The organism is Thalassobacillus pellis (assembly GCF_016908295.1).
GTDB classification, from domain to species: Bacteria; Bacillota; Bacilli; order Bacillales; family Halobacillaceae; genus Thalassobacillus; species Thalassobacillus pellis.
Window position 1 is genome coordinate 461,373 of sequence record NZ_JAFBDO010000001.1, and the last position, 57,671, is coordinate 519,043.

Genomic DNA, 57,671 nt, shown 5'->3' on the forward strand with positions numbered 1-57,671 from the left:
ACAGTGATAATCGATAATCGGCATATCCTTGGCGTACTCATGATAAAGAACCTTCGCCGGTTCATTCTGAAGTAAAAAATCATCATGTATGAAAGCTGACACTATATTCCCTCCTTGCTTTCCTTATCCTGATCGAAGCTCAAATGGTCACTTCTGTGGCACATGAAACTCAATCAGGTGGTTATCGGGGTCCTGGCAGAATATTTGTGCAAAACCGCTTCTGCTGTTCGGCTTTTCGTCCACTTTGATGCCGCGATTCTTCAAATGCTCCAATGTCTGATCATAACTTTTTACACGGATGGCAAAATGGCTCTCCTTCGATTCAAGCTGGTCAGATTTCCTGATGGTTTCCGAATGCGGGTAAACGATCAGATGAAGCTGCTGCTTATCTCCAATCTGATACCAGGCTCCTGGGAAGTCAAAGTCCGGTCGGTCGATTTCCTGAAAGCCCAGTACCTCCCCGTAAAATTCTTTCGATTTCTCCAGATCTGTTACCGACAAACTGACATGATGCAAGTAATCTATTTCTATCAAGCTAGCCCTCCTCTACTTTTGAAAAAGAGATTCCACTGTAATCGCTTTTTCCTGAACCTCGACCGCAAGCTCTGCCGCCTTGAAGGCGTGCTCCTGGGTCATGGCATTCTCCGTGCCATGCAGGCAATCAAGAATGAACGCCCCAAAAAAAGGAAATCCGACTTTACCGGATAAATCAAAATGCTTTTCCCCGTCCTGATTGACGAGGTACAGATGGTTCCCTGTGTCACTCTTTGCGATATCGATATATTTTCTTACCTCGATATAGCCTTCCGTCCCGTAGATGACGACACGGCCGTCACCCCAGGTTCCAAGACCATCCGGGGTCAGCCAGTCGACACGGAAATAAAAGGTCGCTCCATTATCGGCAATAAGTGTCGCATCTCCAAAATCCTGAAAATCAGGATGGTCCGGGAAAGTGTAATTGGCAACTTTGCTGTGAAGTACCTTCGCATCCTTTGCCCCCGTATAATGAAGAAACTGTTCAATCTGATGACTGCCGATATCACACAGTATCCCGCCAAATCGCTCCGGATCAAAGAACCATTCCGGCCTGCTTCCCGCATTCGCCCGGTGCGGTCCTGTACCAGTGACCTGGACAACCTTGCCAATCGCCCCTTCTTCGATCAGCTGACCTGCGAATACCGCACTTTCTACGTGCAGACGCTCACTATAGTAAACGCCCCACTTCAGCCCGGTCTCCTGGGTCTTTTTTCTCGCCAGTTCCACATCCTCCCGACGTGTAAAAGCCGGCTTATCGGCGAAATAATGCTTGCCATGGTCAAGGGCACGCATGCCGACACCCGCCCGGTCTGATGGAATACTCGCACAGGCGACCAGCTGGATGGACGTATCTTGCAATATTTCTTCTTCCGATGATGCTGCCTCCACCTGTGGAAAGGCTTCCCGGAACTGTTCAACTTTTTTCGGGTCAGGATCATAGACATACGCTAGCTCAGCGCCTGCTTCCATCAGCCCGTTACACATCCCAAAAATATGACCGTGATCAAGTCCGATTGCCGCAAATTTGAACGCACCTGGATTGACGACTTTGTTCACTTCCCCTTTAGGGGCATAATTCATTCCATCATTTCTGCTCACTATGCGATCGCCTCCTAATAATTTCCACCAGTAGTGATTTCATTGTCAGAGAAATTCTCTACGGCTTTCTTCTTTTCAAAAAAGTATGTAGCATTTTTCAAGACGCCGTCCCGCTGGTAAAAAGGACTTTCCTTCGTAAGCGGCAGCTTCACCGTGCTGCCTGTGCTGGCCGCCTGGTAAATGGCCATGATCAGCTCAAGCGTTTTTCTTCCATCTATTCCATTGATCAGGACATCTGTCCCTCCTTCGATGGCAGTCAGAAAGTCGTTGATCTGGCCGGTGTGACCTTCATGGTGCAGCTTCGGAAAGTCGCTGAATTCCTGTTCCAGTTCTTTTTCCAATTCAGCATTACCATTCTCGGTCGGAAAACCATTTTCCCGCGCCACCTCTGCCTTCACTTTCCAGGGAACCGACACCTTCGCCTTTTCTCCTTGAAAAGCAAGCTGCTGCTCCTCGCCATGATGGATGACCGAACTTGTCACCTGGGCAAGCGCCCCGTTTGCATATTTTAAAAGCGCAACGGAGATATCCTCCACTTCCGCATTGTCATGTAGCATGTTGCTGCTCATCGCACCGACTTCCACAGGCATATCCATCATCCATTGGAGCATGTCAATATGGTGAACCGCATGATTCAGCGTACAGCCGCCGCCTTCTTTTTCATATGTTCCGCGCCACCATAAGTCATAGTAGCTGTTGCCACGCCACCAGAACGAATCCACCTGCACATGGGCGATTCTTCCGATCAACTCCTTATCCAGGACATTTTTCAAACTCATGATCGGCGTTCGGAAGCGATTCTGGGCAACGACTGATAATATCTTCCCGCTCTCCTTCTGCGCCTCAATCATTTCATCACATTCCTTCAGGGACGATGCCATCGGTTTCTCAACAAGCACATGCTTCCCGGCCCGCAAAAAATCGACTGTGATATCCTTATGGGTGTAAGGCGGTGTACAAATCGACACAGCATCAATAGTTGGATCATCCAGGAGTGACTTGTAATCGCTTACTATTTTCGCTTTAAGCTGGTTCGTCTGGGCAAGATCCATCGCCTTTTCCGGATAAATATCCGCTAGCGCTACCAGCTTACACTTATCATCCAATTCCAGCATACTCTTTACATGTGTCCGGGCAATCGAGCCCGTCCCGATCAGGGCAATATTAATCACAGACTTCTTCCTTCCTTTTTATATAATTTTCATGTGAAACACTTCTTCTGACATTCTAGTATGGTAGTTAAAACTAGTATATACCTAATATTTTATATTTTCAAAAAATTTTATAGAAAAATTGAGGCGTCCGGTAATAAAATAGGACGCCTGCAGGGCCATTTATATTTTGCAGAAAACCAATCTATTTATCGATTAAGTCCAATAAGCCTTATTTTAATAAGGTCCGCGAATATTTTCGTGGACTTTCTCTTTATAAAAGTCTCTCAATCTATGATGTTCTTCCTTACTAAAGGCTGGAACTTCGAGCGCCTGGAGATTATCTTCCACTTGTTCGGCGTTTTTGAACCCTGGAATCACCGTTGACACAGCCTCATGATCAAGAATCCATCTCAAGGCAGCACGGGTCATGCTTCCGCGATTTTCGGCAATCCATTCCAGTTCCCTGCTTAGACCGACACCTTTGGAGAACTCAATTCCGGCAAACGTTTCACCGACGTTGAACTGTTCACCATTACGGTTGAAGTTACGATGATCGTCATTTTCAAATTCTGTATTTTCATTAAATTTACCGGTAAGAAGTCCACTCGCAAGCGGAACTCTCGCAATGATTCCGACTCCTCTTCTCTTTGCTTCAGGGAACAATCGCTCGGTCAATTTCTGCCGGAACACATTAAAAATGACCTGCAAAGTATCCACTTTCGTGTTTTCCAGGCAATACAAACCTTCTTCCTCCGTTTCTACGCTTACACCGTAGTAACGGATTTTCCCTTCCTGCTTCAATTTTTCCAGCACTTCAAAGACGCTGCCTTCTTTTAAAACCTCAAGCGGCGGGCAGTGAATCTGATACAGATCGAGCACGTCACGGTCCAGTCTCTTCAATGTATTTTCCAGATAATTACGGACAGCTTTTTCCGAGTAGTTATCCAAATCGTGGATATCCCCAGCTCGGCAGAACTTGGAAGCGATGTGAATCTCATTCTCTATGCCTTTCGTTGCCTGGGCGAGCAATTCCTCGCTATGCCCATCCCCATAGACATCTGCCGTATCGAAAAAATTAACCCCGGCTTCTATGGCGTGTTCGAGTCCTGCAAGAGAAGCGTCATCGTTCGTTTTCCCCCACGCACCGCCAATCGCCCATGTTCCAAAGCTTAGTTCGCTGATACGTAAATCCGTGTTTCCTAATTGTCTATAATTCACGTTCTATCCCTTCCTTTCTAGTTATAATTTACTCCAAAGCGAAAAGTGGTTTGGCTCTTATATTCCTCTCCTTTTTTTAAAACAATCGACGGGAAATCCGAATGATGGATGGCGTCAGGCGGGTACTGGGTTTCGAGGCAAATACCCAGATAATTCTCGGCATCGACTCCCCTGATTTGAAAATCACCTTCCAGCATATTACTCGTATAGACAACAACGCTCGGCTGATCGGTTTCCATGGTAAGCTTCCGCCCGCTAATAGAATCTGTAAGCTCGATTCCTCCAGTCAGTAAAAAAGGATGGTCGTAACCATTTCCAGCTAGCTTATTTTGCGGATCAGCCGATTTGACGCCTGCTTCTATTTTCTGACCATTCCGGAAATCAAACGCGGTACCTGTGACATCCACACGTTTTCCAGTAGGAAGCAGTTCCTCATCCAGCTCCAGGAATTCATTGCTCGCGATCTTCAATTCGTGCTGCAATATATCCCTTTTCACATCGCCGCTTAAATTAAAATAAGAATGATTCGTCAGATTAAGTAAGGTATCCTGATCGGTGGTCCCGGCATAGATGATATTCAGCTCATTGTCGTTATTCAGGCTATAGGTGACCGATACATCGACATGACCCGGGTACCCTTCCTCGCCATCACGGCTCCTATAAGAAAATTTCACTCCCACCTCGTCTGCTGTTTCAAAAGGTTCCCCTTCCCAGACAACATTCCAGAATCCGTTTGGACCGCCATGGAGATGATTCTCCCCATCGTTTTTCGGCAAATCATATTCCTTTCCGTTCAACTCAAAACTCGCACCACGGATCCTTCCGGCTACTCTCCCAACCACACTGCCAAAATACGGCGAGTGCTCGAGATAATCCTGGAAATCGTCAAAGCCAAGAACAATATTTTCTGAAACACCGTCTACATCAGGGGCCATGATTTTTGTAATCACGCAGCCATAATCGAGGCAGGTCACTTCGATCCCTTTTTTATTTCCGAATGTGTAGGCATGGACATCTCTATCATCCATCTTTCCAAAAAACTGTTTCGTCACATGCGTCGTTGATTTCATTATCATTCAATCCTCCAAGGTGTATTTTAAGCGAGTGATGTTCCAATCGTGTAAGGGTTTTCAATATTTGGTATGAAACTAGAGTCATTAAAATAAATTATAGCAATATTCACTTAATTTATCTAGTAAACAAACAAACTTAACTATTGGTTTTCTACACCCGAGTCTGTACCTGACCTAAAAAGTTTACAATTAGAAAAGGACCCCGGAAATGAGGTCCTTTTGAGTGTATTAACGTAGAAGTTGTAGTACGCCTTGTGGCTGTTGGTTTGCTTGCGCGAGCATAGCTTGTGCTGCTTGTGCAAGAATGGAATTCTTTGTTTGGTTCATCATTTCTTTCGCCATCGTGCGAACATTTACTTTCATAAATGACCAGACTATATCTTCACCCTCCAGCTTGCTGGTAGGGGTCGGGCACTTCGGGTTAACAATGTTGAACCTCATTGTATCACCTACGGATTTCATCATCATGAGCTATGCTTTTAGATGGTATATCCTAGTCGTTGAACCTTCTCCACTCTTTCGAGACAGGAGCTTGGCTGCTGATTGCCCAATCTTTTCTTTTGTCAGCCATCACGCTTGTCGTTTCCAACTACGTTGTGGCAAGAAAAAGCTCTTAGGGGTTTCCAGCAATTCACCCGATTATAATCGCTGACCGTTACCAGTCAGGACGACTGTGCTTCTTGCTGCTTAGGCAGCTGAAGCATAATCTACGTCACGGATACGAGATTCCGCAGCAGTTAAGTTTTCCGAAGATGTTCCAAGGTTGTTGATAGTGTGATCTAAACGGTTTTGGTAAGCACCAAGTTTAGAACGTTCAGACGAAACAGTCTCAATTGCATTGTTAATTTTTGTAATTGCTGAATCTGCCCCTTCTTGGGTTGTAACATCTATTTGAGATATTCCTAGATTTTCTGCATCCATTGCATTAATAGCTAAGCTAAGGTTTTGCCCTTCATTTGCGCCTATTTGGAAAGTTAAAGAGTCAGACACTGTAATATCAACATCTTTATCCACTGCTGTTACTTCGAATGATATGCCATTATCTAATTTAACATTATTACCATCTAAACTGAAGCCGATATTAGCACTAGATGCATCTTGAATATCTCCAGCTACTAAATCAACATCAGTACCAGTACCACTTAACCCACTAGCAACATCGGTTGTTGAAGTTAATGCGTTAGTCGTACTTTCTGTTACTGTTACTGTTTGGTCAGAGCCAACCTCTGTACTTTCTACAATAAATTTGTCGTTATCACTATCATATTTAGCAGTAACTCCTGCTACACTATTAGAAATACGATCTGCAACATCAGATAGTTTTTCCCCTGCTTCAATAGTAACTACTGTTTTCGATCCATTTACATCAATTTCCAATGTACCATTACCAGAAACTGTATCTGTACCTGTAGTTGTAGCTATTTCTACTTTTGCTTTTTCAGCTAGTGCAACTGAACCCGTTGCTAAATTTATATTATAAGTACCAGCTGCAGTATTAGAAGAAGTTTGAAGACTGCTAATCTGGTCTCCATTATCAACCTTTGCACCTATTGCACCAGTTAATAATTTCTTTGTATTAAATTCAGTGTTATTGGCTATTCTGTCAACTTCATCTGTTAATTGATCAATTTCCTTTTGAATTTCACTACGATCACTTGCTGTATTTGTATCATTAGCTGACTGTACAGACAGTTCACGCATACGCTGAAGAATAGAATGTGTCTCATTCAATGCACCTTCAGCTGTCTGGATAAGTGAAATACCATCCTGTGCGTTCTTAGCTGCCATATCAAGACCGCGAATCTGACCACGCATTTTTTCAGAGATTGCCAGCCCCGCTGCGTCATCCCCAGCTTTGTTAATACGAAGACCGGAAGACAACTTCTCCATTGAGTTACCCATTGCATTGTTTGCCTGCCCCAATTGACGATACGTGTTAAGAGCAGCGATGTTGTGATTAATTCTCATTTCTTATTACCTCCATGTGTTTGTTGATACGAGGCACGTCCATTTGCCTCGCTCTATAATAACTCTGGTTTCAGAGTCACTACCTTAGTTCACCTCGGATAATCTTGTACTCTTTGGGGGCGTTGACCCGCAGGCGCAGATAATTATCCATGCTTGCATCTGCTTTGACTACTTCAATTTCAATTTCTTTACCGTCTTGGTCGACGATGTATAGCTTTTCGCCTGGTTTTCTTCCTAACGTCAGCGCCATGGCTTATCATCCTCCCTGATGATTACATTCCTTATATCGGACTTGCTTGATAGATTGTTAATATTAATTTGATTTATTTTTTAGAGTTACATTAGAAGAACTTGGCTTGTCGCCATGTCCTTATGGCGAAAGCCTTAGTTTTACTTATACTTTAATCCTTTAACAAAGTATTAAGAAAGGCAAAGCCTCTATTTAAAGAAGCTTTGCCTCATGAATTTATTCAAAGTTAATTTTTTCAAACCGGCCATTTTGTACTGAGTCTCTTGCTTTCATACACATCAACCCGCTCAGCAAACCATCTTCCAATGGAGATTTTGATACAGCTTTTCCTCCTTTCATTACCTCAATGAAGTTTTGCACCAAAGCCGAATCTCCTCCAAAGTGAGTCTTACCTTCTGTGTCGATTTCATGGGTTTCTACTATATCTGTGTGGTGCTGGTAGATACTTAGTTTGTTTTTATAGAAATCAAATTCCATTGTTCCTTTATGTCCCATTAACCTTGCCCCTCGTACTCCAGCTTTCTTTCGGACAAAAAAGTTCTGGGAATAGGACACATGCATGCCGGTTTCATATTGGATCAGGGCGCTTGCTGAGTCATGGTTTCCTGTATCTTCTGCAAAACAGCAATACTCACCTTGGGGAACTTCCCCTTTTTTCCTTTTTAATACGGCGCTTTCCAGGCATGTATCCTGCTCACTGCAATCCACGCACTTCAGGCTGGCTGGTTTATCACCTGTAAAAATCTGCTTAGATTCCATTGCTGAAATCCTAGTAGGCTTAAGGTCTAATAAATAATTGATATAGTCAAAGTCATGGGTTGCTTTTTGCAAAAATAAACCGCCTGTCTGTTCTTCATTCCGATACCAGTTCTGAAAATACACCGTCCCATATGTCACATTGTTGGTAGCCTGTACGTGTTCGATTGTTCCTAGTTTTCCTTCTTCAATAAGTGCTTTGGCATGCTTCAAGATAGGAGTGAACCTTAACGGGAATGAAACGACAACCTGGGGTTTATATTTTTCGTTGGCTTTTTTCAACTGTAATAGTTGCTGATGATTGATAGCAACGGGCTTTTCTAAAAAAATCGGTATATTGCTTGGAAATACTTTCATAGCCATTTCGGTATGTAAATCGCATCTCGTTCCAATGATGATGCCGTCTAATTTTTGATCCTCCAGCATCTCCTCAGGAGTTTTATAAAAGGAAATATTCTCAGCTTCATCGCCTAATTTTTCTTTGACAGCTTCTTGATTAATTTCAGTAATAGCAGTAATTTCGCAGGATGGATCGCATTGTTGTAATTCTTTTATGACGTGACTCGCCCTGAGTCCGTAGCCTATTACGCCTATATTCATTGCACCATCCCCTTACCCAAACTTTCCGTTGCCTGAAGTTCCCCTCTGCACATAGATAGGACAACATCTCCGGCATCATTAATAACAATAATGTCAGCATCTTTTCCAGGATGGATCGATCCTTTTCGATGGTACACACCAATTTTCTTCGCAGGATTGACAGCGGTGATTTTTGTCAGAACGGAAACATCATGATCGATCCAATTGGCAAAATTTCTCCTTGCTTCATGCATGTGTAATGTACTGCCTGCAAGAGATCCCTCTTCATTTAATGCTTTCCCGCTCCTGACAAAAACCTCCTGACCACCCAACTGATATACTCCATCCACCAGGTTTTTCGCACGCATCGCATCGGTGATTAGGATAAATTTATCAGATCCTTTCAGGTTGTATGCTAACTTAATCATCTCAGGGGCCACGTGTATTTTGTCAAAAATAACTTCAACACTCGTATCTGGTGACAACAAGGCTGCTCCTGCCGCACCTGGTTCCCTATGGTGAAGGCCAGACATCCCATTAAATAAATGCGTGGCATGGGAAACTCCTTGAAAAGTTGCTTCAGTCAACATTTCATAGTTGCCATTGGTGTGTCCCATGGAAACAGTAATACCTTTATTATTCAAGTATTTAATCAAAGTAAAGTCCTTATCTTTTTCAGGGGCAAGTGTTACTAATTTAATAGATTCACCCGAGAGTTCCTGCCACCGTTGAAATTTTTCCACATCTGGCACCTTGATATGTTCAGCACGCTGTGCTCCCCGCTTTTCCTTATTGATAAATGGGCCTTCCAGATGAAACCCTAACAGCTCAGCCCCACTATTATTACTGGAACGAATGTGATGTGCTGCGTTTACCAAAGCACGATCGATCAGACTCTCGGAGCTAGTCATGGTAGTTGCTAAAAAGGAAGTGGTTCCTTCCGAAGGTAATACCTTACACATTTCAAGCAAGGCTTCCGATGTACCATCCATCACATCATGGCCGCTTGCTCCATGAATATGGATGTCAATCATTCCAGGGACAACCCATCCGAGCCCGCGGCAGTCAATGGTCCGGATATTCTCTTTCGTAATTGTACGATTAGCTGAAACCTCCATGATTTTCCCGTTCGAAATATAGATGGAGCCTCCCCGGATTTCCTCTTCCCCGGTATAAATATCAGCATTTTCTAAAATAACATCTTCCATGGCTATCCTTCCTTTAATACTGGCGTTTTGGATGAAGCTTTCATGGCTGCGCCAAAAAGAGCTGAGCTATCTCCTAATTTGCTTTTTTCAAGTTTGTTAATCCAAGCCTCCTGGATTGGATGCTTACATAATTTCTCGTATTGCAATTGGATAAGTTTATAAAAAGCTGGCTGGTTGCTGATTACTCCTCCACCAATCACAATTTTATGTGGATCAAGGGTAGCAGTAACCATAAATAAACCCAAGGCAATGTGATAGGCTTTCTTCTCGAAAAATCGCGTTAATTCTTTCTTACCTTCCTGCCAAAGCTTCATTCCTTCTCGAAGTGAAGCGATGCCATATTGCGCCTTAAGCTCCTTTTCCATGGCTGAGCCGGAAGCACAGGCTTCTAATGTTCTTCCATTTACAGGGTAGAAGCCTATCTCCCCTGCCATCCCTTCCCCTCTCAACGGTTTCCCTTCAAAGATAATGCTAGCCGATAAGCCTGTACTGACCGTCACGTATATCAACATTTCTTTTTCCAACACCCTGGCTCCCCATTCCCCTAGAGCAGCTGCCACTACATCATGCTCCATCGTAATACTGCTTCCAGGGAAGCTTTCGATCAACCGCTGCTTTAACGGGAAATTCCGCCACGGCAGATTGTTCTGATATACGGCTATGCCATTTTCTATATCTACTTTCCCTGGTACAGTCACTCCAAGGTTTGAGATGTTGCCAGATTCCAATCCTGCCGTTTGAATAGCAGTCTGCATACTTCCCAACAATGATAGATACATATTTTCAGAGGAAGAGGCATCGCTCTTTTTTGTTATTTGTGATAACCACTCCTGGTTTTCATTCATTACACCTGCAGCTATCTTCGTACCGCCAATGTCTACTGCCAATGAATAATTCACACTTAGATCCCCGTTTCTAAATTAAATTTTCAATTTCACAACCTGAGTCAGGTTTCTCGGTTCATCGGGATTCAGACCTAACGCCTTTGCTTTGTAAAAAGCCAAGAGCTGAAGATAAGGCATATAAAGGGCAGCAGCTTCATCAGATGGAGCATCTCCAGGAATAAGCAGTTCCGTATCTCCGTTAACTTGAGACTCTTTCCCTTTAAGTACGACCACTTTCGCACCTTTGTTTTTAATATCGGTTACCAGGCTGCTGTCGTAGGCTTCTGAAGTTTCAGACGTAAGCAACACGACTACGGTGGAAGAATCCACTATGGATATTGGGCCATGACGGAATTCCAGATTAGAATAGCTTTCACATTCGGTCTGTGTCATTTCTTTTATTTTCAAAGTAGCTTCTTTGGCTATTCCGTTGAAGACACTCGCACCCAGATATATGAACCTTTTATAATTTGTATCGTTCGCTAATGCTTTCAGAGATTCCTCTTTCTTCATCAATGAAGATGATAAATCCGGAATTTTACTTAATTCCTTTTTCTTAATTTCCTTTCCGCCAACATGCGCCGCATATAACTGGAGGGCATACAGCATACTGGAAAAGGACTGGGTCATCACTACACTTTTTTCATTAATATGATCCAGTAGAATTACCTCATCCGAAAGTTCTCCTGAATCACTGGATTGATTACAGGTAATAGCCAGCGTATCAATATAATCAATGTCTTTCACATATTCCAAAGCCTTTACTGCCTCCGATGTCGTTCCAGAACGAGATATGACAATGAGCTGGTAAGAGTAATGCTCTGAAAAAACACTGCCGAAATCCATGAATATCTCAGAGGATGGTACAGCAATAGCCGTTTTTCCAGTAGTTTTCTGAAAGTACTTTGCTGCAGAATGAGCTAAATAAAAAGAAGTGCCGCAACCGGTAAACACAAATACATCATAATTTCTTTTTCCATCGTACTTTTTCTTATCCATCACCTCATACGTCAATTTCAATGCGTGATCCTGCTCCGTAATTTCTTTCCATGTATATGTCTCCATATTCTCACCTCTACCCAATTTTTTTGACACTGATTTTCTGTTGTAAATCCAAGTAATCTTGCCGGTTTACCCGCCCTGCCTTGGTCTGTAATGCATTAGCAATTCCGGCAGCCATACCGTTCAGAAGAGCCAGCTCGATATCATCACTGTCTTGCAGAACTCCTCCAATCCCGGCAAAAGTGGCATCTCCACTGCCGACACTATTAACTGACTTAATTTCAGGAATTATTGCTTGGTAAATTCCTGTATCACCTACAGCAATTGCCCCTTCCTTTCCTAACGTAACGAATACATATTTGACTCCTTTTTGATGGATAAGCTTTGCTTCAGCTATGACATCTTCCAGATTGTCTAATTTCCTTCCGCAAAAATCTTCAAGCTCTTTCTTATTTGGTTTGATTATTTCAGGCTCGATTTCCAGACACTTTTTCAGCGGTTCCCCGCTGGTATCAACACCACAAAAGATACCTTTAGCCTGAAGTTCTTCCACTAGAGTTTTATAAGAGTCAGCCGGCAATCCTGATGGCAGACTTCCTGAGAAAAGGACCAAACTACTTTCATTTGCTATTTCTTTTAAATGACTGATAAATCTTTTCCATTCCTTCTCCGAAACAGCTGGCCCATTTTCTAAAATCTCTGTCTCGACTTTTCCGCTTTCATCGATAATGTTCAGGCATGTACGTGAGTTTTGGCTTATTTCAGACCATTGCTGATTTACAGGGAACTCTTTCAACCTTTCAATGATCAGCCTGCCATCTGACCCGCCAATCAGACCAGTGACTGTCACATCATTCCCTAAGGTGGACAAAACTTTCGCAACGTTGACACCCTTCCCGCCAGCTTCTGTGGCAGCCTTTTTTACTCGGTTTGCCGTTCCAACTGTCAGGTTATCAAGCCAGTATGTTTTATCGATTGCTGCGTTCAAGGTAACGGTTGTGATCAAGACCGCTTCCCCCTTTATTTGCCGATCCAAGTAATGAAATTTTTTGCGCTACCACTTTAGATACTTCATCCATTGCAGGAACAAAGTATTTTCTAGGATCACTTACATCAGGATCCTCGCTTAGAACCTTTCTTAAAGCCTCCACAAATACCACTTTCAATTCGGTTGAAAAATTCACTTTAGCAACTCCGTATTTCAATGCTTCCATAACACTGACATCGGGCACGCCTGATGCACCATGCATGACAATAGGTACATCAACCATTTTATTAATCTGTTCTAACAAATCAAAACGCAGCTTCGGTTCCTTCTTGTACAACCCGTGAGCAGTACCGAATGCTGGAGCAAAAAAATCGATGTCCGTCTCCTCGACAAATGTTTTAGCATCAGAAGGCTGGGTGAACATGGCATACTCCTCACTAACCTCCAGGTCATCTTCCACTCCGCCGATTGTACCGAGTTCAGCTTCCACCGGGACACCCATCGGCTTGGCGGCAGCTACCACGCGTTTGACCAGCTCGATATTTTCCTCAAAAGGGAGGTGAGAGCCATCAATCATGATGGAGGTATATCCTGCGCGCAGACATTTCATTGCCGTTTCGAAAGAGTCCCCATGATCTAAATGAAGCGCAATTGGTATTTTTGCTTTTTCAGCGGTTGCTTTTATCATCTGGACTGCCCGATCGATTCCAAGATACTTCACGGTCCCAGGAGTCGTTTGCAAAATGATAGGGGCAGCTAATTTCTCTGCCTGTCGGACTACTGCTTCCAATATTTCCAAATTATGTACCGCAAAAGCACCTATTCCATAATTGTTTCGATAAGCATCTGTCATAATTTCCTTACTTGTCACAAAAGCCATGTTAGTTTTCATCCTTTCCCTATATCCCGTTATCCGGTTGATGGGTCAACATCATCTAAAAAAAATAAAAGCCTACACAGAGTCAGATCAACTCTGTGTAAAATCTGCATCTGTCTCCACGGACAATCGACTTACAATACTCTACTGGGCGCCTCATACTGTCATACGCAATTCTTTCCAGCAATAATGCCGGGCTCCCTTCATGGACATTAAGTTGACTTGCTTCGTGTTCCAGTATCAGAACTGGCTCAAACGTTTCTTTCGCAGAGCTTACGACCACATTAAAATCATTGGCAAGGATATCGTACAAAGGTGTTTTGCCCACTAGTTTCATTTTTTCTAAATCGTCAACCCGATTTACCGGCAAATAGGAGGTTTCTAATATAATAGGTTCATCATTTGCACAACGCAGTCTTTTCAGCATAATGACTTCTTCGTCTTTGTTTATCTGTAAAGCGGATGCAATCTTCTGAGGGGCCTTTACCTGCTCCAGCTCTAACAGAATATCCTTTGGCCGCAATCCCTTGTCTTTAAGCACCTGGCTGAAGCTGTAGAATCCAGACAGCGACTGCTCTATTTTTGGTTTGTTGACAAAGGTCCCCGTCCCCTGGACACGATATAGCGTACCTTCCTGCACCAGGTCCTCGATTGCTTTTTTGACAGTATTACGACTGACATTATATTGCTCCCGCAGTTGATGTTCGGAAGGAATCTTATCCCCAGGTTTCCAAATATTATTTTCAATATTTTCGATGATGATTTCTTTCAGCTGATGATACAATGGCACAAAACTAGTAGAATCAAGCACTTTCACTTTTTAACTCATCCTCTCTTTCCAAGGCGTCCATATATTAATGTAAATGTTATCATAAATAGTTTAAGGTTACCTGTCTATTTTAACTGTCGATTGATTCCTGGCCGCTTCTTCTACTATTCTTTGATTGATTTCGTTTCTTTTATTGATCAGCCAACTGCTTTTTAGTGGAACTTGTTCAAAAGTCAGCGGCTCCTCTAAAGAGTTTTCGATCAGTTCTATTACCTGTTCTTTTCCAAGATAGGTTTCTAATAACTGCAATGCCCTTAAATCCTGTAAAGCTTCGTAAAAAACCTTTATTCTTATAGAATTTATCGGGCCATTTTCACCAGGGTATACTAAAAAAGCGTCCCCTGATGGAAAACCATGCCCAGCATCGGTATTCAGGAAGGGATTGATGTGCTCGCGGGACAATTTTGAAAACCAGAAATTGTATCCCCAATGCAGAAAACCTTTGATATTAAACTTATAAAGCTGGAACCCGATAATCCGGTTACGTGCTGAAGGAAAATTAAAAAAGCGGTTGGAAACTTTTTTATATTGTTTACAGCAGTAGTAGGTCCAAAGATCAGGGACCTCCTGTTCCAAAAAAGTGTTAATGTGATCGCTGGCCGGGATTGGCTGCTTTACAATACCCTTTTTGTAATAGTCATAGTCCGATAAAGCATCAATTACAGGATAATCAGACAGGTAGGAATGTATAAACTTACTGGCTTCCTTATAAGCAAAAAGGTTATCTCTATCAGGCTCATCAGAAACATGAAAATAAACGTTTTCAACTAAATTATGTTCTTTTATAAAAGTAATTAATTCGGGGAGAAACTGGGATAAGAAAGTTTTATATTCTATTCCAGCTGCCTCCGTTTCCCAACCAAATATTACTTTCTTCTGGCCATTTTCAACTGCGATTATTTTGGGAGCATGCTTTGCCCCCCACTGGGTAAAAAAGTGAGAGAACTCAAAGTATACAATTCCTTTTTCCTGTGCGATTTCTATCCATTTTCTTAAATTGGAAAAATCAAATGAATAGCTGGAACCTTTCTTTTCAACATCAATCAATTGAACAGTCGGCCGCTCTGCCCCTATTTCTGTATCTAAAGGCGGGGTGAATAACGGTGTCAATATCATATTGACGCCATGTGCCACTGCATTTTGTAAATAGGTATCAATCAATTTCCAGTGATCTTTGCTGAATACAGGTACATCATAGTGGACCGCGAGGCAATCAGCGTGAAACCATTCCGTATGAATCAACTGCTGATCAGGCAGCCTTGCATCCAATATTTCCAAGTGAAAAGTTTCTCTGGCAAGTACGTCGTTGCCGGAACGGAAAATGACATGAATCGGATATACTCCTGATGTTTCATCTTCGGGTATATTCACGCTGAACCATAACGCGCGCCATTGATTGGGCAGACCCGCAACCACTCTATCCTTTTCAGGGTAAAGAGGATCGGGATATAGACCTGGTGTTGTTCGCAGCACATTGGAATCATGGTCATGATAACTCGGCAGTTCGGAAGGAACCACCCCGACAGAATGGAACTCAATCGCTTCGCTAATTTCAGATTCCACCATAACCTTTAACTCAGGAAGCAATTCACCATTATTACGATAAGCTACTTGAAAAGAAAACGTTTCAGCCTTAAGAGCTGTACCACCTGTATAAGGAGCTGCTTTTAACTCTTCATCAGGGAACACTTTTTCTAACGAGCTTACACATTTTGTCTCTAAATGTACCAAGCTTATGCCACCTTTCCCAACTTACCCTGTTGATCTCGTTTATTGATTCTAATAATTTAAATACTTTTAATAAAACAGCCTATCCTTTTGATCCCGTAAATGTAATCCCTTCGATAAAGTGACGCTGCAGTACGATAAAAATGACAATTACCGGCCATAAGGCCAGAACGGCGCCCGCCATAAGAATGGGATAATCTGTGACATACTGGCCTTTCAGGTAAGCAAGCCCTGCAGATAATGGCATCTTTTCCATCGAATTGTTGACGATCAGCGGCCACATCAATGATTTCCAGCTGAAAAGCACCGTCGTAATGGACAAAGCAATCAGCCCTGGCTTTGCCAGTGGAAGCATGATTCTCCAGAATATTTGAAAATGGTTGCACCCATCAATTCTGGCTGATTCCTCTAACTCTTTCGGAAGCGACATGAAGAACTGCCTCATCAAGAACGTTCCAAAAGCACTGAACAAACCTGGCATGATTAATGCTTGCAACGTATTTAACCATCCAAAAGATTCCATAAGGAAAAATTGCGGTATCAGGAAAGCCTGTGGAGGAATCATTAGGACAGATAAAAATAAAATAAACAACCCGTTTCTTCCCGGAAAGTCGATTCTTGCAAAGGCGTAACCTGCCATCGAGCAAAGAATCAACTGGCCGATCAGAATTCCCCCGGTCATAACAATCGTGTTGAAATAAAAGCTGGAAAATGGCAGAGAGGTGAAAATTTCTGTATAGTTTTCCCACTGGATTTCCTCTGGAAAAATAACCGGTGGCACCTGAGTAGATTCTCCAACTGTCTTAATAGATGTCAACAGCATCCATATGAACGGACCTACCATTGCCAAAGCTCCTATAATCAACAATATATGTACAATAATATTACTTTTCTTCGTTTGCTTTTTTGAAGCGGACTTGCCCAAGTTAACTCCTCCTTTCTTAAACTACTGTCATGTCATCAGTCATAATGAACCCATTTCTTCTGGAGTTTTACCTGGATGATGGTTACCACAAATATCAATAAGAAAATCAAGATTGCAATCGCAGAGGCGAATCCTTTATCGTTCATTTTGAATGCCTGTTCAAAGAATAGAACGACAAGTGTACGTGTATCCTGATAAGCAGGACTTGTTGGTTCAATCATCATAAAGATTAAATCGAACACCTGTAATGCTTCAATAAGAGAAATGATTGTCACGAAGAAAATGGTTGGAGTCAATAACGGAAGTGTAATCGTAAAAAACTTCCTTACTGCTCCAGCACCATCGATAGATGCTGCTTCATATAGAGAGTTTGGAATCCCTTGTAAACCTGATAAAAAGAAAATCATATAATACCCAATCTGCATCCAGACACTGACTATGATGATCGAATATAAAGCTAAATCAGGATTTGTCAGCCAATTTGGCCCTTCAATGGAGAAAATACCAAGTACATAGTTGATCAGCCCATATTCAGCGGTGTACAGCCATTTCCACACCATTGCAATCGCAGCCGGAATGGTAACAACCGGAAGGAAGTAGAGAGTACGGTAAATGGACAATCCTTTAATTTTCTGATTCAACAATAAGGCTACAAAAATGGCTATGGCGATACTCAGCGGCACAGACAATACGGAGAAAATGAGTGTGTTTTTTAATGCAGTGATTAAATCAGGATCTTCTAATATCCGCTTATAATTGGAAAGGCCTCCCCATTCATAATTCCCGAATGCCTTCCAAGTGTTAAGGCTGAAATAAAAAGTCTGAATACTTGGCCATATGTATAACACTAAAAGCCCTATCAAGGTTGGCGCTATCATTGCATAGCCCCAGAAATAATCTCCTCTTTTTAAAGGGCTTATTCTTTTCCGTTTCCTTTTATTCATAACTGGTTTCGAACTCATAACGACTCACCTCAATAGGAGGGCTACCTCAAAATTTATAGAGATAGCCCATATTAGTTACTTGTTCAAGATTTCTTCCATTTCTTTAGCAAGATCTTTTGCTACTTCTTCTACACTTGCTTCTCCTGTCCAAGCTTTAGGGAAATACTCCTGCTCCAGGGTTTGCCATTCTGTTGTATTAGGAGCAGACGGATAAGGGACTGCATATTCCAAACTGTCAATGAACACTTGTAAATTCATTTCAGGGATAGCCTTGACCCAATCTTCCTGCATACCTTCATAGGCAGGAATGAAACTTCCTGCTTCAGAAAACATTTTATTAGCTTCCTCAGAAGCCAGATATTCCACTAGTTTCCATGCAGCATCCGGGTGTTCTGTATTGGCAGCAATCACATGACCGATACCATGGATAATCGTTGCGCGTTGTTCATTCTTAGGTAATTCCGCAACATCAATTTTGCCTTTTAATGTTTCATTCTCATGAAAAACTTTTGCCATCCAGGAGCCGTCGTAAAGCATTGCAACTTTACCTGATTCAAACATAGCCCTTGGAGTCGTATCCGTCATTTGTGCTAAGGTCGGGGATGCTTCATGTTCATGAATAAGGTCGGTCCAGAATTTCAAACCCTTAATCGTTTCAGGCTCATCGTACCCTGAATCCTTCATATCATCGGACACGACATATCCACCAGCTTGATAGATTGTATTGTAGTAGTTAGACTGATTGTTTAATTTTGCTGCAATGCCATAAATACCTTCTTCCTTGTTGGTCAGTTTCTTTGCAGCTTTTTCAAGGTCATCCCAATCCCACGTGTCGTCCGGGTATGCAACGCCAGCTTTATCGAAAAGTTCCTTGTTGTAAAAAAGTGCTACTGTATCAAAATCTTTTGGGATGGCATACTGCGTATCTTCGTAATTATAAAGGTCGACCAAAGACTGCGGAAATTTATCTATCTTTACATCGCTTTTTTCCATGTATTTATCCAGGGGAAGTAAAATATCATTGGAAGCATACTTAATAATGTTTGGACCGTTCATCCAAAAAACATCAGGCAACACACTTCCAGTGGCAGCAGTTTCCAACTTAGTCCAGTATTGCTCCCAAGGAGTCGGTTGCAGCTTGACGTTGATATCCGGGTTTTCCTCTTCAAACTTTTTAACAACCGGCTCATAGGCATCTACTTGAGCTTCATCCCACATACCCAGAGTTATGGTAACGCTTTCAGAATTTCCGCCATCTCCTCCTGTATCATTAGCACTGGAAGAACATGCAGCAAGGACAGATAAGAGAACAATCAAAGATAATGATAAAATTTTACGCAAAATTAACAGCTCCTCTTTGGTAAAATATTTAATAAGGCCAACCTATACTTTTCTTCTTACACCAGCGAAAGATCAGCAGCCAATGGGTTAATATGTATCATATTTATCTGCTCGGATTCCCCCCTCCCCAATTACCCCTAAGGAATCGATTACCAACTATTACCTATTCCATTATACAATTGACGGGTTGATGGGTCAACTTAATTTTCAGAAAATTAACTCCTCTTCTTTTTTTAAGGGAACTCCCTTGATTCCAAAAAAGCTTGCTCAAGGGAGTTCCCTTTTACCAATTCTATGAGTCTAATTCAAAGAAGATACCCGGTTCAATTTAGGAGGTTCGATGACTTCCTGTGCTTTCAGGTAGTCCAAGAATGCCCAATAATCTACTTGAATCCGAACAGGGTCTTTGTATTCCAGGAATGTCTCATACCCATCACCATTCCTTATCAAGTAGGCAAGTGCAGCTACACGATAGGAGCGGTCAGGTTCTAGCGTTTTCCCATTAATCACAACATCTTCAGGGGATACTCTTTGTCCTACCGGTTTGCTATCGTCATACGCATAACGTACATTATGAGAAACAGCCAGCGGATGGAATGACACACTGCCATCGCTCTCTTTGCGCCATTGTTCCTCAAGAATCTGATCAATTTCTGCTCCTGTCAACGTCACATTGACAACAGGGTTAGCATATCCATGAGCCTCAAATTGCTCCCTGAATAATACAGTCCCATCACTGTCTGCAGGATTGCTTCCACTTTCATAAAGCAAATCACCATCAAGCGGACTCTCCGCCGTCAAAGCAAAATCTGCAGGTTTTTTCTTTCCTTTTTTACCAGCAGCATAATGGGCATCAGCTGCAACATTAGCTAGTGTACTCTCCCCATCAGCACTACGTTCTCTGGTAAGATCTCCGGTAATTTTAGCAACCGGCTCTGATCCGGCTTCTTCGCTGCGTTCTTTCCAGTAGGAGACCATTTGTTCAATTTCAGGATCCTTTGGAACATCCCTTGTTACTGGATGGTTCGTAGAAGTAGTTTTCTCACGTACAACATCTTTTGTCTCAGGATCAATCATGAGATTTATTTCACTGATCAGCTTTCCATGATTAGCTCCCTCTACTACTGGACGTGGATTTCCATTTGGGTCCTCAATGGAACAGTTGAAAGACGCGTGCCAATGTCCTGTCACAATAGCGTCAATTTCCGGAGAAGCTTCCTTTGCAAAGTCAATTACAGGTCCATATGGATCTTTGCATTGGTTATAGTAATGAAAATCTGAACCGCCCTCATGTACGACAGTAACAATCGTTTCTACTCCTAACTCTTTGAGTTCCTTCGTATAGCGGTTTGCAGATTCTACTAGACCATCAGCAGTTAGTGCTCCCTCTTGAAAAGAGGTCGTACCCAGGATGGTTGTCGGGGTTGTCAAACCTATAAATCCTACAGGAATTGTACCACCCTTGCCGTCAGGAATCTGCTTAATTTCATATGGCTTAAGTACAAGTTTACCGGATTGAGCATCACGTATGTTAGCACTGAGATAATTATAATCTGCACCCTGAAACACTTCCCCGGTAGAGTCCTCAAAGCACATATCTCTTCCCGGTTTGCCGACACACTTCCCATTCATCATATGTTTTTCAAGGAATTCCGCTGTCCGGTCAAATTCATGGTTACCTGCAACAGACAAGTCGAGACCTAAAGCATTAAAAAATTCGATCGTCGGCTCATCCTTGAAAACTTCAACCATAAATGGCCAGCCGCTGAAGTCATCACCAGCTGATAGTCTGATAGAGTTACTATGGCCCTCTTCCAATCGGTCGAGATGGGTTGCCATATAAGCTGCACCACCAACCGTCAATTGGCCATCAGGTGTATCCAGCTTACCATGATGGTTATTTTCTGGTTCTAAATAACCGTGGAAATCCGTTATGCCGAGTAACTGCAAATTAACTAGTTCAGACTCTCCTTCTGCAGAAGCTTCTTGATCATGATTAGTTTCCGCTTCTGCAGTTAAGTTTGCGCCTACTGTCACAAACGAAATGAAAACGATTACAAAAAATGAAACTATAAACAACTTTACTGGACTTTTTTTCAATCGAACTCCTCCCATTTAATGTATTGTAAGAGTCGAAAATCGAAAAACGTGTAGATTTCACCTCTTTTCTGTGGTAATTTCTGTTAACATTCAACACGTAAAATTATACCGTCATTAGGTTGATGGGTCAACCTAATTTTCAGAATATTTTCAAATAAGAAAACGTCCCTCCGATCAGCTTAAATAAAGCTGTCACAGTATTGTATTTTGTCATAAAAAGAGCTTTTTTAAGCCTCAGAGTGCAGAATGATTAAGCCGTAAAGAGGCATACACAACCTATAAAAAAAGACAGGCAAAGTCGGCCTGTCTCCTAAGGATTAATATTAACTTGTCTGTTCTGTTCAATCGACTTGTAACACGCTTCAATTACGCGCATATTGGCAATTGTATTTTCCATGGTATGGGCAACATGCTTATCGTCATTCAGGATTGCTTCGGAAAAATGCTCCACCTGGAAGCGGTATTGATCACCCATGATGGCTTCTTCACGAATTGAATTACCGCTCTCGATCCGGATAATCCCTTCGCCACCTCGGGCATCTGGCCGGTAAGCACGCGGTACCTGGATCTTTCCTTTGGTTCCGACAATCTCATATTCATCCCTTCCAGCCATGTCGAAGCTGCTTTCGAACACTGCCTTTTTCCCAGAAGCAAAATCCAGATAACCAATGGATGTCGTTTCCACTTCGTAATCAGTGTCGATCTTAGCATGGACATGGACACTCTCTGGCTCTTCCCCGAGAATCTGACGGATCGAATGGATCCCATAGCAGCCAACATCATAAATACTGCCGCCACCTTTTTCTTTTTGAACGCGGATATTTTCTTTGCGTTTGTCCTCATCCATAAAGAATGAAAATGCTGCCTGCATATATACAGGATCTCCGATTTCACCTGATGCGATAACTTCCTTGGCCCGCTCGTGCTGGGGATGGAAATAATACATGAATGCTTCCATCAATAAAACACCATTTTCCTCACAAACTTTTTTCATTTCTTCTGCTTCTTCGGCATTGATTCCTATCGGTTTTTCACACAAAACATGCTTGCCTTTGTGAGCTGCCTTGATTGTCCACTCCTTATGTAAATGGTTAGGGAGCGGAATATAGACAGCGTCGATTTCCGGGTCTTCCAGCAACTTGTCATAGCTGTCATAAACAGAGGATATCTCGAACCGGCTTGCAATTCCTTCGGCTTTCCCGACGTCACTTCCTGTTGCAATCGCAGCAACTTCTGCGTTTCTTGCCCGGGTGATTGCCGGTATCAACTCTTTTTGCGCAATACCCGCCGTACTTAATACGCCCCAACGAATTTTTCTCATAGAAACCTCCTCGTATTTAGTGGTAGTTATTAATCTATCAGAAAACGCACGTGTTGTCTTATCATAAAAAAACAGGCCCCACAGCCAGGGACCAAATTGTTTCCCTTCCACTTATTTTTCGGTGGAAGCCAATACTTTATCGCCGCTCTCTTCGAAATAATAACCAACAGCTCCTAAGACACCTGCATTCATACCAAGTTCAGATTTCACTATATTCACCCTATCAACCATACTTGGTATCCCTCTCTGGTTTACGGTCTTTTTTATTTCAGGTAATAGGATATCAGAAAGGTTCATAACACCCCCGCCGAAAACGATGACTCCTGTATTCAGGATATGAACCATGTTAGTCACACCGACTCCTAAGTATGTTGCTGTTTCTTTTAATAGTTTTTGAGAAAACGTATCCCCTTTTAGTGAAGCCTTCCCGATTTCTTCAGCTGAGGGACTATCCGTTTCAGTGAAAAATTCACTATATTCACCATTTCTCAATTTTTCCTTTGCGGTCTTCGCAATCGCAGTACCTGATGCAAGGTTTTCCAGACAACCTCTATTTCCGCAGCCGCATTTCGAACCATTTACATCAATAGAAATGTGCCCGAATTCACCTGCACTGTCTCCTTCACCTGTAATCAAGCGACCGTCGCTGATAATTCCGGCTCCTATTCCTGTACTGACTGTGATATATACGAGGTTTTCGGCACCTTTTCCCGCTCCCCAAATTCTTTCTGCAATAGCAGCTGCATTGGCATCATTGACGAGATGTACCGGAAGTTCGAATTCACTTTCCAGCAGTTCCCCGATTGGCATGTTTCTCCAGCCGGTATTATTAGCAAAGATTACTTCTTTATTTTGCATATTAATCACTCCGGCTGCAGCAATTCCTATTCCTAGCAGTCTATTTTTATTTACTTGACTCTCTCTTATCAGTTTATGAACAGAAGAGACCACTTGTTGATAGACCACGTCTGGGCCTTTCGCTGCCAGTGTCTCTACCTCTAAATTGCTTAAAATATCCCCGTCTTTTGTAATCAATGCTGCCAGGATCTTGGTACCGCCTAAATCAATTCCAATTGCTAATTCTCTTCTCTCTGCCATCAATTTTCTCTCCAATCGAATGGGAAAAAATGATCCATGATGCATGAAGTCATGGTTAACTGCAAATCTGTGTGAAAGGGATGGGGTGGGATTTCTGGTGATACGAATCCATTATAATTAATCGCTTCTAAGGCATGGGCAATTTTGTCCCAGGCAATATCTCCTGCTAATAAAGGGACAAAGCCATCCATATTTCCGACGGATGTTTTAAAATCTTTGATATGAACCGCTACAATTTTTTCAGCAAGTATTTTAATCCATTGTTCTGGAAATCCGGTATAAACGACATTGCCAATATCTAAGTAGACTCCTGCATAAGGGGAATTTATCTCTTCTATAAAGCGCGCCATTTCCAGTGGGCTTAACAGAAACTTATTCCACACATTTTCGATTCCGATTCGGATTTTCTTTTCTTCTGCGAATGCTGATAATTCTCTCATCGCCTCCAATGACCGTTCGTAAGCTGTATCATAGGAAACTTCTTCAGTTACGATCCCAGGCACGACTAACACTGTTTTCGCTTCACATTGATCAGCAATCCTGATCATTTTTTCGACAACTTGCATCCCTTTTTGCCTGACAGCTTTGTTTTCCGAAGTTAACGGATACTTCCAGAGCATGTCCGTGGAAATACTGAAGATGTCTATGTCATATTTGCCTGCTGTTTCTTTTATATTCATCACTTCTTCTTCCGTCGAATCCAGCTTAAGTATGGCGTCCTCTTTTTCTTCTACATTAAACTCTATTCCCTTAAATCCTGAAGCTTTTGCTTTCTTTATTATCTCTTCTGCATGAAGACCGTCTGGAAAACACCAGGCATTAATTCCTTTGTTCATTGTTTCATCCCCTTTTTCCAGAATTTACAGCCACTTCCCTTGCCAGGATAGCTGTTTTCAATGTATCGACCACTTCTTTTTCTTTTATGAAGCTTCTTTCATTCATTAAAAAGCAATGGATAAAATGTCTGAGTTCGTTGTAAAAGGGGTTCTGGTTCAGCTTATCTTTTGCTATCATTTTCGACTTCCCCAGTTTGTTCCTGAACACCCAGGGGATCTCCCTGTTGTCATCGTAATCAACAAAGCCATCACTGCCATCAATTTCGACGCGCTGTCGTAATCCGCCACGATCTACACTGCTCCATGTCCCGTCCAGGGTTATCAATGGGCCACCGTCAGCCTGAAGGACGATATGGACTGCTTTAATATTTTCATCAGAAATGATATGGCACGACAATATTTCCGGTTTTCCAAAGTTCCATACAATAAAGTCCAAATCATGAATGATAAAATCAAGGAAAAGACCGCCGCTTTTCTGTTCGTCTTTATACCAGTCCTGCCCGATAAGAGAGGGATAATGGACAGACCTCGACAGGCGTACTATTTTAGGTTCCCCGAGATCTTTATTCAAAAGCAGCTCGTGAATTTCCTGATAGGCAGTCATGAATCGGCAAACCTGGGCAATGAACAGCTGCACTCCTTTCTTTCTGCAAACGTCAAACATCACCTTCGCATCTGCTACGGTTAACGCAATCGGCTTCTCGCAGATGATATTTTTTCCTGCGTTTGCAGCTTGAACGACCGTTTCCAGGTGGAGAAAATTCGGCAGGCAGATGTCGATTGCTGCAATATCCGGGTCACTACAAACCTCCTCCATATCTGTTACAGCACAGGCTCCGACTTCGTCAGCCAGTACTCTTGCCCTTTCGATATCGATATCGACGATTGTTTTTATCCGGACATCCTCCATCTGGCTATATGCAGCAGCGTGGATTGCTGCAATATTTCCAGCCCCAATGATTGCAATATTATACATATAGGCACAACCTTTTTCAGCGATTTGTAACAGACTGTTTTTTCTCACCGGATCGATAAGCAGACAGGGCGACTTCAAGTGCCCTTAATCCGTCTTCTCCAGTGATAGCAGGTTGTCTGCCGGACTTGACTGCCTCTGTGAAATCGACGATCAGTCCTTCATCCATATCATCGCCCCAAAATTCCCAGCTCACCCCGTCTTTATCACTGTACACATCTACTTTTTGATCGAACGCGTTTACTGTCAGCGTCCCTTCTGTTCCGATGATTTCCAGCGTCACATCTCCCCAGGTAGGGTAGGCATCATTCCTAGACCAGCTGCAATCAAGGGTAGCAAATACATCGTTTTCGAAGTTCATCGTCAGTATGCCGCAGTCGTCAATCGTCTGTTCAGATATCAGGTTGTCGTATTCGGCATAAACGTCTGTCACTTCTGCATCCATGAACCAGCGCAGCAGGTCGACAACGTGCACGGTGTGATCCATTACCGCACCCCCTCCTGACAAGTCCTTATCGATGAACCAGCCGCCTGGATTGGTGCCGCGATTAGTCCCTTTGACAGCCAGAATCCTGCCTAGCTCTTCATTATCAATCAGTTCTTTTGCCCGCTTAACGGGAGTGCTGTATCTGACTGGAAAAGCTATTTGAAGGAATACATCATTATCGCGGCAGCTGGAAATGATTTTTTCAGCATCCTCTATGGTAGTTGCAATCGGCTTTTCACAAAGAATACTCTTTTTAGCCTCTGCTGCCGCAGTGACATGCTCCCTGTGCTTCACATTCTCCGAGGTGATGATGACCGCTTCGATCGCTGTTCCCAGAAGATCCTGATAGTTATCAAAAAAGGTTGTCTGATACTTTTCTGCCGCAGCTTTACCACGTGTAACGTCTTCATCGAAAACTCCTGCCAGTTCCAGACCTTCCTGATTCTGAATAGCATTTGCATAGCTGTAGGCATGTCCATGGGCAAAACTTATGATTCCGATTTTCATCAAGCATTCCTCCATTCATTCAAGATATATCAGCAGTAGTGTTAAGCATTACAGGTTTTCCTGATTCGCAGGACAGTTGGGCTGCCGTCGCGATTTCAATAGCATGCAACCCATCTTCAGCAGAGACAATCGGATCGCTTCCGTTCTTGATGCAGGAAATGAAGTGCTTCAATTCGTCACGATAAGGGTTAGAGACAAGCGGACTTTCAGGAACTTCAACCCCGCCTGCTCCTGCTTCTTTTACTCTCGGTGTGTGCTTCAATGGAGTGATTTTTGCACTGTCATAATTTATGATCCCTTCCGTTCCGGCAACTTCGATTCCAGAGGAAAATCCTTGATGAGCCCATGTCCCTTCTAAGTGTGCGAGAAGTCCACTTTTAAACCTTAGTGTTACGAGGGCATAGTCGATAATCAATTGATCGGCGTCTTTCCTTTTTATCTTTTTTGCAAATACTCGCTCTACTTCGCCAAAAGTTGCTCTCAGGTAATCAAAGTCGTGTAGAAGCAGATCCAAAATCAGTCCGCCGCTTTTTTCAAAATCGCCATACCAATTTTGCCATGCTTTAGGGAAGGCACCGCCGCGAGTAGTGCGTACTACTGCTGGTTTTCCTATCTTTCCTGCCTTGACAATCTCCTTGATTCGATTGTATTCCTGGAAAAACCGGACGACATGTCCAACAAACAGCTTTACACCGCGTTTTTTGCAATGGTCGATCATTTCTCTTGCTTCCTCTGTACTCCTGGCCAGCGGCTTTTCACAAATGACATTTTCCACTTTTTCCGCTGCCTTCATAGCGTATTCTTTGTGCAGGTAAGTTGGAAGGCAAACATCAATGGCATCAATATCATTTAATTCATCCATAGCCGTTTCAAGGGAATGAAATGATGCTGCACCAGTTGCTTCAGCTAACTTGTCAGCAGCTTCCTCCCGGATATCGACAATTCCTGCTAATTCAACCCCAGGCAGACTATGATAAGCCTCCGCATGTACCGAACCCATTGTGCCGGCACCGAGCAATAAAACCCTTACCATTACTCATCTCTCCCATCTATCATTCTTTAATAGCTCCGGACATGAAGCCTCTAATGAAGTATTTCTGTACAAAACTGAACATCACCGCAATCGGAAAGGTCGAAATGACACTTGCCGCCATCATCAGCTGCCAATAGACAATATTTTGACCAGCAAAATCGGTCAATGCAAGACTGATTGGCCTTAAATGTGAGTCAGAAATGAAAATCAATGGTATCAACAAGTCATTCCAGGCCATGATGAACGCATAAATCCCTGCCATTGCGATTCCAGATGCTGATAATGGCATGACTATTTTAATGACTCCCCTGATACGGGAACATCCATCTATTGCAGCAGCCTGCTCCAGTGTTTCCGGGACACTTTTCAAATATCCATGTAACAGCCAGACGGCCATAGGCAAGGTCAATGCACAATTTGTGATGATCACGCCAAATAAAGAGTTTAATAAATTATAATTTTGAGCCAGCTGATACAATCCAACGATCAATACGATCGGGGAAAACATTTGGGTGACCAAAACGATGAACAGCATACTGTTCCGGCCGAAAAATGAGAAACGTGATATCCCATAAGCCGCCGGGAATGCCAGTACTATCGTGATAATTGCTGTGGAAGATGCTATGATCAGACTATTGAAAAAGGGTTGACTGAACTGGTAATCCCCACCCCAAACCTCGCTGAAGTTACCCCACTGCGGATTTGCTGGAAACCATTCCGGCGGCCAATTGAATATCCCTTCATATGTCTGGAGAGAAGTAGCTAACATAATCCATATCGGAAATAGCAGGATTATGAATATTACCCATAAGGCAATGTGAGTCGGCAGGTTTCTCCATCGTTTAGTCATTCGGATTCACCTCTCTTTTCCACTAAAGTTCTTCCTGTCTCATCAACAAGCGTTTGTAAAGCAGCGTACAGATCGTCAAAATGATAAAGATAACAACAGCGATCGCTGCCCCCATCCCTAAATCAAAAGCACCAAAAGAAAGTTTATAAGCTTGTACAATTAATGTCTGGGTGGCATCGACTGGACCGCCATGAGTCATCGGCCAGATGACTCCAAAAGAGTTGAACGTCCAAATACCGGACATGGTGGTGGCTACCAATATAATCGGCTTCATCATTGGAAGCGTCACACGGGTAAGCTTCTGGAACCTGTTCGCTCCATCCATACTGGCGGACTCATGCAGTTCTACAGGTATAGACTGAAGGCCGGCTAAAAACATCATCGCTAAAAACGGGATGCCAAGCCACATGTCGGTAATAGCGGTAGCGATAAAAGCAGATAATTTATGACCGAGAAATACATATGGCTCCTGCAAGATATTCACCTGCATCAGGATGTAATTCAACATTCCAAATTGTCCATCGAAAATCCAACGCCATGTTACGGCAGCTACAACCATCGGCGTGACCCATGGGATCATTAACAGGATGGTGTATAATTTTTTGAAGGCAATATCTTTAGCAAGTAATAAAGCTATTCCCAGAGCTGCTGCTGTTTTGCCGAGGACAGACAAGCCTGTCCAAATGCCAGTCCTCGCTGTTGTCTGCCAAAACTCAACGGAACTGAACAAGGTAATGTAATTTTCCAAACCGATGAATTGTACCCCAAGGTCTGGCCGGGTCATTATGTTATTGGTCATAGAAATATACATAATTCTTCCGATTGGATAAGCTACCATAATCAGCATGAACAAAACGAGTGGCAGTAAATAAAAGAACGCTGATTTTTCTGGAGAAAAATATAATCCCAGCTTTTTCTTTTTCTTTACTGTCAGCTTCGAATTACTTGCTTTGGAATAGGAAGTTATTTTAGACACCTCTTTTCTGGCGTAAATAAAGGAGGCAGACAGCCACCTCCTTTATTTAAAGTTTATTTAGGTTCGAGCTTCTTCTCTTTGATTTCTTTTACTGCGTCATCTAATACGGCTTGTGGGTCTTCACCAGCTAACGCACGTTGCACGGCTGTCGTGATGACGTCCTGGAATGGCTCCCAAACTGACGGTTTCGGCTGCGGCTCGCCATACTCGATCATTTCTACAAAAGTAGAGAAGTAAGGATCTTCCTTGAAGAAAGGCTTTTTCGCTTCTTCTTTTAAAAGCGGTAATGAACCATTGCTTTTATCAAATTTCGTCTGTTCCTCCAATGAAGTCATGAATTCAATGAATTTCCATGCTTCTTCAGGATGTTCCGTTTTAGAGGAAACCATGATTGAATCTGATACCAGTGTGTTGGCCATTTTCTTCCCTTTTGGTAACGGAGCAGATTTATAAGGGGTTTCCTTGTTGTCCGGATCTACACCCATCAACGATTTCCCCCATGGCCCGATTACGTACATAGCGATTTTTCCTTCTTTGAATAGCACGGGTAATAGCTCGCGATTATATTCGACTGGGTTCGGGACAACTTCATGTTTCGTATAAAAATCCGTATAGTATTCCAGTGCCTCCACTGCTTCCGGTGAATTGAGTGTGACATTTCCTTCCTCATCAAAGACCTGCCCGCCATTTTGATATAAGTAATTGAAATATTGAGTGGTGGTGGAAACATGAGCAGCACCCGAAATGGCGAACCCATACATTCCTTCATTTTCTGTCTGGACTTTTTTCGCTGTCTCGACCAGTTCATCCCAGGTCTTAGGAGGCTCTTCAATTAAATCAGATCTGTAAATCAGAGACCGTGAAGAAAACGCCCGTGGAATTGCGTAGATTTCCCCTTTGTATTTAACAGATTTCTGCAATGCTTCTGGGTATTCCTTGATTTTTTCAGAGGCCATATCTGTAATAGGCATAATTCCGTCCATATCAGCAAATGCAGTAATCCACCGGCTTCCTCCCGCGAATACGTCCGGAGAAGATCCACCGTTGAAACCAGTAACAAGCTTCTGGTAAGCATTATCCCAGCCAACTGCCTCAAGCTTCACCTTAATATCCGGGTTTTCCTCTTCAAACCTATCAATGATTCCTTGCACCCTGTCTCTCGTATCAGGGTTGTCTGCACCAGGTTTCAAATAAGTAATTTCAACGGGGCCATCTCCCCCGCCGCCATCAGACTGACCGGAACACGCTGCTAATAGGAAAGCGATACCTAACATCACCAATAGCCTTTTCATCTTCTCCCTCATCCCCTTTATAGTTTTTTAAGTAAACAAGCTTCAACATGCGTCTACAGCGGTACTTCAAAAATTTCCTCCAGGGCAACAGAAGCCGCTCCTTTTAATTGGAAATCACCCCCCAAGGTGGTAGGCTGTATTTCAAGCCCATCCGTAAAAATATCGAAAGCAAGTTCTTTCACCTTTTCTCTGACTCTAGTAATGAAGTAGGAGTCCTTGTCTAACGACCCCCATCCAATCAAAATCACATCAGGGTTGAATAAATTGACTAATGATACAATTCCATTGGCCATATATTCCACAGGTTCTTCCAGTACGCTGATTGCCAGCTCATCATTTTGGTGAAGCGCTTTCAAAAAATCGTTTTGAGATATATCTAATGTCTTCGAATTCTTATGAGAAACCATGGTGGTCGGTGAACCTTTTTCAAGATGATCCAAAATGCGATTGTAGATGGACGGCCAACTTACATAATTCTCTAAACAGCCTCTATTGCCACATTCACAGAGAATACCATTCTTATCGATGGAAATATGACCAAATTCACCCGCTCCACCATGTGACCCCCTAAAGATGGAATCTTCAAAAACAATCCCAGAACCTATTCCGTCACCCATTTGAATATAGATAAGATTTTTCCGGCTCCCATATTTGCCGTATTTATTTTCAGCAAGTGCAATGGCATTCGCATCATTATCAATCCATACTTTCAGGCCGAATCGTTCTTCTGCCATCTCTTTCAAGGGCACATTTGTCAGATGCAATTTGGCGTTATTTCGAATGATCCCTTTCTTTGCATCAACAATTCCCGGGGTTATTATTGAAATCCCAAGACATAAGGATAAGTCCTCACATTCTGCGATATAGTCACTTATTCGATCCAACGTGTAACTAATTGCATTAGCACTTTTTTGGAAATCCCCTGGATACATCTTTTTTTCCTTAACCTGTGCATCCATGTTCACTTTCCCAATCCCTATACAAGAGTTAGTGATAGAAACTCCTATGATATATTTACTGTCTGGGGCAAACTCTACATAAACCGGCTTCCTGCCACCGCTTGATTCTCCAATGCCTCCGACTGTCACAATCCCCTCATTCAATAGTCCATTCACTGCAGAAGTAACGGTTGTCGGACTCAATTTAGTCATTTTTGCTATATCACTTCTTGAAATCGGTCCTTTTTCTCTAATCGTTTTGAGAATGATATATTGATTAATTTCCTGCATCAATTTCAATCCGCCAGTTTTTTTCATCGTCCCCTCCTATTCATCCATACTTACTTTTTCCATTGACTTTATTAAGTTTGTGGGTTCACTATAACACTACTTCGTCGATAAATAAATACAATTTTCAAAATATTTTTAAAACATTTTATGGAAACAGGACTTTGATATTGCAATATTCCTACTCGCGTACAGACTCGAACTTACTTTTCCAACATGAAAACTAAAATAAAACCAGCATGACACCCTACGACACCTATCTCTCGATAATAAGAGTGGATGTCTAATACTGGAAGAACCGGTTCTCGAAAAGAGAAAAATAATGTCAAATCTATTACCGCAATCATTTGAGGAAGTGTTGAATCAATACGAAAAAATGATCCACTATCATATTTGCAGGCTGCGTATCAGCGACCCGGAACAGGAATTTTTCCAGGAAGGCGCAATTGCTTTATGGGAGGCTTATGAATCCTTTGATCCAGCTAAGGGAGCATTCGCCCAGTTTGCTAACTATAAAATCCGAAACCGTTTTATTGATCTCATCCGTAAAAACTCCAACGCCGCTGAAAAACAGAAGGAATACGTCGAGAGGCACTCCACTATCGAGTTCAACAGCACGTATGATCAGCCGGAGGATTATTTGCTATGGCGTCAGCTTCGGGACAGCCTGACGCCAAATCAGTGGAAATACTTGCAGCTGCATATCATTGAAGATCTTCCGCTCGCCGTTATTGCAAAAATCGAAGGTACTACCATCGATGCCGTTAAAAGCTGGGGAAAACAAGCCAAGAAGAAAGCAAGACGACTTAAAATACTGTAAAAAAATGGGGATGAAAAACTGAATAAGCATAAAGTAATCCGAACAGTGACATTGAATTAGTTCGGATTATTTGTGTGCCAAGAGATGTTTTTTAACCATCACTCCGTCCAAACACTTCGCTTTCCGCGGGCACGGCCTAAGCTAACTTGGTCAAGAAGAACCCTCGCTTTCCGTGGATGAACATCCGAATCTGCTCATGAAAACCGCACGGCGGGGTCTCGGACCGCCCATTTTCCCGCTGGAATCTCGGATTATTCGCCCTCCCGAAATAGAAAAAGCCTTCACTTAAATTCTTAAAGTTAAGTGAAGGCCTTTTTTATATTTTTGCCTCGTAATATATCCCTGCTGACTGACTCGACATGCTAAATTAGCACGCTTTTTTTTGTAATCATTCAATCGTTTCCAGTAACTTGTATGCTTCTTCTTTTGTTTTAACATGCAGGAGTTCATTACGGAATTGTTCATCCATCAGGCGTCGGGAGAGCATCTGCAGGATTTTTAAGTGATCTTCTCCTTGGCGCTCTTTTGGAACTGCCAGCATGAATATAAGCTTGGCGTCTGTTCCATCAAGACTTTCCCAATCGACACCGGTGCGTTTAATCCCAAACACAACGGCCGGTTTTTTAACGGCAGCTGACTTTCCGTGGGGAATGGCTATGTTCATTCCTAATCCTGTAGTGCTCTGCTGTTCCCGTTCTAAAATTGCTTCTTTGAAAACGGAACGGTTCTCTATGATATCTTGCTTATCCAGAATTCCGATCAATTCATCGATGACCCCTTCTCGAGTAGAACTGGATAAATCAATATCAATCAAATCAGGGGTGGTAATATCAGTCAGCTTTTTAATTTCCTTTGTTTCAGGCTGTACTTGCCGCTCTTCTGTATTAGCCAAATCTGCAGCTTTAGAATTTGATTCTTCTTCCTCTGGAACGCCTGCTACAGCTACATCCTTTTTCAAGAAATTGACCATAAATGCTGTCACGACTACCCCAACGATTGCGGCGACGAAAAACATTACCACGTTATCAACTGCACCTAATACTGCAACTATCGGTCCGCCGTGAGCGACACGGTCGCCAACACTGCTGAGCATGGCGATGACAGAGCCGACCATCGAACCGACCATGATGCTCGGTATGACACGGAGTGGGTCTTGTGCGGCAAACGGAATGGCACCTTCTGTAATTCCGAATAGCCCCATCGTAAAGGAGGCTTTTCCGGTTTCCCGTTCTGCCTGCTGATACTTCCGTTTATTCAAGAAAGTGGCGAGTCCCATACCTAACGGCGGGATACAGATGGCGACAGCGATCGGTCCCATAATTTCGTAGTTTCCTTCTGCGATCATGGCAGCTCCGAACAGGAAGGCAACCTTATTGAATGGCCCGCCCATATCGATAGCGATCATGGCGCCAAGAATCATGGCAAGCACAATCGAGCTTGTACCCTGCATACCTTCAAGCCACTGGGTAAGACCTTCAAATACAGCTGCTACCGGTGCTCCGATCACAAATATGAACAATAACCCGACGATTAATGAGCCGAATATCGGAATGAAAATGATCGGCATGACCGGTTGGACAGCTTTTGGCACTTTCAGCTTTTTAATTGCAAGTGTGACGTAGCCTGCCAAAAATCCGGCAATGATTCCGCCGATAAAACCAGCGCCAGCTTCACTGCCGTAAAAACTTCCGTTTGCGGCGATATATCCTCCAATTACACCTGGAGCCAGTCCTGGACGGTCAGCGATACTGACAGCTATGAATCCGGCAAGAATCGGCACCATAAAGGTGAATGATGCTGCACCCAGGCTCTCAATTTTCTTCCAGAAAGAATCTTCCGGAATAACGATTCCCCCGGCAGTCTGATCTCCTCCGATTGCAAGTGCCAATGCGATGAGTAATCCACCGACAACGATGAACGGAATCATATAGGAAACACCATTCATCAAATGGCGGTACACCGGATTTTCTTTCTCCTTACGCTTTTTCTTGATTTCATCGGCTGTCTGCATCCCCGCTTTGTAAATGGGTGCATCGCCATCCTGGATTTTACCGATCAATTCTTTTGGCTTTCGGATTCCTTCCTGAACACCGACAACAAGCAGTGGTTTACCGATAAAACGTTCTTTGCTCACTTCTTTGTCACTTGCGATGATGATGCCATCCGCTTCTTCAATATCCTGATCGCTCAGGGTGTTTTCGACACCTATCGATCCTTGCGTTTCGACCTTGATATCAACTCCCATTTCCTCTCCAGCTTTCTGGAAATTTTCGGCAGCCATGTACGTATGGGCAATGCCGACAGGACAAGCTGTTACAGCTAAGACTTTCATTATGTTTCCCCCTCACATCCTACGTTATATATTCATTGTAAGACAGTTTTCCCTATAAAAAATAATTCATTTTTACCGGAGCTTTGGTAAAAATGAATTATTAGCAGAGTAAATCTGACACCTGGGTAACATTTTTCGCCATAGATAATTTTTCTACAAGCCCTGGGCTATCTGCGAATCCGGAAATCGTCTGCATAATTCCCTTCATATGAGATTGGTCCTCTTTCGCGATAGCGAGCAGAAAGACGACGGACACCATTTCTCCACCCCATTCCAACGGAGATGCCAAAGTTGCAACAGCGATGACAGAGTGCCGCACTTCTTCCGACTGGGCGTGTGGAATGGCGATTCCGCCGCCAATCGAAGTTGCGGCTGAGCGTTCTCTCACTAACGCACCATGCAAAAAGGAAGGCGTCACTTTTCCAGCATTCACCAGACTTTTCGCCAGCAGTTCAACGACTTCAAACCGATGCACTTTTTCTACATTAAGGAAAATGAATTTTTCATCCAAAGAGCTCGGCAGAAGTGATCTTTTATGCTTACTTTCGGTTTCCATCGTTTGGAGAAATTCATCCAGCTGCTTTTTATCACGCTCTTCAAGCAGCGGGGAGACCACAAGCAGCGGAACCGAAATCCCCGGCAATTCTTTTGTTGAAATGATGAGATCGGCCGATTTTTCCTCGAGAACATCTTCCACTTCCCATTCACCGACACAGTCAATGATGTCAAACCCTTTATAGGATTGTTCCAATTTTGCCTGCAATAGATGCGACATGCCCACACCGAGGTTACAGACGACGAGCACTTTCTTTGCGGTATCCCGTTTTCCCTGCACCCGTTCGACCGAGGCTTGAAAATGAAGGACGAGATAGGCAGCTTCCTCCTCTGGAAAAATGAGTTCATATTCCTCCTTCACCTGTTCAAGTGCCAGCATCACCATACTGAACATATACGGATACATCTTCTTGATTTCTGCTGTCATCGGATTGTGAATCGTAAACCCGTATCGGAGCCGGCTGATGGACGGTCCAAGGTGGGTATATAGTCCATCAAGCAAAATCTGGTCCATGGAAAAATCGACCATGGTCAGCTGCTTCATCCGGCTGACCAGCAAAGAAACAACCTGGCGTGCCACTTTATCCGGCCAGGTTCCAGAATGGTTGATCGAGGTACTGATCAAATGCCAGGTAAAATAGATATGTTCTTCTTCCGGAAATTTAAGTCGAAGTGCTTTTTCAAGCCTTTTTAAAAACCATGCGGCAATGCCATACTCCTCTGTTTTGGAAACAGATTCTTCCTCAGGTGTACGTACAGAAACAGACGCCCGCTGACTTGTCCTGGTAATCATAATCAAAGCGTGGATCAGCAATCCATCGAACTCGGATTCACTTTTAATGATGGAAAAATGATGCTGCATATCTTCCAGGAATTCACGGACCAGTTTTACTTCATAAGCAGAAAACAGGTTGAGTATTTCCTGGTTGCTTTCTGCAGCTGAAGAAGCGATTTCAGGAAGCCGTGCAAGCGCATTACGTTTTTGCAATTCTTCCCCTTCAATGAGATGGCCCAGCCGCTGTCTGGATACGAGCTCAAGGCCAAACTTTTCAAGCCATCTGGAGATCTGCTGCAGGTCATTTTTTATCGTTGTTTTGTTCGTATAATACCGTTTCGCAAGATCATTCAGACTATAAGGCTTGCTGCTCACTAATAGGAGGTAGGTGAGTTCAATCAAACGGTCTTCTGGTGACTTCGTTTCTGCCTGGTATAAGCTATCGAAAAGACGGGATTTTTCCTCTGATGAAATAGACAAACTCACACCAATTCCAGGCTTTCGGATTAGAGAGCTTGAGGTAAAAGATTGAATATAATCTTCAATCACCTTTAAATCATTACGCACCGTTTTTTCCGAGCAATCCAGTTCCTCTGCCAAATCATTCACCTGAAGAAACCCATTCGTTTCTAATGCAAGCTTTCTTATAAGGTCTTTTTGCCTATCATTCATTGTGAGCACCTGCCAATAGTCATGATACCTCATTTTACCCTATGGCAGGATTTTCGACAAAATCAGCGCTTCTTTATTAGAGTCTTTTTTCAATATATGGTTTCATGACAGTTAGCCATCCATTGGCCATCAGCATGTCGCCGCGAGAGTTCATATGTACCCCGTCCGTTGTGAGCGCATGCCCATTTGCTGCTTTCAAATAGTCAACGAACGTATGGTGTAACGGCACTAAAAAGGCGTCGTACACCTCTGCTACATCCTGCACTACCTCTACATAATCTTTTAATTTCTGGTTGCCCGCTGATTCGATGTTTTCTTCGATTATCGTCGGCTCCATTAAAACAAGCGTAGCATCTGTCTTTGATTTCACTTCATCCAACAACTGTTTATAAATTTTTTCAAACTGGTAGGCATCCACCTGCTCCATATCCGGGTTGTCCAGCTGACGCCAAACATCATTGATTCCGATTGATACAGATAACAAATCTGGTTGAAGATTGATTACGTCTTCCTGCCAGCGCTCTGCAAGGTCAGTAATCCGATTGCCGCTGATACCTTTGTTAAAAAATTCAAGATCAGCTTCGGGATGAGCCACCCGCAAATAATCGCAAATCAACCGGACATAACCTTTCCCCAGCTGTTCTTCATCCTCGAACTTTCCCGATTCCGTAATGCTGTCCCCGATAAATACAACCTTCATCGAATCCCCCCATTCTATTAATTATTAATAAATGTATCAGAAAATTAAGCAAAATAAAAAGCCTGAGAACTCAGGCTCAGGATTTCGAGAAACCTTTATGTTTTGTCTAACTTGCAGCCAGGAACAAGAACCCTCCCCTTTCCGCGGACGAGCGCCCGAGCTTCCTCACAAAGCCCACGCTCGGCGATCTCGGCTCACTCGTTCTTCCGCTGGAGTGGGAGGGTCATGCTCCTAGCACTTTAAAATTTTCTGGTGTTGGGGATCTACTGTTCAAATTTTTTTGCGTATTAACAAAGCTATCAAGACTTTCTCATCAATCTGAAAGCCCGAGAATACATTCTCACCCTATATGAGAAACATCCTTTACATCTTCCTGTTTGGCTATTTTCCTGAAATGGAAGCCATGCACCACCAGCCAGGCGATGAGTACGCCAATCCAATCCTTCACCAGATCGATTACTGTAAACGACCGTCCTACCACAAATAACTGATGGAACTCGTCCACTAACCCATAGGTCATTGCTATTAGCGCTGCCAGAAAGCTAGTCATTCTGGACAATTTATGATTGGCCATCAGTGCAGCGACTAGGAGCAAATAAAGAATGGCGAACTCTATCAAGTGCAGACTTTCCAGAAAATCCCCACCACTCATGGCATCATCCCCAAAAATCTCTTAATTTCCGTAATCGGGTGGCTGGACTGAATCCAAATTAAAATCATATAAACAATTGGGAGCATAGTTATTAATATCCTTCGCATGACCATACCTTCCTTTAATTCCCAGATACAACCAGTATGGAAAATATGCCTGAAAATATACTCCTATGCTTCCCTTATCCCTCATCCTCCCCTAGACTGGAAGAAAGCAAGGTATTTTACCAGCGGGAAGAGGTGCTTCTCTATGAACCATCAGGCAACATTACATGTAAAAGGCAGTTGGCTTCTACTCCGATTGATAGCCGTCATATCTTCAAGTGTCGCCACAATCGTTTCCACCGTGCTTCCTCTGCTATTATATTATCCGATGCCAAAAGACAAATTAGTGCTATTATTTCTTCTTTTAATCTTGGGGGCTTTTGTGATTCACGGCGTACTCACCCACATCCTGAATGACTATGCAGATCATTTATCAGGAACTGATGCACGCAGTCCTGCTATTCTGTCTGGTGGAAGCCGGGTTATCCAGGATGGTCACTTTTCAGCAGACGCCCTCTGGAAATTCGGTAAAGGACTAATGGTATTGCTTGGTGTCATTGTCTGCGCTTTTGTACTGTTCGGATATTTGAAACTAGCGATCTTGTTAGCAATCGGATTATGGGGTTCCATCACTTACTCGCTCCCCCCACTGCAGCTGAGCTACCGGCCATTTGCTGGTGAATGGCTGGCCACTTTTCCATCCGTGTTGTTTTTAGGATTGGCAGGTGCCTGGCTTGCTATCGGTGAAATTCCAGTTTGGGCACTTCAAAACGCAACAATAAACGCTCTGTTTTGCATCGCCTGGGTGATGGTCCACCATATTCCGGACCGGGAAGCAGACAAACAAGCCACACCTCAAAAACGGACAAGCGTCGTTTGGGCTGTAGAGAAGTTCGGTGTGGAATTCAGCCGTCTTCCTGCTTTAGTTTACTTTTCTTTAACAGGCATCCTTGCAGTCTGGCTGGGGAGTGATCGCATGCTTGCGGCATTTGGCCTACTGGTGCTCACAGGAACAGCGATCTTCCTGGTCATCAAAATGGACATCCAAAACCACCAACAAGTATCAGCCCATGAAAAAATAATTCTCATCCTCGCTATGCTCAACGCCCTAATGCTCGGAATATTTATCTAATCACACAACACACCCCGGGAGAACCAGTTTCTGGTTCTCCCGGGGTGTGTTTTGGGTTTGTCTAGCTAATTTCTTCCTTTTCCAGTTCAGTTTCCAATGATTCATTCATACTCCCTGTCCGGTAACCAAGCAGGTCAACACTGACATAATGGAACCCAAGAGAAGTAAGATAGGCATGTATATTGTCACTATGATCGAGTAATTCAGAAATTTCTTTCTGATCTACTTCAATTCGTGCTACGCTTCCATGATGGCGAATACGCACTCTATCAAAGCCTAGTTTCATTATGAATTTTTCTGCCTCATTGACTTGCTGTATTTTACGTCGATTCAGTTTTGTCCCATATGGAATTCTGGAAGCCAGACTGCAGGAGGCAGGTTTATTCCAAACTGGAAGATTTAGTTCTTTTGAAAGCTCACGGACTTCCTTTTTATATAATTTTGCTTCCTGCAGTACACTGCGAACGCCTGCTTCGGTTCTTGCCTGTAAACCCGGTCGGAAATCTTCAAGGTCATCCATGATCATACCATCGAGAACATAGTTATAGCCTAATTCTTCTGCTAAATGATTTAAATGAGTATACAGTAATTTCTTACTGTAATACCAGCTGTCAGGCGTATTTCTGACAATGTTTTCGTCCTCCAGCTCTTTGATTTCTGCCTTGTGAACGTTGACTCCAATCATTTCTGCAAGTTTGACAGCACCGTCAAACTCCTCTTCGCGGAATAATTCAGAAGCGACAACAACAGCGAGAACATTGGAGGATCCTAATTCCTGCTGTGCCCGTTTTACTACCAATGTACTATCTACTCCGCCGGAAAAAGCTACGATTATCCGATCCATTCCCCTGAGAATTTCTCCCAGATGTTTATTTTTATCACTAATAGATTTTTTCATTTTTTCGCCTCCCTTTACATTTAATTGAATGCTCTATATCGTCTCAGCTAATCTCCAAATAGCAAACTCCTGATTTTTATGTTTTTCAGAGGCAGTTATTGATCCATCCGCTGTTTCAATCAGTTTTTGATAGATTTCCTCTCCGATTTCGTCAATAGTATTTAGACCTTCAATTATTTTACCTGCATCTACATCGATGTGTTCCTGCATCATTTTATAAACTTGTGGATTTGTGCCAATTTTTATGACTGGAGCAATTGGTGAACCTGTTGGTGAGCCTTTTCCTGTTGAGAATAAAACAATCTGTGCTCCTCCTGCCGTTAGCCCAGACACCGACTCGACATCATAACCTGGCGTATCCATAAAAATAAAGCCTTTTTCAGTTGGTGACTCAGCGTAACCGATTACTTCCCTTAAAGGTGAACTTCCGCCTTTTTTAATACAACCTAATGATTTCTCTTCTAATGTTGTTAACCCTCCCGTCATATTCCCCGGGGAAGGGTTTGCCGACCTGATGTCTTCCCCTGTTTCTCTGATTCTAGCTTCATAGTCATTGACAATCTTTAAAAACTCTTGCCCTACTTCCGCATTTATTGCTTGATTTGCCAAAATATGCTCTGCTCCAATTGCTTCTGTTGTTTCTGCTAAAACACTTGTCCCGCCATCATTTACAATTGCATCAGAAAATGAGCCAATTGCCGGGTTTGCTGTAATACCTGACCAGGCATCTGATCCGCCACAATTCAGTCCCACGATTAACTCGCTCACGTCGGCTGTAACCCGTTTTTCTGCCTTGCTTTTTTTCACTGCTTTTTCTAACCAATCCTTCCCTTCTTTAAGGAGGGTAGCGATGGATGTAGATTTATTAAAATGAAGAGCCTCGACATGGTGATTTTGTTCCTGTAAGTATTCCTTGACTTCATTGGCAATGCTATTTTCCCCGATCCCCAAAAGGAGGGCGGCGCTTACATTGGGATGTCCAGCAGTTCCTATCAAAGTGCGGACAGTCTGTTTCAGATCCTCTTCATATTGGGATTCCCCGCCTTGTTGTATGACGGGGATAACCCCCGGGACAAGCTGTGCTATTTTTTTTGTAAAACTGCTCAACTCCCCTGCTGTATTGATAACAATTACGTGATTTCTAACTCCAATATTTCCGTTTGCTCTCCGATAACCTTTAAATGTTTTCATAGGATGACATCCTTCCTTAGAGTAGTAATACTGTAACAGCGAGCACATTCGGTTTAATGGGCTTAATGAAATCAGCTTTTAATATGTGCAGCACTGCTCCGTTCACTGCTTTTTAAACCACGTACATTAAAAACGTGGACATGGTACCCTGGAAGAATCTTCTCTGTTGACATCCCCATACACTCGCCATATTTGATAATTTTTGCATTTTCACTTATATAGGAAAGGCATATTTTATGGCCGTAACCGATCGTCTCCATTACTTTTATCTTTTCATTCACTCCCTGAATGGAAAGAGTCTCACCTGCCTTAATTGTTCGCAGGGCTACAGCTACATTATCTTTTTCATTTAACAGAATTGCATTATACTTTTGCTGCATCAAGCTTCCTCCTTAGCAGATCAGAATGTAGTTCCTACATGAGGAATCGAAAATTCACCCAAACCGTACTCTTCCAGTGCAGTTTTTTTTCCTGAACTGATTTTAATCAGTTCCTCTATGACATTTCTCGATTGTATATCAGCATCTTCTTCTGTGACCATATAATCAACCAGCTCTTCAAACGCTCCTCCATCTGCACTTTTCGGAGTAAGGGTCATGGAAGGTAGTGCTATCGATCCTGTCAGAGTTCCTCTGCTGCTCACTACTAATGCAATATTGCAGCCACATGAAATCATATTTGACAGCGTTTCAACTAGATTGCTAGAAGCCTTTGTTAAATAAAGCCCACACTCTTCAGCATTCTCACTATAAGCAAGCAGGCCTTTGATAGTAGATGTACCAGCTAATTTTGCTTCAAGAGCAGCTAAGTCTTTTTCCTCCTTGGAAAAATTACGGGCGGCATGTACCTTACTATTTGTTTCTTTCCAGCGTTTACGATAGGATTCTTCCCCAAGATTAGAAAGTTCAGCTCTTACTTCCTTCTTTTCCGACCGTTCCGAAAGCAATGGGCCAGCCGGTGCTAACGTATCGGTAATCCCCATAATGACTGTTGCATCATGTGCGACTAAGGAATCGATAACTTTACCTACAACAGGATGAACTTTCTCTAAAGATTCCTCATCGATATCAACGCTCACAACCCCAACAGTCAAATTAGATAGGGGGAGTCGCTCTCTTTTGTCCGATAATTCTTTTGCCCAACGCTCCGCTATATGGACACCTTTTTGTAAAGTATTTTCCCCTCCTCCTAACTGCTGAATTCCTATTCCTTCAACTGGCTTCGTTTTAGGGATACTATCTAGTAATCCAGAAATCTGGTTTGTTTCACACCCGAGGCCTACGAGAAGTGCCGAATAAAGATTAGGATTGGAAGCAACTCCTACCAGCATATCTTTTGTCACTTGAAAATCATCACCTAATTGGGCGCATCCATTTGAATGGATGATCGGTACTGTTCCAGGCACTTTACTCGATATGTCATTAGCAATGACACTGGAACATATAACCGAACACACAACACCGATATAATTCCTTGTCCCGGCAGTTCCTTCCTTTCTTAAGTAACCCTCAAAATAATATTTTTCCATTTGTTTAACCTCACCTTTCTTTGTTACAAACTGCATTACGAGTGAGTGATGAAAAAACGAGAAAGCCAGGTCTTCTAAGGTTCATTTAAAAGTTTTTTCCTGCAATAAGGTTTCAACTTTATCTTTCAATTCATTATTAATTGGAAGACATGGAAGCCTGACTCCTGTTTCATTTCCCAAGACCATCTGATGAACAGCCTCTTTAATGGCTAAAAACAGCGGATCACTATATTTATAAATCGGCATAAGCTTTGCCAACTTTTGATGTAACTGAATAGATTGTGCGTATTCTTCCTTATGAAAGTGCTCAAATAGTTTTACAGACAATCGTGGTGCAAACGTAGCCGTACCATTGATCGAACCCTGTGCTCCAATTTGCAAAGATGGAAGCAGGTGTTCATCAAAAGCAGAAAATACGGAAAAGTCAGGCCGAACCTGTTTACAAGATAGGATTACTTCTCTTATATGTCCGATATCCATGACCGTTTCTTTTACTCCGACAATGTTTTTACGGGCTTCAGCCAGACGGCATATCAGTCTGCTGGATAGATTCTGTCCTGTTAATTGAGGAATGTTATATAGCATCAAAGGAATAGACAGATTATCCGCAATAGTTGTGAAGTATTGGAACAATTGATCCTCTGAATAATTCCAGTAATAGGGATTAACAATCAAGACCCCATCTGCACCAACAGATTCTGCGTGCTGTGACAGGTCAATCGTTTCTTTTAAAGATGAACTTCCCGTACCAATGAGTATAGGTATCCTTCCGTTTACATGTTCAATCATTTTCTCAGCAAATTGCTTTCGTTCTTCCTTTGTCAGAGCTGAAAATTCCCCGGTACTTCCCATATATAAAAGGCCATGAACCCCTTGATTAATAAGAAAGTCTGTCAACTTGTTATTCGCTTCCCAATCAAATTCCTCATTCTGGTCAAATAAAGTAACTACTGGCGGGATAATCCCCTGAAAAATAGGTTTTTTATTATCCAAAACCGCCCCTCCGATCTATAGAAGACTTTTAAGAGTGAATTTTTCTACTAGTCGATTGCTGCTAATTGGTTTGTTAACCTGCCAAGATTTGCAATTTCAATAGTCACTTCATCTCCATCCTTAAGCCAATATCTTTCCTTTTCCGGGTAGCCCAGGATCACACCTTCAGGGGTCCCGGTCATAATGATATCTCCCGGATAAAGAGTCATATGATCGGAAAGATAGGCAATAATCTCTTTACAGGAAAAAATCATATCGGAGGTGTTGGAGGATTGCCGTAATTCTCCATTTACTTTTGTAGTGATATTCAGCTGATCTGGATTTGAAATTTCATCTTTGCTGACAAGGTATGGCCCAATAGGTGCAAATCCATCACAGGTTTTGCCAAGAAGCCACTGCGGTGTCTTAGTCTGCAGATCTCTTGCTGATAAGTCATTGCCGATACAATAGCCATAAACATACGAAAGGGCATCTTCCGTCCTAACTTGATTCGCCTTTCTTCCTATAATAATTGTTAATTCAGCTTCATAATCAACCTGTTCTGACCTGGCTGGCAGAGTAATCTTTGTCCTATGGCCGGCAAGTGCGTTATTAAACTTGCTAAAAATAATCGGGGCCTCCGGAATCGGCATGTTTGACTCAATCGCATGCTTCCTATAATTCAATCCAATACAAATGATTTTCTGAGGGTTCGTGACACACGGAGCTAACTCAAGGGTATCTTCCTGATAAAAGAAAAATGACTCGTCTCCCTGCAAGGCCCGCTGAGTCAATTCATTCAGCAGCTCTTTCCCTTTCTCCTCTGAATAAATAAGTTCAGATGCAGAGACAGGCACCGCTGAAAACCCCGGGTAGTTATTTTTAGCCTTTTCTACATCTAGAATTCCCCTTTCAGTCTTAACCCCCAATTTCTCCGAATTCGTTGCATGAAATATAACTGTTTTCATTCTTAACTTCCCTCCAATAATCACAAGAGATATGGGGCATTGACTCCCCATATCTCCCTGCGTTCAGTCTTAAGGTTTTATATAAACAGTTTTAATCGAGGTAAAGAATTCCTTAGCGGCAGAGCCCTGCTCTCGTGGGCCATAGCTGGAATCTTTCACTCCTCCAAATGGGGCTTGCAGTTCTACTCCTGCCGTTTCAAAATTGACTCGGACTAAGCCGGCCTCCATTTCATCAATAAATTCAAACATGTTATCGGTATTTTTCGTAAAAATAGAAGCACTCAAGCCAAATGGAACGTCATTGGCGACTTCTAAAGCTTCCTCAATTGTGCTTACTTTCAATAAAGACAGCACCGGGCCAAAAATTTCCTCCTGGGCAATGGTCATTCCTGGTCTTACATCCTCGAAAATCGTTGGATTCACATAAAACCCATTTTCCAATTCGGGATCTTTTGGCCTGTCTCCCCCTAAAAGGAGAGTAGCCCCTTCTGTTTTTCCTTTTTCTATATAGGAAAGAACTGTGTCTAACTGAGCTTCATTCACACAAGGTCCCATCCATATGTCATCATCCATTCCATTACCGATTGTGATTTCTCGGGTTCTTTGTAGTAATTTTTCTTTAAACTGAGCGTAAATTCCTTCCTGGACAATTACCCGGCTTGTGGCTGTGCATTTTTGTCCGGTAGAACGAAGACCTCCGCTGATTGTTGCTTCAACTGCCTCATCCAGGTCTGCATCATCAGCAATAATAATTGGATTTTTCCCGCCCATTTCCAGCTGGTATTTTGCCCCACGTGCTACCGCACCTTCTGCAACGCTTTTTCCTACGCTATTTGAACCAGTGAAAGTGATACCGTTTACATCAGGATGATCAATAATTCCCTGACCAACTATAGACCCTCTTCCAGTGACCAAATTAACGACACCTTCAGGTAAACCAGCTTCCTCCATACACTCGATAACTTTTGCTGCAGTAACAGCCGCTTCCTGAGCAGGCTTTATAACCACTGTATTTCCATAGATTAACGCTGGTGCCATCTTCCAGACGGGAATGGCCACAGGGAAATTCCAAGGAGTGATAATTCCTACAACCCCTAATGGGACGCGATCAGTATACATCAAAGCTTTCCTGTTTGAAGCAGGAATCACATCACCTGTTTCTCTCATGCCTTCCCCCGCGTAGTAACGGAGAATGGCAATTCCCCTTGATGTTTCACCTTTTGCCTCCGGTAGTGTTTTTCCCATTTCTTTCGTCAGTGTTTCTGCAATTTCTTCGTGTCTTCTCTCCATTACATCTGCTATTTTGTAAAGATAATTACCACGCTCTGCCCCTGAAAGTTGTCTCCAGGTTTTTTTTGCGTGCTTGGCTGCCTTGACAGCATGGTCGACATCTTCCCGGGTAGAATTCTGGACGTAGCCAATCTTCTCCTTTGAATTAGCTGGGTTAATACTGGCAATAAGATCTTCTGAAGTGGAGGCTATCCATTGATTATTAATAAAATTTTGATAAGTCATTTCTGTTGTTTGAACAGTCATTATTTTTCCATCCTTTCTTTTAAAACATGTGATCCTGCTGTTTTAGAACTTCCAATTCTGTCTCTTTATGAGACTAATATACAGGCTGGCTGACTTGGCTCTTTACGTTGCTTACCAGCTTGCCAATACCAGGTACTTCAATTTCGATTTTGTCTCCGTTCTGAAGTGTGAATTCATTAGGGGGTACGATGCAGGTTCCTGTTAAGAGAACAGTTCCATCAAACACAGTGTTATCCTTTAATAGATAAGAAACGAGCTCCTCAAATCTCCTTTTCATTTGTCCTGTATTGGCTGAACCTTCAAATTGTTTCTCCTGATTACGATATATCCGACAGATGATCTTAAGATTATATGGATCTTCAACAGTTTCTGTCAGACGAATAGCCGGACCGATCGCACAAGAGTTTTTCCACACTTTGGCCTGTGGCAGATAAAGTGGGTTTTCTCCCTCTATGTCACGGCAGCTCATATCGTTTCCAACTGTAAAACCCAAGATTTCCCCCTTCTTGCTAAGCACGAGTCCAACCTCCGGCTCTGGTATTTGCCAATTGGAATCGCTTCTTAAATAAACATCCTCTTCTGGGCCAACTGTTCGTTTATCCGTGGATTTAAAGAAAATCTCCGGTCTCTCAGCCTCATAAACCTTATCGTAGAATGTGGTAGCATCAAGCTTTCCATCCGTAGATTCATAATTTCGCCCATCTCGACTTTTTTCATAGGTAACGCCCGATGCCCAAACCTCCTGAGCTTTAATCGGAACAAGTAATTTAAGATCCTCGTAAGGAACATCATGTGGTATAGACTGAGTAATGACATCCTCGACTAGCTGGAGAGGAGTAGAGTTTTTTTCCTCAGCCAACCGAATCATTTCCATAAAATCTCGATAAGGCAAGCTGTAAACTTCGTTTTCATTTGTTACTGCAGCTAAAACAGGTACTTTTTCATTATTTAAATATCGTATAATACGCAATTCTTCACCCTCCACTTTTTGTTTTATATTATAAAACCAAGTTTTGATAAATAGTTATACTCCATGCAAGTCATGAGTAGTTGAAAATTTAGAATCTCTTAAATGAGCTGTGGTTATGACCCATTTGAGCTGATATCTGATCGCCAGTCATTTTTAACTGAGCCACGATAGTTTCCTCATCCTCCATGTGCAATCTTGCAGATGGCATGGAAAGGCTGATAGCCGCAATAACCTGATTCATATGATCCTTGACTGGAACAGCAAAACAGCACACCCCTGGCTCATTTTCTTCTTTTTCATAGCCATATCCTTGTCTTTTTACTTGGTCTAATTCTTCCCTGAAAGCTTTTTCGTTGGTGATAGTATTAGGGGGTTGTTTTATATAATCATAGCTTTCAAGAATTCTGTTTAATTCTTCTTCCTTCTTAAAGGCTACCAGTACTTTTCCGACCGCACTGCAGTGAACGGGGATCCTTCTCCCAATACGGGAATAAAGAATCGTTCCTGAGGATCCTTCTACTTTGTCGATATATACTCCTTCCTTACCATCCAAGATTACTAAATTTATTGTATGGCCGGTTTTCATGGAAAGATCAATTAAATGCCTCTTAGCCGTAGTACGAATATCCAGGTTATGGATAACGATATTTCCCCGTTCAAAAAGCTTCATCCCCAGACGATACTTTCCATTTTCTGTATTCTGTTCAATATAGTGATGTTTTTGAAGCGTTTTCAGTAAAGAATGTATGGTACTTTTATTTAAATGCATGCGATCGCTTATTTCGGTGATTTTGAGTTCTGGGGAATACTCATCAAACAAATTTAAAATGGCGAGTGCTCTGTCCACAGATTGTATGATCGGCATAGTTTTATCATCCTTTTTGACTTAGTTGTTAGTTCCATATTATCACATAGGGATATGAAATTTGTGGACATAAAGTCGGGTATATAGACTTACGGCACTTGAATAGCTTCAGATGGGATCCCCAGTCCTTCTGCACCTCTTTCGGAAACTTTAAGGTCAGGGCTATAACGTTTAATGACATCAAGTCCGATTCGAGCTCGACGAACTCGCTCTCTAGATAAAGCTATGGAAGTATCCTTAATGTGGGTGCCCGACGGATAAATATTAGGCGCATTTCTCAAACCGAATTTAATATATACCGGCGCGGCGACACGTATGATTTCGGGAATCTCATAGTGTCTGATGAAACCACCGATATCATCAGGAACCTCCACATAAATATCTAACGGAATGTCGACAACTTGCCGAATTGCCGAAAGACGTGCAAGGGTCAGGTCAGTCGGTACATTAAAAGTATCAGCTCCATGGTTTTCCATCATACGAATGGAAACTGGATTGGACTGCCCCATCTGTACAGAGACTTTGACAACTAAATCATGTGGCAGTTCCCCTGATTTTTTAAATTCATTGACTAACCAGAGGAGTCCCTCATCAGCAACCAATATACTACGGATACCAAATTGGCAGGCACGCTTAACATCTTCTATAGAATATATAAGCTGATCCATTCCCTGGACCCGCTGGCCTGTAATTTTCCCCCCACTGGACCAAGGCATGGCATTGATATCCCAGCTCCCACGCGGACCGACGAACAAACTAACTTCTAAATCCTCCTGTCTTCCTAAATCGGCAATTTTCGTTAGTTCTTCATCGGTTAACAGCATAATGCCGCTCCCCTGGGAAATGCGATGAATGGAAACATCATATTCTCTGCATGCGTCTAAAACAGCCTCTAAAGATCCCGGGCCTTCCACACTCGGAATTTCTACCCGGTATTGTGCCCCGTCAGGGAATGTTTTTGTAGAACTGGGCAGGTCGTGACAATCGGAATCGGGAAAACCTAGTTCCCTTATTTTTTGTCTGGTTTTGTCCACATTAGCAGCTCCCTTTATTCGTAATGACATCATAGAATGATAAATCTAACTCGTGAGGCTTTGTTAACACTTCCATGTCTTCTCTTTTTTCAGCTTCTGAAAGCATACTTTCAGAAATCCATATATCCTTAATATGAAGGGTGTTACTTATTCGAATGAGCCTTACCTTACTCAGATCGAACGCATTACATGTTTTGATTGCCGCTTTTACAGCAAGTTCTCCCGTTTCCAAAAACATAGGGACCTTGACTGTATCCACTACTGTGCTGGTCAGCGCGTTGGCATAGCCTTGTGCCAGATCAATACTTTCATATACTTTCTTAGTTGTGATATCGGCAAGACCGATTCCATTAGCATTGCCATGCGTTTTTTCCGTCAGGCTGAGCACGACTACCCTTTTCGCATTGATCCCCCCACTGGCATATGGAGTAGCAAATCTTCCCGTAATATTTGGATCCATTCCATCGCCGGAAATATCTTTCCCTAATTCATCGACAACAAGGACATCTGCTTTATCAAAAAGTATGCTTGGCATAAGATTTTTTGCTTCACTAAGCAATTTTGGTTCTGCCTCAAACATTTTCTCGGCAGGGATAGCGACGATTTTAGTAGGTCTGTCATAGGCATTTTCGATTGTTCCCAGTCCAAAAATAATCGGAGCTTTATTTAAAACGATTTTGGCCATCTCGGGCACATGCTCTGCCATATATTTGAATCCGTAGGAATGCGCAGCCTCAGCACCTTTTTGCTTTCCAAGTCCAATCGTAATCATCTTCATTAATCCGCTTTCCACTGGTCCCCGAAATGCGGTATGCGGTTTGATTCGGTTAATGACAATGATTTTATCTGCCTCATAAGCGTTCTTATCCGTGTAGATGGGGAGTCCGTTCGGCAGACTCCCTATCTCCACAACATCCATACTGGACCTGATTGGTGCACCTATAACATCCTCGATTACACCTAATTGCTCCAGCACGTTGATTTGACCTTCAGCGGTTGCCCCACCGTGACTGCCCATTGCCGGTACAATAAAAGGGGATCCCCCTGCCGATTTAACTGCCTGCACCACTTCTCTTGTCAAAATGGGCAGATCAGCCACCCCACGGCTGCCGACAGCTATTGCCACTTGATCTCCTTCCGAGATGAGAGGCAGGACGCCAGCTTCCTGGATTTGCTTCCTTACTTCTCCTGCCACATCGAAAATTTCCGTATCATCAAACATTTGCCTTACCTTTATCATCCGTGGTAGCGAGATGTCCTGAACTAACTTATTAACATTATCCATAAGTTACCCCCATCAGTTCTGGCTGCGGATTTCTTTCAACTGTTCATTCATTTGCTGATATAATTCTTCTCCATATTTCTTGGAATATTTGTCTATGACCGGCTGGATCTGTTTTTTAATTTTTTCTTTTTCTTTTTGTGGGAATTCGTTTACTTTTATCCCTTTTTCCTTTAACTCTTGAAGTGCCTCTTCATTTGCCTTCCGGTTTGCTTTTCTTTGGTATTCACCTGCTTCTATAGCAGCTTCCTTAATAATTTTCTGCTCCTCTTCGGAAAGATCTTCCCAAGTCATCTGACTTATTAAAAATATGAATGGTGTATAAACATGCCTGGTTAGACTTAAGTAGTCCTGCACTTCATAGAATTTGTTGGATAAGATAGTAGCCAAAGGGTTTTCCTGTCCATCAATCGTATGTCCTTCTAACGCCGTGAATACTTCGGAAAAAGGCATCGGCGTCGGGTTAGAACCAAGTTCTTGAAAAACATCCAAATGTACCTCATTCTGCATCGTCCGTATTTTCAGTCCTTTAAAATCCTTTATACTTTCAACAGGATGGACACTATTCGTAAGGTTTCGGAAACCATTTTCCCAATAGGCTAATCCCACCAGGCCATGCTGAGGTAATTCTTCTAGTACCTTTTTCCCTACAGGACCATCAAGTACAGCGTCTGCTTCCTCGCCATTGTTAAACAAGAACGGAAAATCGAAAATACCAAATTGCTTGATAGTTCCTACCATCGGTGATGTTGATGGAATAGTAATGTCCAAAGTTCCTGCCTGGAGTCCCCCTACCATTTTCTGGTCATCCCCTAGCTGGGCATTGAAATAAGCATCAATGGTAATTTTTCCGTCTGTCTTTTCTTCTACTATTTCTTTGAATTTAACTAGTCCTTGCCCCTCTGGATGTTCTTTAGGCAGCCCTATTCCAGCTCGAAGGGTGCGCTCCTGTATACCCGATTCATTTCCCCCGGCTTCTGTACTGCTGCATGCGCCAAGTAATAGTAAACAAGGAACCGCTAACCCAACTAATAGACTTTTCAGCTTTTTCTTCATTCATTTCCCTCCATTTATGAATTTGATAGAAGCTCGTAACGCCTTTCACTATCGTTTGGATGAAGACTAAGTTTTCCTTTTACCTTTTCATTAACCAGATATTTAGGATATTGCTCGTGTAGAAGCACATCAGCTACACCCATCGCCACTTTTGAACGCATTTCCTTTTCAGCTTCCTCTGAGTACCAAGCCATGTGCGGAGTCAGAATTACATTTTCCATTGCAAGAAACGGATGGTCACGCCCTATAGGCTCTGTCTCCACAACATCCAAAGCAGCACCAGCAATATGATTGTTTTCCAATGCAGAAATAAGGGAAGCTTCATCAATGACAGGACCTCTGGAAGTATTAATGACAAAGGCATGCTTCTTCATCCTTTTGAATTCTGCTTCCGATAGCAGGCCTTTGGTGCTATCGGTAAGAGGAGCATGAACGGAAATGATGTCGGATCCCTGGCATAGCTCTTCAAGCGAAACCAATTCTACCCCCTTTTTTTCCGCCTCTTCTTCAGAAAAGTAAGGATCACAAGCAAGGACGCTTAGTCCTAGAGGTTTTACTTTTTCCGCTAACGCTTGAGGAATTTTTCCAAATCCCAACAGACCCAGCGTTCGGCCTCTCAATCTATGAATGGGCCTGGTCTTTTTAAAGTCCCAGTGATTGTCCTTGGTTTCTTTGTCAGCTAATGGTATTTTTCTAGCCCAGCTTAACAGTAACCCCAGGGTGTGATCAGATACTTCGTCCATGCAATAATCTGGAACATTCGTTACACAGATTCCCTTGTCCGTCGCAGCATCGACAGCAATCGTATTCACCCCAACCCCATATCGGGCGATGACCTTGCAATTTTGCAAAGATTCGATGACACTTCTACTGATCGGGGCGTACTGGTTAATAATAGCGTCAGCATCACGGCAATGAGCAATCACCTCACTTTCCGACTTGCACTGAACAGGAATGACCTCCACTTGTTCGTGTTCCAAAATCTCCAGCTCGTAATTTAAACTTTCAAACTCCCAATCTGTCACGACTACTTTCCATTTGCTCATAATAGTTTCTTTCCTTTCGTCGTTGAGTTAAGGTATTTTGTTATTTAAATTAAGTAAACCATTCAAGGGGAACAGTAACGATTTCCGGGAAAAGAATCAGTAAAAAGAGCACTGTTACATGGACCAATAAGAATGGCCAAATCCCTTTTGTCAATTCGACTATACTGATTTTACTTATCCCGCAGGCTACATATAAGACGGTTCCAACCGGCGGTGTAATCAGACCTATACTTAGGTTGATAATCATCACAATGCCGAAATACACCGGATCAATACTAGCCATTTCAGCGATTGGTAACAGCACCGGCGTAAAAATTAAAATCGCAGGAGTTAAATCCATTACACATCCAATTAGCAAGAGTAACACCGATATTACAATCATGAGCAGCGTTTGATTGTCCATGAAAGGCGATAACAAATTAGCCATATCTTGAGGAAGATGAGCAACAGTGATCAGCCAGGCAGCAACTATTGCAGCCGCCGCTACCAACATGACGACACTGGTCGTTTTTGCGGAAGAAACAAAAACTTCATAGAGATCGCTTATTTTTAATTCCTTATAGACAAACATTCCGATTACTAAAGCGAAAAAAACAGCGACCACGGATGCTTCAGTTGGTGTAAAAACGCCAGCCCGGATTCCTCCGATGATGACTACAGGTAATGTCAAAGCCCAAAGGGTCGGCTTGGTCACCTGCCATATTTCCTTCAAACTCTTACGTTTTGGCAATTCACTTTCATCGTTTCTTCCGGAAATTAAAAGCCAAACCGCTCCTAAGCCACCAGCCATGAGAATTCCAGGAACAATCCCCCCCATGAATAATTGCGATATGGAGACACTACCTGTTACTCCAAAAAGAATCATTGGAATACTCGGTGGAATGACAACAGCTATGATTCCTGCCGCTGCCACTAAACCTGTGGCTCTGTTTTTGTTATAACTGCGCGATGTCATCATCGGAATAAGGATAGCCCCTAGTGCAGCTGTATCTGCTACTGCCGATCCCGATAAACCAGCAAACAAGACACTGGCAATTATAGCGACATAGCCAAGACCTCCTCGAATATGCCCTACCAATGCCATTGCAAAGTCAACGACTCGTTTGGAAATCCCTCCAGCATTCATCAACTCCCCTGCCAGAATAAAGAAAGGAATTGCCATCAGGGAAAAACTGTTTGCTCCACTGATCAGATTCTGTGCTACGATTTGGCTGTCAACCATCCCCAGCAAAAACATCAAGGCTACTGCACTTAAAATAAGTGCAAAAGCAATCGGAACACCAAGGGTTAATGCCCCGAATAACGATCCCAAGAAAACACCTAAGGCCATTCATATCACCCGCTTCCTAGTTAATTTTTTCAAACTTATAATCCGTTTGTTCTTGTTGCTCAGCAGCTAAAGATCCCTCCTTCTCACCTTTTACCAGAGTTCTCACCAGCCTGACCAGAACAATGCCCCCCATTGCAATGCTTGCGATAATTCCAACACCATAAACATAACCAAGAGGGATATTGGTTGCTGGCGAAAGCCGCTGCATAGTCAGTAGTGTCATGGACCAGCTTCCTTTGAGGAAGAGACCTAATGTACAAAGGACAAGGAGATTGCTGATGACAAAAAACACCTTCTTAGCCTTTGGTGGCAGAATACTTGTTACAAGATCCATATTTAAATGCATATTGTCTTTTAATGCAGCAATCGCACCTAGAAAAACAAGCCACACGAACAAATACCGAGACATTTCTGATGACCAGGTAATCCCCGAATTAAAGGCATAACGCAACACCACATTGGCAAATACCAGTACAAACATCGTTGCCAGACAAATAAATATCGCAACACTCAAAGTATGATGCAGTGCTTTTCCTACCTTGTTTAACATTCAACCCCTCCTCTACTCTGCTGCTTTTCTAATACGCTCGACAAGATCCTTGGCCCAAGGGTATTTCTTGTAATGTTCTTCATATAAAGGCTCTACTGCTTGTTTCATCTTTTCTTTGAATTCCTTGGTTGGTGTGATAAATTTCATCCCTTGCTCCTGTAAATACTTCTTATCCTCTTCATAGCTTTTCGCTAGGAGTTCCCATTCATGATTGGCCGACTTTTTCGCGGCACTTTCAATAATTTTTTGCTGTTTTTTAGATAAGCCGTTCCAAAAATTACTGTTAATAACATAAAGGTTTGGGCTGAACATATGTCTTGATTCCAGTTCATGGGTCTGCACTTCATACCACTTGGAAGCCCTCACAGTTGCAATAGGGTTATCCTGCCCATCAATTACTCCCTGCTCCAAAGCGGAAAATACTTCAGAAATAGGCATTGGAGTTACATTGGTGCCTAAAGCTTTTCCGACATTGATATATGAATCAATTTTTGGCATCCGTAGACGTAGTCCCTTAAAATCTTCCATGCTTTTAATTGGCTGATTACTGGAAAACATTCGGAAACCATTGGCACTCCATGCTAGCGGATGAACCCCGTGTTCCTTTTCCAGATTAGTCATTAACTCTTCACCGATAGGTCCTGTCAGTACTTTCTTTACATGTTCAAAGTCTTCGAATAAAAACGGCCACTCGGGAACACCCATCTTAGGAAGGGTATTCTGCATGATCATCCCCGGGATTCCCATCTCAATCGTCCCGTTACGAACGCCGTCATAAAACTCTTGCTCTGCACCCAATTGACTGTTTGGATAGACCTCTACCTTAATCTTTCCATTTGACTCTTCTTCAACGACAGGCTTAAATACTTCCTTAAGGGCAATGTTTTGAGGATGATCTGGCGCGAAGTAATTCGCAACCTTGATAGTTTTCGTTCCACCTCCATCTCCTGAAGCACTGTTATTACTACACCCTGCCAGCAAAACAGTGAAAGCAAACAACGAAATAAACACATACATAAGACTAGATTTAAGTTTCATCGTCTCCTCCTCTTGTTTTATAATATAAAACCAAGTTTTGATATTTGCGTATTACTGCGTCTAGGGGTGTTCAAAACATAGTTGAGCATCAAGTGAAATCGCTTTCAAATAATTTTCTGTTATGCCTCAATTATGAGTAGCTTCCTTATTCATGGTATATGGGATAGTGGCATCTTCTTTAACAGCTTGGGGAACCACGCCTTCAGCTGCATCTGTACATCCGATAAAACGATTAGAAGAAGCGACTGTTTTTTGCCTGTTTCTCATGACTGTCTTTCTTTGAGTTCCAAGCTCTATTCTGTTCTTCTCCCAGTCTTCCTGGACGTATGCTATTTCTCCATCATCAAATCTTCTTTCGTCGAGCAGATCAATTCTTCTGGAGCGGAAGCGTAAATGTAACACATCTCCTTGCTGAAGATATAAAATGCCACCCTCGTGATAGGCTTCTGGTGTCATATGTCCAATTGCCGCCCCATAAGAGACCCCGGAATAACGTCCATCGCTGATCAGGATAACAAGTTTTCTTAACTGGCGATTCGCATTAATATGCTGCATCGGAGTAAACATCTCTGGCATCCCAAATGCTTCTGGACCCTGCCCTGCAATAATAACCGACATTTTCAGAATTTCTTCATCAACCATACGGTCAAAAAGTTGATTATAAGTTAACAGCGAGGCTTCTGAGTAAGTATCTGGATTATTATGAGACCACATATTCAACAAATGCTCATATGGAAATGATTTCTGATCCCTTAATTTACTTAACAACTTGTCATCAAGAAGCTGCTGGTTCGCTTCTTCTTCATTCTCAAAATAAAGGACAAACGAAATCTTTTCGTCAAACTGATTTAATTGCTGTGTCGACATCCCGCTGATTTTTACGACAGCGCTTTCAAAAAAGTTGCCTGATAACACATCGACGCCGCTAAACTTCCGTCTTGGTTTGCTTAGGATAATGGGGTTTTCTTTCACGCCATCTGCGCTTAGACCTTCTGTGTTACTTAATCGTTCCTTCCAGGTTTCCCCCGTGACAGTCAGGGCATGGATATCCATTGGAACACCATTTTCCATGAGTTCGTAAAATAGTGTCTCCGTACCTCGGATAGCACCAGTACAGCACTGCTGAGCCAATGCGTAAATATCCCTGCCTTCTGTAAGACTGTAATTAAATAAATCAGGAATAGGGTGCGTTTGATGAATTTTTTCTACATCCCAAAGGTTGAATTGGTAACCTGCATAAATCATGGCTCCTACGATATGCATCATTAAATTGGATGAGCCCCCACCAGAACTGTGAATACGGATCGCATTCGCCATATTGACTCCAACTAACTCGGCAACACTGCACTCGGACCGATTGATGATGGAGAACAAAGACTCGATTGCCGGGTTTAATTGCTCCTGGGTAGGGGGTTCCGTTAATATTTCCAGGTTCGGATGGGCTAGTCCAAGACCCGCCATGACATCCCTCGAACTATTTCCTGTGCCATGGAAAGCGCAAATCCCGCCGGCCGCATCGCATGTATTGACAGCAAGTCGTTTTTCAAAATAATCATGCCGCTCAGCAGAAATGATACCGCTTTCAACAGCACGTGTTAAAACACCCTGAAATTGAGTATTAGAACTGCACTGCAGGATATAATTTAGTGCATCGTATAAATCATCGG

At 42.7% G+C, this 57,671-nt stretch carries 54 protein-coding genes (2 of these 54 cut by a window edge); 2 read left to right on the forward strand and 52 right to left on the reverse strand.

Annotated elements, in window-relative coordinates:
* The 31 genes from uxaC to JOC33_RS02380 all read right to left on the reverse strand — a co-directional run.
* A protein-coding gene (gene uxaC / locus JOC33_RS02230; protein ID WP_205090544.1) for a glucuronate isomerase crosses the window boundary here: on the reverse strand, positions 1–102 show its 5' end (the start). 1,320 nt of this gene lie to the left of the window's left edge; the window shows 102 of its 1,422 coding nt (coding positions 1–102); it begins with the start codon at positions 100–102; its stop codon lies beyond the left edge, outside the window.
* Between the two features lie 45 nt (positions 103–147).
* On the reverse strand, positions 148–534 hold the full coding sequence (locus tag JOC33_RS02235; RefSeq protein WP_205090546.1) for a VOC family protein: 387 nt from the start codon (positions 532–534) through the stop codon (positions 148–150).
* Between the two features lie 12 nt (positions 535–546).
* Positions 547–1,635, reverse strand: coding sequence for a Gfo/Idh/MocA family protein (locus JOC33_RS02240; protein ID WP_205090547.1), 1,089 nt, complete (start codon positions 1,633–1,635; stop codon positions 547–549).
* Positions 1,636–1,649: 14 nt separating this feature from the next.
* Positions 1,650–2,807 carry a Gfo/Idh/MocA family oxidoreductase gene (locus JOC33_RS02245; RefSeq protein WP_205090548.1) on the reverse strand — a complete coding sequence of 386 codons (1,158 nt, stop codon included), beginning with the start codon at positions 2,805–2,807 and terminating at the stop codon, positions 1,650–1,652.
* A gap of 216 nt (positions 2,808–3,023) precedes the next feature.
* Positions 3,024–4,007, reverse strand: coding sequence for an aldo/keto reductase (locus JOC33_RS02250; RefSeq protein ID WP_205090549.1), 984 nt, complete (start codon positions 4,005–4,007; stop codon positions 3,024–3,026).
* A gap of 17 nt (positions 4,008–4,024) precedes the next feature.
* Complete coding sequence (locus JOC33_RS02255; protein ID WP_205090552.1) at positions 4,025–5,077, reverse strand: aldose epimerase family protein; 1,053 nt, start codon at positions 5,075–5,077, stop codon at positions 4,025–4,027.
* Positions 5,078–5,308: 231 nt separating this feature from the next.
* Positions 5,309–5,521, reverse strand: coding sequence for a flagellin (locus tag JOC33_RS20710; RefSeq protein WP_205090553.1), 213 nt, complete (start codon positions 5,519–5,521; stop codon positions 5,309–5,311).
* A 246-nt stretch (positions 5,522–5,767) separates the two neighbouring features.
* The gene (locus JOC33_RS20480; protein ID WP_205090554.1) at positions 5,768–7,048 is read right to left on the reverse strand and encodes a flagellin N-terminal helical domain-containing protein; all 1,281 of its coding nucleotides are present in this window, start codon (positions 7,046–7,048) and stop codon (positions 5,768–5,770) included.
* A 79-nt stretch (positions 7,049–7,127) separates the two neighbouring features.
* A complete protein-coding gene (locus tag JOC33_RS02270; RefSeq protein WP_205090555.1) occupies positions 7,128–7,298 on the reverse strand; it encodes a carbon storage regulator in 171 nt (56 codons plus the stop codon).
* 216 nt (positions 7,299–7,514) lie between these two features.
* Positions 7,515–8,654: a Gfo/Idh/MocA family protein gene (locus JOC33_RS02275; protein ID WP_205090556.1), complete on the reverse strand. Its 1,140-nt coding sequence runs from the start codon at positions 8,652–8,654 to the stop codon at positions 7,515–7,517.
* Positions 8,651–9,841 (reverse strand): N-acetylglucosamine-6-phosphate deacetylase, encoded by a 1,191-nt coding sequence (nagA, locus tag JOC33_RS02280; protein ID WP_205090562.1) that lies wholly within the window; start codon positions 9,839–9,841, stop codon positions 8,651–8,653. Before nagA ends, JOC33_RS02275 begins: the two co-directional genes overlap by 4 nt.
* 2 nt (positions 9,842–9,843) lie before the next feature.
* Complete coding sequence (locus JOC33_RS02285; RefSeq protein ID WP_205090563.1) at positions 9,844–10,740, reverse strand: ROK family protein; 897 nt, start codon at positions 10,738–10,740, stop codon at positions 9,844–9,846.
* A 21-nt stretch (positions 10,741–10,761) separates the two neighbouring features.
* Entirely contained in the window at positions 10,762–11,790 is a 1,029-nt protein-coding gene (locus JOC33_RS02290) for an SIS domain-containing protein (RefSeq protein ID WP_205090568.1), read from the reverse strand.
* 10 nt (positions 11,791–11,800) lie between these two features.
* Entirely contained in the window at positions 11,801–12,733 is a 933-nt protein-coding gene (locus JOC33_RS02295; protein WP_205090570.1) for a 1-phosphofructokinase family hexose kinase, read from the reverse strand.
* Positions 12,696–13,595, reverse strand: coding sequence for a class II fructose-1,6-bisphosphate aldolase (fba, locus tag JOC33_RS02300; protein WP_205090572.1), 900 nt, complete (start codon positions 13,593–13,595; stop codon positions 12,696–12,698). Before fba ends, JOC33_RS02295 begins: the two co-directional genes overlap by 38 nt.
* A gap of 82 nt (positions 13,596–13,677) precedes the next feature.
* The gene (locus JOC33_RS20485) at positions 13,678–14,409 is read right to left on the reverse strand and encodes a UTRA domain-containing protein (protein ID WP_205090573.1); all 732 of its coding nucleotides are present in this window, start codon (positions 14,407–14,409) and stop codon (positions 13,678–13,680) included.
* A 69-nt stretch (positions 14,410–14,478) separates the two neighbouring features.
* The gene (locus JOC33_RS02310; protein ID WP_205090574.1) at positions 14,479–16,152 is read right to left on the reverse strand and encodes a DUF4091 domain-containing protein; all 1,674 of its coding nucleotides are present in this window, start codon (positions 16,150–16,152) and stop codon (positions 14,479–14,481) included.
* Positions 16,153–16,231: 79 nt separating this feature from the next.
* Positions 16,232–16,993, reverse strand: a complete 762-nt coding sequence (locus tag JOC33_RS02315; protein ID WP_205091514.1) for a carbohydrate ABC transporter permease — start codon at positions 16,991–16,993, stop codon at positions 16,232–16,234.
* 116 nt (positions 16,994–17,109) lie between these two features.
* Positions 17,110–18,036, reverse strand: coding sequence for a carbohydrate ABC transporter permease (locus tag JOC33_RS02320; RefSeq protein ID WP_205090575.1), 927 nt, complete (start codon positions 18,034–18,036; stop codon positions 17,110–17,112).
* Between the two features lie 57 nt (positions 18,037–18,093).
* Positions 18,094–19,359 carry an ABC transporter substrate-binding protein gene (locus tag JOC33_RS02325; RefSeq protein ID WP_205090576.1) on the reverse strand — a complete coding sequence of 422 codons (1,266 nt, stop codon included), beginning with the start codon at positions 19,357–19,359 and terminating at the stop codon, positions 18,094–18,096.
* A 300-nt stretch (positions 19,360–19,659) separates the two neighbouring features.
* Positions 19,660–21,459, reverse strand: coding sequence for a bifunctional metallophosphatase/5'-nucleotidase (locus tag JOC33_RS02330; RefSeq protein WP_205090577.1), 1,800 nt, complete (start codon positions 21,457–21,459; stop codon positions 19,660–19,662).
* Between the two features lie 310 nt (positions 21,460–21,769).
* Positions 21,770–22,780, reverse strand: a complete 1,011-nt coding sequence (locus JOC33_RS02335) for a Gfo/Idh/MocA family protein (protein ID WP_205090578.1) — start codon at positions 22,778–22,780, stop codon at positions 21,770–21,772.
* A 111-nt stretch (positions 22,781–22,891) separates the two neighbouring features.
* Positions 22,892–23,878 carry an ROK family protein gene (locus JOC33_RS02340; RefSeq protein ID WP_205090580.1) on the reverse strand — a complete coding sequence of 329 codons (987 nt, stop codon included), beginning with the start codon at positions 23,876–23,878 and terminating at the stop codon, positions 22,892–22,894.
* A complete protein-coding gene (locus JOC33_RS02345; RefSeq protein ID WP_205090582.1) occupies positions 23,878–24,714 on the reverse strand; it encodes a sugar phosphate isomerase/epimerase family protein in 837 nt (278 codons plus the stop codon). The genes JOC33_RS02340 and JOC33_RS02345 overlap by 1 nt, the downstream gene beginning before the upstream one ends.
* 4 nt (positions 24,715–24,718) lie before the next feature.
* A complete protein-coding gene (locus JOC33_RS02350) occupies positions 24,719–25,690 on the reverse strand; it encodes a Gfo/Idh/MocA family protein (RefSeq protein ID WP_205090584.1) in 972 nt (323 codons plus the stop codon).
* Between the two features lie 16 nt (positions 25,691–25,706).
* Positions 25,707–26,681 carry a Gfo/Idh/MocA family protein gene (locus JOC33_RS02355; RefSeq protein WP_205090586.1) on the reverse strand — a complete coding sequence of 325 codons (975 nt, stop codon included), beginning with the start codon at positions 26,679–26,681 and terminating at the stop codon, positions 25,707–25,709.
* Between the two features lie 19 nt (positions 26,682–26,700).
* The gene (locus tag JOC33_RS02360; RefSeq protein WP_205090588.1) at positions 26,701–27,714 is read right to left on the reverse strand and encodes a Gfo/Idh/MocA family protein; all 1,014 of its coding nucleotides are present in this window, start codon (positions 27,712–27,714) and stop codon (positions 26,701–26,703) included.
* A 19-nt stretch (positions 27,715–27,733) separates the two neighbouring features.
* Positions 27,734–28,564, reverse strand: a complete 831-nt coding sequence (locus JOC33_RS02365; protein WP_205090589.1) for a carbohydrate ABC transporter permease — start codon at positions 28,562–28,564, stop codon at positions 27,734–27,736.
* 22 nt (positions 28,565–28,586) lie between these two features.
* Positions 28,587–29,540 carry an ABC transporter permease subunit gene (locus tag JOC33_RS02370; RefSeq protein ID WP_205090590.1) on the reverse strand — a complete coding sequence of 318 codons (954 nt, stop codon included), beginning with the start codon at positions 29,538–29,540 and terminating at the stop codon, positions 28,587–28,589.
* A gap of 53 nt (positions 29,541–29,593) precedes the next feature.
* On the reverse strand, positions 29,594–30,832 hold the full coding sequence (locus tag JOC33_RS02375) for an ABC transporter substrate-binding protein (protein WP_205090591.1): 1,239 nt from the start codon (positions 30,830–30,832) through the stop codon (positions 29,594–29,596).
* A 53-nt stretch (positions 30,833–30,885) separates the two neighbouring features.
* Complete coding sequence (locus JOC33_RS02380; RefSeq protein ID WP_205090592.1) at positions 30,886–32,088, reverse strand: ROK family transcriptional regulator; 1,203 nt, start codon at positions 32,086–32,088, stop codon at positions 30,886–30,888.
* A 292-nt stretch (positions 32,089–32,380) separates the two neighbouring features.
* On the opposite strand from JOC33_RS02380, the gene JOC33_RS02385 reads away from it, so the two are divergent.
* Positions 32,381–32,878: a sigma-70 family RNA polymerase sigma factor gene (locus JOC33_RS02385; protein WP_205090594.1), complete on the forward strand. Its 498-nt coding sequence runs from the start codon at positions 32,381–32,383 to the stop codon at positions 32,876–32,878.
* Between the two features lie 388 nt (positions 32,879–33,266).
* On the opposite strand, the gene JOC33_RS02390 is transcribed toward JOC33_RS02385, so the two are convergent.
* From JOC33_RS02390 to JOC33_RS02405, 4 genes are all read right to left on the reverse strand, one after another.
* A complete protein-coding gene (locus JOC33_RS02390; RefSeq protein WP_205090595.1) occupies positions 33,267–35,210 on the reverse strand; it encodes a PTS fructose transporter subunit IIABC in 1,944 nt (647 codons plus the stop codon).
* Between the two features lie 100 nt (positions 35,211–35,310).
* Positions 35,311–37,212, reverse strand: a complete 1,902-nt coding sequence (locus JOC33_RS02395; protein ID WP_205090597.1) for a BglG family transcription antiterminator — start codon at positions 37,210–37,212, stop codon at positions 35,311–35,313.
* Positions 37,213–37,288: 76 nt separating this feature from the next.
* Positions 37,289–37,912, reverse strand: coding sequence for an SGNH/GDSL hydrolase family protein (locus JOC33_RS02400; RefSeq protein WP_205090599.1), 624 nt, complete (start codon positions 37,910–37,912; stop codon positions 37,289–37,291).
* Positions 37,913–38,252: 340 nt separating this feature from the next.
* Positions 38,253–38,564, reverse strand: a complete 312-nt coding sequence (locus JOC33_RS02405) for a VanZ family protein (RefSeq protein WP_205090601.1) — start codon at positions 38,562–38,564, stop codon at positions 38,253–38,255.
* 249 nt (positions 38,565–38,813) lie between these two features.
* Between JOC33_RS02405 and JOC33_RS02410 the strand changes: the two genes are divergently transcribed.
* Positions 38,814–39,740 (forward strand): prenyltransferase, encoded by a 927-nt coding sequence (locus tag JOC33_RS02410; protein ID WP_205090603.1) that lies wholly within the window; start codon positions 38,814–38,816, stop codon positions 39,738–39,740.
* Between the two features lie 61 nt (positions 39,741–39,801).
* Here JOC33_RS02410 and larE read toward each other — a convergent pair whose 3' ends face one another.
* The 17 genes from larE to JOC33_RS02495 form a co-directional block, all read right to left on the reverse strand.
* On the reverse strand, positions 39,802–40,638 hold the full coding sequence (larE, locus tag JOC33_RS02415) for an ATP-dependent sacrificial sulfur transferase LarE (protein ID WP_205090609.1): 837 nt from the start codon (positions 40,636–40,638) through the stop codon (positions 39,802–39,804).
* A gap of 33 nt (positions 40,639–40,671) precedes the next feature.
* Positions 40,672–41,829: a UxaA family hydrolase gene (locus JOC33_RS02420; protein WP_205090610.1), complete on the reverse strand. Its 1,158-nt coding sequence runs from the start codon at positions 41,827–41,829 to the stop codon at positions 40,672–40,674.
* 71 nt (positions 41,830–41,900) lie between these two features.
* Entirely contained in the window at positions 41,901–42,209 is a 309-nt protein-coding gene (locus tag JOC33_RS02425) for a UxaA family hydrolase (RefSeq protein WP_205090611.1), read from the reverse strand.
* A 20-nt stretch (positions 42,210–42,229) separates the two neighbouring features.
* Positions 42,230–43,357, reverse strand: a complete 1,128-nt coding sequence (locus tag JOC33_RS02430; RefSeq protein WP_205090615.1) for a UxaA family hydrolase — start codon at positions 43,355–43,357, stop codon at positions 42,230–42,232.
* 81 nt (positions 43,358–43,438) lie between these two features.
* Positions 43,439–44,350: a dihydrodipicolinate synthase family protein gene (locus JOC33_RS02435; protein WP_239533943.1), complete on the reverse strand. Its 912-nt coding sequence runs from the start codon at positions 44,348–44,350 to the stop codon at positions 43,439–43,441.
* 47 nt (positions 44,351–44,397) lie between these two features.
* On the reverse strand, positions 44,398–45,297 hold the full coding sequence (locus tag JOC33_RS02440; protein WP_205090617.1) for a fumarylacetoacetate hydrolase family protein: 900 nt from the start codon (positions 45,295–45,297) through the stop codon (positions 44,398–44,400).
* A 69-nt stretch (positions 45,298–45,366) separates the two neighbouring features.
* Positions 45,367–46,833, reverse strand: a complete 1,467-nt coding sequence (gene gucD, locus JOC33_RS02445; RefSeq protein WP_205090619.1) for an alpha-ketoglutaric semialdehyde dehydrogenase GucD — start codon at positions 46,831–46,833, stop codon at positions 45,367–45,369.
* A 73-nt stretch (positions 46,834–46,906) separates the two neighbouring features.
* Complete coding sequence (locus JOC33_RS02450; protein WP_205090622.1) at positions 46,907–47,803, reverse strand: fumarylacetoacetate hydrolase family protein; 897 nt, start codon at positions 47,801–47,803, stop codon at positions 46,907–46,909.
* Positions 47,804–47,891: 88 nt separating this feature from the next.
* A complete protein-coding gene (locus JOC33_RS02455) occupies positions 47,892–48,668 on the reverse strand; it encodes an IclR family transcriptional regulator (RefSeq protein WP_205090624.1) in 777 nt (258 codons plus the stop codon).
* An 89-nt stretch (positions 48,669–48,757) separates the two neighbouring features.
* The gene (locus JOC33_RS02460; protein ID WP_338054461.1) at positions 48,758–49,702 is read right to left on the reverse strand and encodes a U32 family peptidase; all 945 of its coding nucleotides are present in this window, start codon (positions 49,700–49,702) and stop codon (positions 48,758–48,760) included.
* A 1-nt stretch (position 49,703) separates the two neighbouring features.
* Positions 49,704–50,987, reverse strand: a complete 1,284-nt coding sequence (locus JOC33_RS02465; protein ID WP_205090626.1) for a nickel pincer cofactor-dependent isomerase, group 22 — start codon at positions 50,985–50,987, stop codon at positions 49,704–49,706.
* 12 nt (positions 50,988–50,999) lie between these two features.
* Complete coding sequence (locus tag JOC33_RS02470) at positions 51,000–52,040, reverse strand: TRAP transporter substrate-binding protein (RefSeq protein WP_205090627.1); 1,041 nt, start codon at positions 52,038–52,040, stop codon at positions 51,000–51,002.
* Positions 52,041–52,054: 14 nt separating this feature from the next.
* A complete protein-coding gene (locus JOC33_RS02475; protein ID WP_205090628.1) occupies positions 52,055–53,086 on the reverse strand; it encodes a C-terminal binding protein in 1,032 nt (343 codons plus the stop codon).
* A 49-nt stretch (positions 53,087–53,135) separates the two neighbouring features.
* Complete coding sequence (locus tag JOC33_RS02480) at positions 53,136–54,416, reverse strand: TRAP transporter large permease (RefSeq protein ID WP_205090633.1); 1,281 nt, start codon at positions 54,414–54,416, stop codon at positions 53,136–53,138.
* Between the two features lie 16 nt (positions 54,417–54,432).
* The gene (locus tag JOC33_RS02485; RefSeq protein WP_205090635.1) at positions 54,433–54,966 is read right to left on the reverse strand and encodes a TRAP transporter small permease; all 534 of its coding nucleotides are present in this window, start codon (positions 54,964–54,966) and stop codon (positions 54,433–54,435) included.
* A gap of 12 nt (positions 54,967–54,978) precedes the next feature.
* The gene (locus JOC33_RS02490) at positions 54,979–56,004 is read right to left on the reverse strand and encodes a TRAP transporter substrate-binding protein (RefSeq protein ID WP_205090637.1); all 1,026 of its coding nucleotides are present in this window, start codon (positions 56,002–56,004) and stop codon (positions 54,979–54,981) included.
* Between the two features lie 126 nt (positions 56,005–56,130).
* A protein-coding gene (locus JOC33_RS02495) for a dihydroxy-acid dehydratase domain-containing protein (RefSeq protein ID WP_205090639.1) crosses the window boundary here: on the reverse strand, positions 56,131–57,671 show its 3' portion. Its footprint extends 652 nt past the window's final position; 1,541 of the gene's 2,193 nt are visible here — the last part of the coding sequence; the start codon falls outside the window, past its right edge; it ends in the stop codon at positions 56,131–56,133.

Coding starts and splice junctions, on each gene's coding strand:
- JOC33_RS02480 (WP_205090633.1), bottom strand. CDS start 54,416: ATGGCCTTAGGTGTTTTCTTGGGATCGTTATTCGGGGCATTAACCCTT.
- JOC33_RS02490 (WP_205090637.1), bottom strand. CDS start 56,004: ATGAAACTTAAATCTAGTCTTATGTATGTGTTTATTTCGTTGTTTGCT.
- nagA (WP_205090562.1), bottom strand. CDS start 9,841: ATGGAAGATGTTATTTTAGAAAATGCTGATATTTATACCGGGGAAGAG.
- JOC33_RS02465 (WP_205090626.1), bottom strand. CDS start 50,987: ATGGATAATGTTAATAAGTTAGTTCAGGACATCTCGCTACCACGGATG.
- JOC33_RS02350 (WP_205090584.1), bottom strand. CDS start 25,690: ATGTATAATATTGCAATCATTGGGGCTGGAAATATTGCAGCAATCCAC.
- JOC33_RS02320 (WP_205090575.1), bottom strand. CDS start 18,036: ATGAGTTCGAAACCAGTTATGAATAAAAGGAAACGGAAAAGAATAAGC.
- JOC33_RS02430 (WP_205090615.1), bottom strand. CDS start 43,357: ATGGAAAAATATTATTTTGAGGGTTACTTAAGAAAGGAAGGAACTGCC.
- JOC33_RS02275 (WP_205090556.1), bottom strand. CDS start 8,654: ATGAATATAGGCGTAATAGGCTACGGACTCAGGGCGAGTCACGTCATA.
- JOC33_RS02290 (WP_205090568.1), bottom strand. CDS start 11,790: ATGGAGACATATACATGGAAAGAAATTACGGAGCAGGATCACGCATTG.
- gucD (WP_205090619.1), bottom strand. CDS start 46,833: ATGACTGTTCAAACAACAGAAATGACTTATCAAAATTTTATTAATAAT.
- JOC33_RS02340 (WP_205090580.1), bottom strand. CDS start 23,878: ATGGCAGAGAGAAGAGAATTAGCAATTGGAATTGATTTAGGCGGTACC.
- JOC33_RS02405 (WP_205090601.1), bottom strand. CDS start 38,564: ATGAGTGGTGGGGATTTTCTGGAAAGTCTGCACTTGATAGAGTTCGCC.
- JOC33_RS02375 (WP_205090591.1), bottom strand. CDS start 30,832: ATGAAAAGGCTATTGGTGATGTTAGGTATCGCTTTCCTATTAGCAGCG.
- JOC33_RS02360 (WP_205090588.1), bottom strand. CDS start 27,714: ATGGTAAGGGTTTTATTGCTCGGTGCCGGCACAATGGGTTCGGTACAT.
- JOC33_RS02425 (WP_205090611.1), bottom strand. CDS start 42,209: ATGCAGCAAAAGTATAATGCAATTCTGTTAAATGAAAAAGATAATGTA.
- JOC33_RS02410 (WP_205090603.1), top strand. CDS start 38,814: ATGAACCATCAGGCAACATTACATGTAAAAGGCAGTTGGCTTCTACTC.
- JOC33_RS02270 (WP_205090555.1), bottom strand. CDS start 7,298: ATGGCGCTGACGTTAGGAAGAAAACCAGGCGAAAAGCTATACATCGTC.
- JOC33_RS02385 (WP_205090594.1), top strand. CDS start 32,381: ATGTCAAATCTATTACCGCAATCATTTGAGGAAGTGTTGAATCAATAC.
- JOC33_RS02440 (WP_205090617.1), bottom strand. CDS start 45,297: ATGAAAACAGTTATATTTCATGCAACGAATTCGGAGAAATTGGGGGTT.
- JOC33_RS02420 (WP_205090610.1), bottom strand. CDS start 41,829: ATGAAAACATTTAAAGGTTATCGGAGAGCAAACGGAAATATTGGAGTT.
- fba (WP_205090572.1), bottom strand. CDS start 13,595: ATGGCTTTTGTGACAAGTAAGGAAATTATGACAGATGCTTATCGAAAC.
- JOC33_RS02255 (WP_205090552.1), bottom strand. CDS start 5,077: ATGAAATCAACGACGCATGTGACGAAACAGTTTTTTGGAAAGATGGAT.
- JOC33_RS02380 (WP_205090592.1), bottom strand. CDS start 32,088: ATGAAAAAAACTGGCGGATTGAAATTGATGCAGGAAATTAATCAATAT.
- JOC33_RS02355 (WP_205090586.1), bottom strand. CDS start 26,681: ATGAAAATCGGAATCATAAGTTTTGCCCATGGACATGCCTACAGCTAT.
- JOC33_RS02395 (WP_205090597.1), bottom strand. CDS start 37,212: ATGAATGATAGGCAAAAAGACCTTATAAGAAAGCTTGCATTAGAAACG.
- JOC33_RS02470 (WP_205090627.1), bottom strand. CDS start 52,040: ATGAAGAAAAAGCTGAAAAGTCTATTAGTTGGGTTAGCGGTTCCTTGT.
- JOC33_RS02400 (WP_205090599.1), bottom strand. CDS start 37,912: ATGAAGGTTGTATTTATCGGGGACAGCATTACGGAATCGGGAAAGTTC.
- JOC33_RS02485 (WP_205090635.1), bottom strand. CDS start 54,966: ATGTTAAACAAGGTAGGAAAAGCACTGCATCATACTTTGAGTGTTGCG.
- JOC33_RS02345 (WP_205090582.1), bottom strand. CDS start 24,714: ATGAACAAAGGAATTAATGCCTGGTGTTTTCCAGACGGTCTTCATGCA.
- JOC33_RS20710 (WP_205090553.1), bottom strand. CDS start 5,521: ATGAGGTTCAACATTGTTAACCCGAAGTGCCCGACCCCTACCAGCAAG.
- JOC33_RS20480 (WP_205090554.1), bottom strand. CDS start 7,048: ATGAGAATTAATCACAACATCGCTGCTCTTAACACGTATCGTCAATTG.
- JOC33_RS02475 (WP_205090628.1), bottom strand. CDS start 53,086: ATGAGCAAATGGAAAGTAGTCGTGACAGATTGGGAGTTTGAAAGTTTA.
- JOC33_RS02315 (WP_205091514.1), bottom strand. CDS start 16,993: ATGGTAGGTCCGTTCATATGGATGCTGTTGACATCTATTAAGACAGTT.
- JOC33_RS02390 (WP_205090595.1), bottom strand. CDS start 35,210: ATGAAAGTCTTAGCTGTAACAGCTTGTCCTGTCGGCATTGCCCATACG.
- larE (WP_205090609.1), bottom strand. CDS start 40,638: ATGAAAAAATCTATTAGTGATAAAAATAAACATCTGGGAGAAATTCTC.
- JOC33_RS02335 (WP_205090578.1), bottom strand. CDS start 22,780: ATGAGAAAAATTCGTTGGGGCGTATTAAGTACGGCGGGTATTGCGCAA.
- JOC33_RS02455 (WP_205090624.1), bottom strand. CDS start 48,668: ATGCCGATCATACAATCTGTGGACAGAGCACTCGCCATTTTAAATTTG.
- JOC33_RS02365 (WP_205090589.1), bottom strand. CDS start 28,564: ATGACTAAACGATGGAGAAACCTGCCGACTCACATTGCCTTATGGGTA.